The sequence below is a fragment of the Parapedobacter sp. GCM10030251 genome (assembly GCF_042666505.1).
Lineage (GTDB): Bacteria > Bacteroidota > Bacteroidia > Sphingobacteriales > Sphingobacteriaceae > Parapedobacter.
In genome coordinates, this window is the sequence record NZ_JBHTDN010000018.1 from 1 (window position 1) to 46443 (window position 46443).

Annotated in this window: 39 protein-coding genes; 25 read left to right on the forward strand and 14 right to left on the reverse strand. The window is 49.2% G+C overall.

Annotated features, from left to right (window positions below; genetic code table 11):
- Positions 1–575: OmpA family protein (locus tag ACFQRK_RS23050; RefSeq protein ID WP_379010699.1), on the forward strand; the 575-nt coding region annotated here is incomplete at its 5' end.
- Positions 576–616: 41 nt separating this feature from the next.
- A complete protein-coding gene (locus ACFQRK_RS23055; RefSeq protein WP_379010700.1) occupies positions 617–1306 on the forward strand; it encodes a hypothetical protein in 690 nt (229 codons plus the stop codon).
- A gap of 48 nt (positions 1307–1354) precedes the next feature.
- Here ACFQRK_RS23055 and ACFQRK_RS23060 read toward each other — a convergent pair whose 3' ends face one another.
- Positions 1355–2500 (reverse strand): metallophosphoesterase family protein, encoded by a 1146-nt coding sequence (locus ACFQRK_RS23060; protein WP_379010701.1) that lies wholly within the window; start codon positions 2498–2500, stop codon positions 1355–1357.
- A 260-nt stretch (positions 2501–2760) separates the two neighbouring features.
- On the opposite strand from ACFQRK_RS23060, the gene ACFQRK_RS23065 reads away from it, so the two are divergent.
- The 5 genes from ACFQRK_RS23065 (at position 2761) to ACFQRK_RS23085 (ending at position 12307) form a co-directional block, all read left to right on the forward strand.
- Positions 2761–5229, forward strand: a complete 2469-nt coding sequence (locus ACFQRK_RS23065) for a hypothetical protein (protein WP_379010702.1) — start codon at positions 2761–2763, stop codon at positions 5227–5229.
- Positions 5230–5392: 163 nt separating this feature from the next.
- Positions 5393–8503 carry a SusC/RagA family TonB-linked outer membrane protein gene (locus ACFQRK_RS23070; RefSeq protein WP_379010703.1) on the forward strand — a complete coding sequence of 1037 codons (3111 nt, stop codon included), beginning with the start codon at positions 5393–5395 and terminating at the stop codon, positions 8501–8503.
- A gap of 29 nt (positions 8504–8532) precedes the next feature.
- The gene (locus ACFQRK_RS23075; RefSeq protein WP_379010705.1) at positions 8533–10146 is read left to right on the forward strand and encodes a SusD/RagB family nutrient-binding outer membrane lipoprotein; all 1614 of its coding nucleotides are present in this window, start codon (positions 8533–8535) and stop codon (positions 10144–10146) included.
- An 11-nt stretch (positions 10147–10157) separates the two neighbouring features.
- A complete protein-coding gene (locus ACFQRK_RS23080) occupies positions 10158–11165 on the forward strand; it encodes a glycoside hydrolase family 99-like domain-containing protein (RefSeq protein ID WP_379010707.1) in 1008 nt (335 codons plus the stop codon).
- Positions 11166–11176: 11 nt separating this feature from the next.
- On the forward strand, positions 11177–12307 hold the full coding sequence (locus tag ACFQRK_RS23085) for a metallophosphoesterase family protein (RefSeq protein WP_379010709.1): 1131 nt from the start codon (positions 11177–11179) through the stop codon (positions 12305–12307).
- 84 nt (positions 12308–12391) lie between these two features.
- Here the strand turns inward: ACFQRK_RS23085 and ACFQRK_RS23090 are convergent, their stop codons facing one another.
- The 6 genes from ACFQRK_RS23090 to ACFQRK_RS23115 all read right to left on the reverse strand — a co-directional run bounded on the left by ACFQRK_RS23090 (position 12392) and on the right by ACFQRK_RS23115 (position 17503).
- Positions 12392–13246 (reverse strand): helix-turn-helix domain-containing protein, encoded by an 855-nt coding sequence (locus tag ACFQRK_RS23090; protein WP_379010710.1) that lies wholly within the window; start codon positions 13244–13246, stop codon positions 12392–12394.
- 68 nt (positions 13247–13314) lie between these two features.
- The gene (locus ACFQRK_RS23095; protein WP_379010712.1) at positions 13315–13953 is read right to left on the reverse strand and encodes a peroxiredoxin family protein; all 639 of its coding nucleotides are present in this window, start codon (positions 13951–13953) and stop codon (positions 13315–13317) included.
- A 1-nt stretch (position 13954) separates the two neighbouring features.
- Positions 13955–15253 (reverse strand): spondin domain-containing protein, encoded by a 1299-nt coding sequence (locus ACFQRK_RS23100; protein WP_379010714.1) that lies wholly within the window; start codon positions 15251–15253, stop codon positions 13955–13957.
- Positions 15254–15503: 250 nt separating this feature from the next.
- Positions 15504–16178, reverse strand: coding sequence for a DUF6266 family protein (locus tag ACFQRK_RS23105; protein ID WP_379010716.1), 675 nt, complete (start codon positions 16176–16178; stop codon positions 15504–15506).
- 524 nt (positions 16179–16702) lie between these two features.
- The gene (locus ACFQRK_RS23110) at positions 16703–17002 is read right to left on the reverse strand and encodes a helix-turn-helix domain-containing protein (protein WP_379010717.1); all 300 of its coding nucleotides are present in this window, start codon (positions 17000–17002) and stop codon (positions 16703–16705) included.
- Positions 17003–17194: 192 nt separating this feature from the next.
- Positions 17195–17503: a hypothetical protein gene (locus tag ACFQRK_RS23115; protein ID WP_379010718.1), complete on the reverse strand. Its 309-nt coding sequence runs from the start codon at positions 17501–17503 to the stop codon at positions 17195–17197.
- 8 nt (positions 17504–17511) lie between these two features.
- Between ACFQRK_RS23115 and ACFQRK_RS23120 the strand changes: the two genes are divergently transcribed.
- A complete protein-coding gene (locus ACFQRK_RS23120; RefSeq protein WP_379010720.1) occupies positions 17512–17646 on the forward strand; it encodes a hypothetical protein in 135 nt (44 codons plus the stop codon).
- Between the two features lie 2 nt (positions 17647–17648).
- Here ACFQRK_RS23120 and ACFQRK_RS23125 read toward each other — a convergent pair whose 3' ends face one another.
- Both ACFQRK_RS23125 and ACFQRK_RS23130 read right to left on the reverse strand, forming a co-directional pair.
- Positions 17649–17966, reverse strand: coding sequence for a helix-turn-helix domain-containing protein (locus tag ACFQRK_RS23125; RefSeq protein WP_379010721.1), 318 nt, complete (start codon positions 17964–17966; stop codon positions 17649–17651).
- Between the two features lie 212 nt (positions 17967–18178).
- Positions 18179–18931 carry a rhomboid family intramembrane serine protease gene (locus tag ACFQRK_RS23130; RefSeq protein ID WP_379010723.1) on the reverse strand — a complete coding sequence of 251 codons (753 nt, stop codon included), beginning with the start codon at positions 18929–18931 and terminating at the stop codon, positions 18179–18181.
- A gap of 113 nt (positions 18932–19044) precedes the next feature.
- Between ACFQRK_RS23130 and ACFQRK_RS23135 the strand changes: the two genes are divergently transcribed.
- From ACFQRK_RS23135 to ACFQRK_RS23145, 3 genes are all read left to right on the forward strand, one after another.
- A complete protein-coding gene (locus ACFQRK_RS23135; protein WP_379010724.1) occupies positions 19045–21234 on the forward strand; it encodes a peptidase domain-containing ABC transporter in 2190 nt (729 codons plus the stop codon).
- Positions 21235–22074: 840 nt separating this feature from the next.
- Positions 22075–22260, forward strand: a complete 186-nt coding sequence (locus ACFQRK_RS23140) for a helix-turn-helix domain-containing protein (protein WP_379010760.1) — start codon at positions 22075–22077, stop codon at positions 22258–22260.
- 52 nt (positions 22261–22312) lie between these two features.
- Positions 22313–22468: a hypothetical protein gene (locus tag ACFQRK_RS23145; RefSeq protein WP_379010726.1), complete on the forward strand. Its 156-nt coding sequence runs from the start codon at positions 22313–22315 to the stop codon at positions 22466–22468.
- A 222-nt stretch (positions 22469–22690) separates the two neighbouring features.
- On the opposite strand, the gene ACFQRK_RS23150 is transcribed toward ACFQRK_RS23145, so the two are convergent.
- A complete protein-coding gene (locus tag ACFQRK_RS23150; protein ID WP_379010728.1) occupies positions 22691–23794 on the reverse strand; it encodes a serine hydrolase domain-containing protein in 1104 nt (367 codons plus the stop codon).
- 221 nt (positions 23795–24015) lie between these two features.
- On the opposite strand from ACFQRK_RS23150, the gene ACFQRK_RS23155 reads away from it, so the two are divergent.
- The 3 genes from ACFQRK_RS23155 to ACFQRK_RS23165 all read left to right on the forward strand — a co-directional run bounded on the left by ACFQRK_RS23155 (position 24016) and on the right by ACFQRK_RS23165 (position 25771).
- Positions 24016–24723, forward strand: a complete 708-nt coding sequence (locus ACFQRK_RS23155) for a hypothetical protein (RefSeq protein WP_379010729.1) — start codon at positions 24016–24018, stop codon at positions 24721–24723.
- A gap of 58 nt (positions 24724–24781) precedes the next feature.
- The gene (locus ACFQRK_RS23160) at positions 24782–25228 is read left to right on the forward strand and encodes a MauE/DoxX family redox-associated membrane protein (RefSeq protein ID WP_379010730.1); all 447 of its coding nucleotides are present in this window, start codon (positions 24782–24784) and stop codon (positions 25226–25228) included.
- A gap of 210 nt (positions 25229–25438) precedes the next feature.
- The gene (locus ACFQRK_RS23165; protein ID WP_379010732.1) at positions 25439–25771 is read left to right on the forward strand and encodes a hypothetical protein; all 333 of its coding nucleotides are present in this window, start codon (positions 25439–25441) and stop codon (positions 25769–25771) included.
- Between the two features lie 64 nt (positions 25772–25835).
- Here ACFQRK_RS23165 and ACFQRK_RS23170 read toward each other — a convergent pair whose 3' ends face one another.
- From ACFQRK_RS23170 to ACFQRK_RS23180, 3 genes are read right to left on the reverse strand one after another with little or no spacing between them, the layout of a single operon-like run.
- Positions 25836–27191, reverse strand: a complete 1356-nt coding sequence (locus ACFQRK_RS23170) for a RagB/SusD family nutrient uptake outer membrane protein (protein ID WP_379010734.1) — start codon at positions 27189–27191, stop codon at positions 25836–25838.
- Positions 27192–27201: 10 nt separating this feature from the next.
- Positions 27202–30189, reverse strand: a complete 2988-nt coding sequence (locus tag ACFQRK_RS23175) for a SusC/RagA family TonB-linked outer membrane protein (RefSeq protein ID WP_379010736.1) — start codon at positions 30187–30189, stop codon at positions 27202–27204.
- Entirely contained in the window at positions 30182–31600 is a 1419-nt protein-coding gene (locus ACFQRK_RS23180; RefSeq protein ID WP_379010737.1) for a TlpA family protein disulfide reductase, read from the reverse strand. Before ACFQRK_RS23180 ends, ACFQRK_RS23175 begins: the two co-directional genes overlap by 8 nt.
- 1044 nt (positions 31601–32644) lie before the next feature.
- Between ACFQRK_RS23180 and ACFQRK_RS23185 the strand changes: the two genes are divergently transcribed.
- The 11 genes from ACFQRK_RS23185 (at position 32645) to ACFQRK_RS23235 (ending at position 45207) form a co-directional block, all read left to right on the forward strand.
- On the forward strand, positions 32645–32896 hold the full coding sequence (locus ACFQRK_RS23185) for a helix-turn-helix domain-containing protein (protein ID WP_379010738.1): 252 nt from the start codon (positions 32645–32647) through the stop codon (positions 32894–32896).
- 434 nt (positions 32897–33330) lie between these two features.
- Positions 33331–33726 carry a hypothetical protein gene (locus ACFQRK_RS23190; RefSeq protein ID WP_379010739.1) on the forward strand — a complete coding sequence of 132 codons (396 nt, stop codon included), beginning with the start codon at positions 33331–33333 and terminating at the stop codon, positions 33724–33726.
- A gap of 261 nt (positions 33727–33987) precedes the next feature.
- Positions 33988–34146: a hypothetical protein gene (locus ACFQRK_RS23195; protein WP_379010741.1), complete on the forward strand. Its 159-nt coding sequence runs from the start codon at positions 33988–33990 to the stop codon at positions 34144–34146.
- A gap of 311 nt (positions 34147–34457) precedes the next feature.
- On the forward strand, positions 34458–35312 hold the full coding sequence (locus ACFQRK_RS23200; protein ID WP_379010742.1) for a DUF3800 domain-containing protein: 855 nt from the start codon (positions 34458–34460) through the stop codon (positions 35310–35312).
- Between the two features lie 306 nt (positions 35313–35618).
- On the forward strand, positions 35619–38621 hold the full coding sequence (locus ACFQRK_RS23205; protein ID WP_379010744.1) for a type I restriction endonuclease subunit R: 3003 nt from the start codon (positions 35619–35621) through the stop codon (positions 38619–38621).
- Positions 38614–39642 (forward strand): YhcG family protein, encoded by a 1029-nt coding sequence (locus ACFQRK_RS23210; RefSeq protein ID WP_379010746.1) that lies wholly within the window; start codon positions 38614–38616, stop codon positions 39640–39642. The genes ACFQRK_RS23205 and ACFQRK_RS23210 overlap by 8 nt, the downstream gene beginning before the upstream one ends.
- Positions 39639–40868 carry a restriction endonuclease subunit S gene (locus tag ACFQRK_RS23215; protein ID WP_379010748.1) on the forward strand — a complete coding sequence of 410 codons (1230 nt, stop codon included), beginning with the start codon at positions 39639–39641 and terminating at the stop codon, positions 40866–40868. Before ACFQRK_RS23210 ends, ACFQRK_RS23215 begins: the two co-directional genes overlap by 4 nt.
- Before the next feature lie 3 nt (positions 40869–40871).
- Entirely contained in the window at positions 40872–42017 is a 1146-nt protein-coding gene (locus ACFQRK_RS23220; RefSeq protein WP_379010751.1) for an AAA family ATPase, read from the forward strand.
- A complete protein-coding gene (locus tag ACFQRK_RS23225) occupies positions 42014–43645 on the forward strand; it encodes a type I restriction-modification system subunit M (protein ID WP_379010753.1) in 1632 nt (543 codons plus the stop codon). The genes ACFQRK_RS23220 and ACFQRK_RS23225 overlap by 4 nt, the downstream gene beginning before the upstream one ends.
- A gap of 69 nt (positions 43646–43714) precedes the next feature.
- Positions 43715–44629, forward strand: coding sequence for a helix-turn-helix domain-containing protein (locus tag ACFQRK_RS23230; protein WP_379010755.1), 915 nt, complete (start codon positions 43715–43717; stop codon positions 44627–44629).
- Positions 44630–44703: 74 nt separating this feature from the next.
- A complete protein-coding gene (locus tag ACFQRK_RS23235; protein ID WP_379010757.1) occupies positions 44704–45207 on the forward strand; it encodes a hypothetical protein in 504 nt (167 codons plus the stop codon).
- Positions 45208–45562: 355 nt separating this feature from the next.
- Here the strand turns inward: ACFQRK_RS23235 and ACFQRK_RS23240 are convergent.
- A partial coding sequence (locus ACFQRK_RS23240; RefSeq protein WP_379010759.1) for an IS3 family transposase occupies positions 45563–46443 on the reverse strand: 881 nt, incomplete at its 5' end.

The following is a 46443-nucleotide window of genomic DNA, read 5'->3' on the forward strand; positions in this document are numbered from 1 at the left end:
CGCACGCCGGCAAACCCGTCCGTGTCAGCATCGCCGTCAACGGGCAGCGCATCCGCCTGTACATGGATCAGGCCAAGCTATTTGACCTGCCCCGCGCCTTCGAACCCGCTAACCTACGCAGCAATTTTCACCTCCGGGCCGCCGAGCTCCTGCCCGCACCCCAGGACGGTTTTTACATCGCCAACCTCCGCATTGCCGAAACCGGGCTTGACGCGCGCAGCCAACTGCTGAAAAATGGCAGGTTCAGCACCACGGGCATTTACTTCAACACCAATTCTGCTGAAATCAAGGCCGAATCGGCGGGCGTCTTGCAGGAAATCGCCGCCATTCTAAACGACAACCCCACACTGGGCATCACCATCATCGGACATACCGATAGCGATGGTGAAGACGCGCATAACCTGCAGTTATCCAAAGCGCGGGCAGCGCATGTCAAAACCGTTTTATGCGAGCACTACGGCGTAGCGCCCGACCGGCTGAAAACCGATGGCAAGGGTGAGCAGGCTCCCGTGGCAGACAACGGTACGCCTGCCGGCAAAGCGGAAAACCGGCGGGTCGAATTCATCAAACATTAAAAAACAAACCACTTACTAACCGATCATTAATTCACCATCAAATGAAATTGAAATCGATATGCGTATTGCTAGCCGGAGCGTTTGTTGTGCTGGCCGTTGGCATCAGTTCTTGCGAAAAGGGCGATACCGGGCCGGTCGGCCCGCAAGGCGAGCAAGGTATTCAGGGAGATAAAGGAGACCGCGGGGCTAAAGGAGACAAAGGGGATAAGGGCGATACTGGGCCGCGGGGCGCTACCGGAGCCACTGGACCAAGGGGCGCTACCGGAGCTACCGGACCGCGTGGTGCAACGGGCAATGCCAATGTATTGTCTTCCACCTATCGATTCAACCGGACGGCGATTAGCCAATATGCCGGATCGGCCACCATGCAGATACCTGCGGCTTATGTATTGGAACCTGAGGGGTTTGACGGCGCATTTATGGCGTACCTTACCCCGATAAACGCGCCCATTTTTGGCGGCTTTAGCAGTGGCAACACTATGACCTTGCCGTTCTCTTGGTATAATAATCCAACAGCGAGCATGGTTACCGCTATGGTATACAAGACCTCTTTCAACACGTATTATTTTGGAATCGTCTATCAGGGTTCTACGTCGAGCTCATACCCATTCCTTAGTGCAGGCGAGTTTTCGTTGCGGTTGGTTTGGATACCGAAAGCGATGGTCGCACAGCACCCTACAGTTGATTTAAATAATTTAGCTGAAGTGACGAAGGCCTTCAACATCGACTAGGGGTGTGGTGACGGGGTTGGTGGTGTAAGTCAAGCTTGGCAGAGCGGTTTATTTGCTGTGATTTTGAAGTTCCGTCAGATTGACCACCTCGAAGGGCTCCAGACTCATCCCATTGAAGAACTTCCACGTCACCACCTCGTTGGCGATGTGAATGATTCCGTACCCAGGCAGATCGGCACGGTAAAAACTGTTGATTTGTTTTTGCTCCTCGCCCAGTAACAACCGCCGGTGGCCGGCGGTACGCGGCTCCCAATGCGGATTTTCGTCTACCCAACCAGCACCTTTGTATTCACTTGTCGCGTTTTGCGGTTGCGGAGGCGCCATATCACGATTCACACTGTTGATCATCACCTGAACGATATTCCCATAATCGGTACGTCGCGATACAATGGCATATTCATGAAGATGAGCCGTCAAAACAATCACGTTGTGCTTCGCTAACAAATCTAAGAAGCGTTGCCGCACATGCGGACCCGTTACCGGCCTTCGCGCGCCGCTAAACAGGTGCCAGCACCTTACCGTAACCGGGATAACGGGCTGGTGTGTCAGCAAAAACTTGAATTTCGCCTTCGAACGGCTCAGTTCGTGCTCCAGAAACGCTAGCAACGCTTCCTCCGGACGACCTTGATCCTTACTGAAAAATTGGTCTGCGACAAACAGTTCGGTATCTTCGGAAAGCGAGTACGAATACATGCCGTTGTCGACCGCCTTTTTCACCTGCCCTTCCATAAATGGCCGGATGACCTCAGACCATGCCTCCGGCTGCCCGGGAGAGTTGCTTACATCGTGGTTTCCCTTTACCAGTACCCAGGGAACGGCGAGGTGCAATCCATGCATCATGTCTACGGCATCCCGATTCATTTTCCTCGCCAATTCCGCATTTCCGGAAACACCCTGCACGAGGTCACCCAATTGGGCCACCGCTTTAACGCCGTGTGCTGGCTTTTCCGCCTGTTCCTTTATAACACGGAGGAAATGAGGCACAAAAAACGCGGTATACTGCGGGTATTCGTTCATGATCTGTTTATAGTCTTGCGGTCTCGTGCGGACGTAATCCAGATCATGGTGCTCAAATTTATCGAAATGCAGGTCGCCCATGACGATAAATGCATCTGCCTGGCCGTGCAAGAAACGCACGTCGAGCATCACGAACGCCGCCAGCGAGAGCAGTTGAAAAAGTATACACTTAGTCATGTTCATCACTAATGTTTTTTGAAGATGTGCTGCTATTCATTTTATGAGCGGACGTTTGATTTTTCCTGATCCGTATATTGAAAACTGCTGCGAAAGTAGCCTTGGGTGGATAATTTTGGATTAATTGCGGATTAATACGATTAATATTAAAGATATAATAATCTTATACTAACAATTTATTAACCTCATACGGGGCAAACCGCCGCATTTCAGCCATTATGTAGTCGTATATTTGCAGTTGTTTTGACAGAGGTATGTTGGTGAGGTTGTTACTTATTTTCTTCATTGCGATTATTCCGGCCCTGGTGCGTGGGCAGGAACATGGTTTGATTTTCAACGGCCAGGAGCACCCAATGGATAGCCGTACGGGCGTAAATTTTACCGTTGGTAAGCCACTGGCCGTTAACAGCATTTTGAACATTGGATTCGATTTCCGGTTGCTACCCGGGCAGCGGGATTACTATGGCTACATATTCAGGCTGCTGAATGAAAGCGGATTCAACATCGATCTGCTGTATGACCAGAAAAAAATCGGAAATAAGAATATCAAGCTCATTCTCGACCAAGAAATTTCCGACATCGGGTTGATGCTCGATACCGCTCAGTTATTCAATCAGTGGACTCACGTTTCCTTCAGCATGAACCTGCGACGCGGGCAAATCCGGGTAAAGATCGGCGACAGACACTTCATCGATACGCTTAAGAAAAAAATCGCGCTACGCTCTTTTTCGTTTGTTATGGGCGCAAACGATCTACCCAAATACCGATCGAACGATGTGCCTTCGATGATCGTGAAAGACGTGAAGCTGAATATCGACGATCGGACGGCCTACTTTTGGCCGTTGAATAATTCAGATGGAGCCGTCATTTACGATGAATTATCCCACAAGAAGGCCACCGTCCGGAACCCCGTTTGGATAACGCCGAGCCCACACCTGTGGCATGAAGAATTCCGGACGGCATCGGCCGGTGCGGCCGTTACCGCTTTTGATCCAGACGGTGGGGTCATCTACGTTCTGTCGGCCGATAGACTGCAAACCTATCATATCCTTACCAAAAGGGTCCGCACGGTAACCTACGCATCTCCGCATGTGATTAAAGACGGGGCTGGACTGCTATTCAACCCGATTGACAGAAAGCTGTACTATTATTTCTTGGACAACCAGTACATCACAGCGATAGATCCCATCAGCGGAGCATGGGAAAAGGGCGATTTGGATTATCCAAAATTGACCGTAAACTGGCAAACGGCAAATGCCTTTTCCAAGCAAGACAGCGCCGCCTATTTCTTTGGCGGCTACGGCCAGCTCTCCTATAAAAATGATTTGGTGCGCTATCACTTCCCCACCAAGCGCTGGACGGTGTACAAAAACAACGGGATAACACCCCGCTACCTTTCAGCGATGGCTATCGAAAAAGACTCCATTTTCGTCTATGGCGGGTATGGTAGTGAAACCGGCAGCCAGTTGATCAGTCCGGCTTATCATTTTGAATTGTACGGTGCGAAACTTGGCGAATTGGATTTCCAAAAAATCCAGACCGTAAAAAACAAGCGCATGGATTTTGTGCCTGCAAGTTCGATGGTCTATGTTCCGGAAAGCAACGATTTCTATGCATTAATTTTTTCCAACTACATACAGCACACCAACCTTAACCTGATTCGTTGGGATAGGCAAAAGGAAACCCCCGATGAGCTTGCTTCCGATATCCCATTTACGTTTATAGATATCAAATCGCACGCCGACCTGTTCTTGAATGGCGACAAAACCAAACTAGTAGCCCTGGCGCAGTATAAAAATAAAAACGATTCCACGCAGATAGCCGCTTATACGCTCGCCTTTCCGCCGGGCTTACCCACTCAATCGGGCAATCCACGGCTGATGCATTGGATCCTTCTCGGTTTATTGGGCCTAGGCGTGACTGGCTATGCAATGGCCAAAACCAAGCAATTGAATAAAGCCGACCAACTGCATACCGCAACAGATTCGAAAGTCCTTTATTCTACCCAGGTTTCCCTGTTCGGACCTTTTGAGCTACAGTCGGCCGGCGATAGCCTCACCCGGCAATTTACACCACTGCTCAAGGAACTATTTTTACTGATACTGATTTATACCATTAAGGAAAATGGCATTTCCTCCAAACAGATCGATGAAATTCTCTGGCATTCCAAAACGCAAAAAGACGCCAAGAATAACCGATCGGTTAATATCGCGAAACTTCGTAACTTGTTGGATAACGTCGGTTCGCTTTCCGTGGTGATGGATGGCGGTAATTGGCGTATGCTTATCGAGGACGATGTATACATCGACTTGAATGAATATACCGGGTTGATTGCCAACAGGAGCTTGCCAGCCAGCGAGGCGAAGCTTGCGCAATTTGTCGCGAAGGAAATTAAAGGCGGGTTATTGGAACATACCGATTTTGACTGGCTGGACCGGTTTAAATCGGAAATAAACAACCAGCTCGTCGATCTACTTTCGGAAATCCTTTCCGATCCGGCACAAGGGTTGGACATCAAAGAAAGCGCGATTGACCGGCTGTTTAGCCTGGATCCGTTGAATGAAACGGCGTTGTTTGCGAAATGCAAACTGTTGAAAGAACAGGGAAAACACTCGCTTGCACTCAAACGCTATGAACAATTCGCCATGGAATACCGGCTGATTTACAACATCGACTTTCACCTTACGTTCGACCAGCTCATCAAGTCTTCGTCCGTCCCAAACGCTTGAGGTAAGGGCGCAAAGCCCGCGCTTGCCAACAACGGAATGGGTTAAGCTATTGTTAACTGTTCGTTATCAAATACCTCTACCAACCAAATTAACCCGGAATTAATCCGAAATTATCCCCTTCACACGTTATTCGCGTCAAAATTCAAAATCAAAATTCAGAACGATGCGAAAACAACTACTGTTATTTTTGCTGCTTATTCCAGCATTTGCGTTTCCACAGCAGCGGATTACAGGCTATGTTTCCGGTTTGCCGGACAATGCGGCAATCGGAGGTGCTTCCGTAACCGGGATCACAGCCGGGGGTAAACAGGTTTCAACCGCTACCAACGACCAGGGGCATTACAGCCTAAGCGCGGATGAACCGATTGTCGAAATAACGGTATCCTTCTTAGGCAGGATACCGAAGACCGAAAAAGTACAAGGCCGATCGGTCATCAACATCGGCCTACAGCACAGCGAGATCGAGCTTGATGGGGTCGTCGTAACGGCCTTGGACATCAAAAGGGAGGCCCGCTCACTCAGCTATGCCACACAACGCGTCGATCCGGGCACATTGACCGAAAACAGAAGCCCTAACCTCATCAGTGCGCTGTCTGGCAAGGTGGCCGGTGTCCAGATCGTACCCCCGGGCATGAATACCGGATCAGCGAGGGTGGTCATCCGTGGCAACAGCTCGCTGACCAGCAACAATCAGCCACTCTTCGTGGTAGACGGGATGCCGCTGGATAATACGCCCGGCGACGGCGCGCTCGATTACGGCAATAATGCCGCGGACATCAATCCGAATGACATCGAAGATATCCAGGTGCTGAAGGGTCCGAACGCGGCAGCCTTGTATGGCTCCAGGGCAGCAAACGGCGTCATCTTGATTACCACCAAGAAATCAAGCGGAGATGGGAAAGTACGGTTTACCTTCAATGCCTCGGGGCAAATGCAAGTGTTGAACGAGTTTCCCGAATACCAAGACAGCTATGGCGTCGGCACCTCGTTTTACATCGACAACCGGAACCGGATTCCCCATGCTACCGTAAACTACCGAAGCTGGGGCTCGCCAATGATGGGCCAACCGTACATCGCTATAGACGGGCAACTCAAACCCTATCTGCCCCAGCCAGACAACGTAAGGGATTTTTATGACAATGCCTATCTTTTCACCAATGCCCTGGCCATGGAGGGCGGTAGCAGCCAAAGTACCGCCTACCGGATTTCCTTTACGGATACCCGGAATAATTCTGTGGTAAGGGGGTTTAATGAAGCCGCCAAAAGCAACATAGACCTTAAGATGAGTAATGTGGTGGGCAAGCATTTCAAACTGAATTCCAAGGTCACGTTCCTGAGGCAAAACGTGGACAACCGGCAATACGGCAACAATAACGGCCGGAACCCCACGAACCTTTACACGCATATGGCACGTTCCACATCACTGGATGAACTTGTACCCTATAAAGACCCCATAACGGGCCGTGAAATCGGGACCCACCGCAACTTTTCAAACCCCTATTGGGTGATCAACGAAAACCCGAATGAAGACACCAAAGACCGGCTGATCGCTTCCATCAATCCGGAAATCATCTTCAACGATGCGCTTAAGCTCGTCGGCAGAGCAAGTATCGATAGCTATTGGTGGAAGGGGTATGAGTTTAACAATATCGGATCGGCGATCGCCAGCAACCCGGATGGATTTCTACGGACGTTCAATACAGACCAGCAAAACTACAACCTGGAAGGGATCCTATCATATGACGAAACCTTCGGCGATCACATCTCCTTGCTGGCCAATGCGGGTGCAAGTACCTTTGGTTCGAACTATGAAAAAAGGGAATCCAGGATCAATTCGTTGCTTCAGCCTGGATTGATCAACCTTTCGAACGCCAAGGAATTCCCAACCACCTCACAACGCCAGTCGCGGAGCAGGGTGAACTCGTTGTTCGGGAGCGTATCACTGGGTTATAGAAATTACCTTTTCCTGGACATCACTGGCCGGAACGACTGGTCCTCTACGCTTCCCCAAGGAAACAATTCCTACTTCTACCCCTCAGTGGGTACCTCGGTGGTATTAAGCGACCTGTTTAACATCCAGGGCAATACCGTGAATTTCGCCAAAGTAAGGGCGTCGTATGCCATTGTTGGGAACGACACTAGCCCCTATAATCTAGGGCAAAGCTATTCGTTCAATGGGTTCTTCGACGGCGCGCCGGTGGGGCAGGTATCCACCACCATGAAAAATCCCAATCTCCGGCCGGAACGGACCGCATCGTTTGAAGTCGGTGCCGAATTGGCGCTTTTCTCCAACCGGCTAAGCCTGGACGTTTCCTATTACGACGCGTCCACGACAGACCAGATCGTTACTGCTCAATTGCCGTCATCCAGCGGCTATCAACGGCGCATTTACAATGCAGGGGAAATCCGCAACTGGGGGCTCGAAGCAACCGCTTCAACGAAAATCATCCGGAAACAAAACGTCGCCTGGGACCTGAACCTGAATTTTGCCAAGAACAACTCCGAGGTTGTTTCACTGATCGATGGCGTCGACCGGTTCCAACTGAATAACTATTCCAGCTACCTGTACGTCTTTGCCGAAGTGGGCAAACCGTATGCCTACCTCAGAGGACTTGGCGTAGCCCGTGATGCGCAAGGCCGGATGTTGATCGAAGATGGCGGGAGTTTGCTGGTTAAGGACAACGACATGGCGTTCGGAACGGCGTCACCGAATTGGCTGGGTTCCGTATCCAACACGGTTAGGTATAAGAACTTTACGCTGGGCGTCCTAGTCGACATCAAGGACGGCGGGATGCTGTACTCCAGAAGCATCTCGGCGATGTTGACGAACGGTGTGGCCAAAGCGACCTTATATGGCCGGGACGATTACTATAAGCATTCCGTTATTTTCGGCGAAAACGGGTCTGAACTTTCAGGCGGCGCCATATGGGATGCCTACAAGGCCGACGGCACCAAGAACACCCGGTATGTGAGCCCGCAAAACTACGAGTATGCCCGCCCGAATTATGCCGAGTTCGTGATGTACGATGCTTCCTACGTCAAACTCAGGGAGGTTTCGCTCGGGTTTAACCTGCCTGCGGTATGGATAAACAAACTCCCCATCCGAAGCGCCCGGTTTTCGCTTACCGGCAGGGACCTGTGGGTGCTCCATAAAAACACGCCCCGGGGCATCGATCCCGAAGCGACATCAACGTCTGGAAATGGCCAGGGGATCGAGAACGGTTCGCTGCCCCCCAATTCCATTTACGGCTTTAACCTGAATATTGGATTTTAAGCAAGGACAATCAAAAAACAGATCACGTAATGAGCAAATACATCCATATAAACGTCCTGATCGCCGTTATGGCCGTAGTCGGCCTCGCGGGGTGTACCAAGAATTTTGACGCAATAAATACCGACCCTAACGGGCCGGTAAAGATCGAGCCGGATTTCTTGTTTACAGGCTCGGTGTTTAACACCCTGAATATCTACGGTGGATCCATGAACCGGGTAGTCTTTTTCAATTACACCCAGCATTTCTCCGGATTCCAGGGAGAATTCCAGCGATTCAACTACAGCAATGCCGACAATAACCTGTATTGGCGGCAAACCTACGTCAATGCCCTGCAGCCGGTGCACCGGATTGTCGAAGAATACCAAGATGACCCTTCGTACCACAACCGGGTGGTCATCGCCAACATCTGGAAAGCTTACCTATTTTCGAATACCTTGTTGATTTGGGGAGGAATTCCGATGGAGGGCGCACTGTTGGGCGAACCGAATGTGCCGTTTACCGCCGAGCAGGAAGCCTATACCCTACTCTTGGCAGAGCTGAAAACGCTTGCCGAACAAATTGACCTGGATGGCGATAGTTTTGCACCCGGTGCCGATAAAATTTACGGTGGAGACCTGCTCAAATGGAAGAAGTTCGCCACGACACTCCGTCTCCGACTGGCCATGCGGATCAGTAATCCAGCGCCAAACGGCAATCCGGAACTGGCCGAACAGGTCGTCGCGGAGATTTACGATCAACGGCAGTACCTCATCGGATCGGAAGAAGAAACGGCCAAAGCCAAATGGGGCACCACCAGCGATGATTGGAACCCGCTGTACGACCGGATCGTGTATAATTACGAAGCCAACATTGCAACCATCCCCGTACTGGGCGAATCGTTGGTTTATCACACAGCACCTTATCACGATCCCCGGTTGAAAGTCTGGGCAAAGCCGGCAACCCAAGGGCCTTATACCGGTCAGTATGTAGGGCAAAACATCTCCTACGGAGGAGGAAATGAATTTGCCGCCAACCCGCAGGATAATCCACATACCGGTTTAAAACAGGTGGATTACTCGGCCATAGGCGACGTATTTTCCAAAGCCGATGCGTATTACACGTTCCTTTCGCATGCAGAAGCCGCCCTGCTGAAAGCAGAAGCCGCGCTCAACGGATGGTGGCCGGAGGCAGCTGACCAGCTTTACTATGAAGGCATCGATGCCTCCATGAAACAATTTGGTGTAAGCGCCGAGGAAGCCCAGCAGTACAAATCGGTGCCCGGCATCGCTTGGGGAACCGCTGCCGACACCGTGGGCAGGGAAAGCGAATTCAAAGATTGGTTGCAAATCTGTTCCAGCGCCATATCGGCAGGGGATTATAAGAAACAAATCATCATGCAGCATTGGCTGGCGCTCCCGATGCAGGGCGTTGACGCTTGGGCGTTGTTAAGAAGGACGCAATTGCTTGAATTCCAGCCCCAGTTTGCCACCTATGATGGAAATTACAAATACATGCCCCAGCGGCTGCCTTACCCCTCCGATGAATACAACACCAACGGCTCTGAAGTACAGAAAGCCGTAACGGCACTGGGTGGCGACGACGGACTGGAAACGAAGCTGTGGTTTGCCTTGCCTACCCGTAAAAACCCTTATTTACCTTATTAAGCGCTTAAAAAATGAATACACCAAACATAAAACAAGTAGTCGCATCACTGGCCGTTGGGCTGGCATTGGCGGCATGCCAAAAAAACGAACCGACGCCGATACCCGATTTCGACTACGACATCCCACCAACCGAACTCGGCGGCGATGTACACGTAGGAGCCTATTACACCGTATATGACAGCATCAGTGCAGCCGATGCCGAACGGAGTTTTAGTGATGCCGAAGCAGCGGGATTAGACTATTTCGTTTTACCTTATACCTCGGCCGCCAGTGCCGGAGCGATCGATCGTACACTGGAGGCTCGCAACGGTTCGCGCGTGAAGTGGGTTATCAACTACAGTTTAGGTTCGTTAAACGCGACCAACGGATCCCCGTTGGCCGGGGCCAAACTGGAGACCCTCAAAGCTGATTTTGCAGCATTTGCTGCCACGTATTTTGGCACAGACGCCTACTACAAGATTGACGGAAAACCCCTGATCATGATTAATGCATTGAATCTGTCGGCCAGCCAGTCACAAAGTATCGATTTCAACCTGGTGGCCCAGGAGCTGAAAGCCACCCTGCAGGAAGCCGGATTTGAAAGCTTCATCGTTGGCGAAATCACCACCGGATGGATCCCGCCCCAGCGCTATGCTGCCGCTGTCAAAGCCATGGATGCGGTTACGCTGAACAATTGGGCAACCAACAACTACGACCGATCGGAGTTTTTCCCTTCCTTCCTTGACATGAATTGGAAGAACTGGACGGATTCGCTCTCGGGCTGGGGTGTCGATTTCGTTCCGAATATCCTTCCGGGATACGATGACAAACATGTCAATGCAAACAGCAATATCTACGACTTGGAGCGTACACCCGAGTTTTACGCCGACTTATGCAACGTTGCCAAACGCAACCTGACAGCCACGCCGATCATCCTGATCAATTCGTGGAACAATCAAGCCAACCGTACAGGCATCGAACAAAAATCGCCTTATGGCGATGCGTACCTGCGCATCACGCGGGAGCAACTCTCACAATAAACAGATAGACGATGAAAAATAGCATTTCAAGACGGAAATTTATAGCGAGCAGCAGCTTATTGGCGGCATACGCATACACCCATAACGTTACGTTTGCACAACCGGTTAATCGGAAGGACTTCAGTTTTATGCTGCTGGGCGACCTCCACTTCGACAAGCTGAGCCATCACGATATGGAATATGTAAAGGCGCGGTACCCGAATGATATCCGCCAAATCCAAAATTACTCCATGGTTACCGAACGCTACCTGCCGTCGCTGTTGAAAAAAGTGAAGCGCGAAGGGAAAGCCAGCGGTGTGGATTTCTATATCCAACTGGGCGATTTCCTGGAAGGGTTGTGTGGCTCCAAGTCGTTAGCCCGGCTCCAAGCCACGGAGTTCATCGAACTGATCAACAAGCAGCGGCTCGGCCGCCCCTTCTATGTCATTAAAGGCAACCACGATATCACCGGAGCAGGTGCCGCCGAGGTATTTGATGAGACGGTGTTGCCCTGGCAATCCAGTCTGCACGGTAAAAAGCTCGATTCCGCGTGTACCAGTTTCGTACACCACGACACCCGGTTTGTCTTCTTCGATTGTTACCGGGCCAAAGTAAGCCTGGCTTGGCTCCGGGAAGACCTGAAGCAGCTGCGGGAAAAGAATCTGATCTTTCTGGTACATATGCCGGTTATCCCATTCAATGCCCGATCCACCTGGACGGTGTTTTCAAAGGAAAGTGAAGCATCGTACCGGAAGGAGCTGCTTGATTTGCTCGCTGCTCATCAAGCAATTGTTTTTTGTGCCCACCTGCACAAAACCTGCGTGCTGAAGCGCGATGGGAACCAAGGCAGCATTACGCAGGTCTGCCTGGGCAGTGTTATCGATCCTACGCAAACCACGGTAAAAGACCACCTTCAAGGCATCGACCGGTATGGCGAACACCTGGTTGACCTCGAACCTGATTTCCATCCGGAAAGCTTGGCGTTGCGAAAAGCCATTCTCAACAGGGAAAAGCCCTCCATCAGCTTTTTTGAATACGCCGATTTCTGCGGTTACGCCAAGGTTGCCATCAAAGGGGACGGAAGCATTCGATATTCGATGTATCAAAACGATGATAGGGAGGTTTGGAAGACTTTCGATCTGCGAAATTTGATCAGCACTTAGCCGCTACCACCTCCTGCTTGCGGTGGCAGCGTTACCGCAAAGCTCTCTGCGGCACCGATGGAATCCAACGCGGAGAGACACGTGTTAGCCATCAGGCGATCGTTTTTTGTTAAAATCCGAAATATTCTTTCCGGCATTGGATTTAAAAAACCTGCTGAAATGAGCCGGGTTTTCAAAACCCAGCTCATAGGCAATTTCCTTGGCAGACTTGTCGGTATAATACAGGTACCGCTTGGCTTCAAGCAGAATCCGATCGCGGATTACGGTGGAAGGCGCGGGTTGTTTCAACAACGCAAAGACGTTACTGAGCGTCTTGGGCGCCTTGTTCAATGCTTCCGCATAAAAACTAACCTCATGCTCCTGCCTGAAATGCGTTTCCACCAGCAGCGCGTACTTGCGGATCAGGTCCATTTTTTCATCCGGAAACTGCCGGTAGCTTTCGCATTGCTGTTTCGCTATCCGTGTCGTTTTGATAATCATCCTTTTCAACAATGTTCGGAGCATTTCGCCCTGAAAATTGTCCCGGAGCACCAGCTCACTTGAAAAAACACTTTCCAAGTAGGTCATATCACTTACGTCGTCCGCATTCAAGCGGATAAACATCGGATGGTGGATGCCGTAAAACAGAAAGCCAACACAGCCCACTTCGACGTCGTGGTTAACAATGCAGTAAAATTCGCGGTTAAACTGCCACGCAACCAGCGCTTCCGGACGCTCAAATACAAAATGCTGGTTGGATACCAGGGGCAGGAGACTCTGTGCGGGCATCGTATAGGGAATTTCATCGATGACCACTTGCTGTTCCTTACCTTTATTGAAAACAAAGGTATTAATGGGATACGGTGCAGGATTGCTTAGGCCCCGTCCCGAAAACGAGCTGTTGCCGCTGTGCATTACAAAGCGTCCGTCTGTCGTTTCTTCCAGGTATTCCTTTGTCATCCTTTAGCTAATACGGTAAGCGGAAACTCCGTCAACAGCCGTGCCGAAATTGGAACGGCCTTGCTACGTTAGCGTTCGTCCCTAACACTTTTGGCTGCTGCCAACAGCAACGCTGCACTCAACCGTTGCTTGAAATCCGGATTGATGTATTCAAATTGGATGATGCCCGCTTGATCAACGATGAACACCGACGGCACCGGAAGCAATAATTCGGTATTCTTGCCGCCGGTGGTCTTCGGCAGCATGCCCCAATAAGCTTTCGGCGCTTTATAGGCAATGCCAAACCGCTTGGCCAGTTCCAGGTCTGCGTCAGACAGCAAGGTATACCTTAGTTTTTCTTTCGTGGCCGACTCCCGGAGTTTCTTCGGGCTATCGGTACTGATCGCCAGCAGCTGATAGCCCAGCTTTTCCAGTTCCGGCAGGGCCTCCTGCAACCCCGCCAATTGCAGCGAGCAATACGGGCACCAACCCCCGCGGTAGAAAACCAGCACGGTAGGATTGGCCGCCACGGCGCCGACCAGATCCACCTCCTTGCCCGAAGCATCCGGCAATGTCGCTTGGGGTATCTTTTCGCCGTACAGCAGCGGGCTGATATCTTCCGGTCGCTGCACCACCTGCTGCCCCACTTGCTGCGCATGCACACCGATCACGGCTAGCAAGGCTATCGCCAATACCGCTATTTTCTGTATACCAACTCGTCTGATCATCTTAATGCAGGGTTACATTCAACATATCACTGATTCCGGGCAGCGTGGTAAACGCATTCGGATTCGGCACCGGTTCAATGGCCTTGCTTTCCTCCAATGGCGTACCCGCCAAATTAACCTGGGTAATCCCTGCACCCGGAAACTGATTGGCCGCCGTTCCATTGTCAAACAGCCCGATGGATGCCGATACGTCACCTTTCTGCATCGCATCTACCCCATTATCCTTGGATGCGAAGAACCAGTCGTTCGAAAACCCGTACATGGTTGCGATGGCCAAGCGGTCGCCTTTGGCTACCTGCAGCTGTTGGGAAACGCGGCTTCCCGGCTGGTCGCCGATTTTGGGGAGCAGTACCGTCGTATTTTCCGCAGGCAATACGTACACCTCGCGCACGCCATCCACCGTTTTCAGGTAAGCTGCCAGCATCGATGCATCGCCCGTTTGCGCCAGTGCCTTCAATCCCTTGCCACGATCTTTCTCACCGGTTTTGTACAGCGGATTCTCCGAACCACGATAAACCACCACCAAAATCGGCGAAAGCGGTGTGAAGATCCCGGTCTGCTCGGCCAGGTGGCTTCCCAGCACGCTGTTGTCGCCCATTTCGGCAAGCTCGGTCAGGCCGTTTGCAGTGGGCTTATCCGTTTCATACAGCGGGTTTGGGCTCAGCAGGTCGCCCCCGGCAATGTACGAGATTGCCCATACACCAGGGCTGAAGGGGGTTGCATTCGCCGTATTACCAGATATGTTGGTGATGGTCAGCGTAAACATCGAATTGCCGTCATACTTCAGCGTGGCTTTCAGCATTGTCGACGCCTGCGCGTAGCTATTTCCCTGCTCGTCTGTTCCGCTCACCTCCATTACGGGCTTTGGCGCACTTTCGGCCATGCCCGGGTGGGTTACCGACTCGCCGGGTGCCTGGTTGATGCGTGTGCCATTGTCCCACAGCTTAATCGCTGATGAAACATCCCCCTCCATCGGCATCCCGTCTTCGCTGTACAAGGCAATGCCCGGGTTTGCAGGTGCAAAGAACAGGTCGTTTGACCATCCGTACATCGCGGCAAAGCTTACCGCTTGGCCTTTCGCTGCTGAAAACGCTAAAGAAACCGCTTCACCCGGCAAAATAACGGGCACTTCCCCACTGTTTTGGAACGTGCCGGATTGCACCAGCGGCCGCGAATCCAATACGTTTTCCACCGTAATCGTTGTCTTAGTTCCGGTCATGTCCTCGCCACCTTTCCTGCACGATGTGAGCAGTGCTAGTAATGCAATCATCGACACTCCGACTAGTTGTTTGTTACGCATAATAATCTCCTTTATCTTATGTAGCAAATGTAGCCGGGTATGGCCACATACCTGTTACCCTTAATTCCCGATGACTTACCGATCTTTCCCGAATCCATCTATGCACATGGCTTTCCGCGCATTGCTGGTCGGGTTGAGACAGATCAAGGTGTCCTTCGTATTTTTTTGGTTTTGCATTTTTCAACAGTTATGGATTGAAGAAAAAGCCGCGGGGCTTTCCCCGCCCCGCGGCATTGAACCCAACGTCCGGTTATGGCTCCGGTTCGGGTTCCCCTGCAGCCACCGTTACCGTGCCTAGGTAGAGGCTGTTGCACGCGATGCCGCCCGTCTTGCTCACCATGCCCAGATACACGTGCACCTCATCGCCCGCGAAATAATCCGGCAGCTCCAGCAACAGCTCTCCATCGAGGCGCTTGGCGCTACCGATGTCGTACTGGTATTCCGCCTTGGTGGCGTTGTACGCTACCACGATGGCCTGGTCGCTGTGATCCGATTTGGTGCGTGGTTTCGTGTTGTCAATCCACGACACACGCAGCACCTGCCCCGACAATGCCTCCGCTGCCGGGTTGTGCGGCCGCACCAGGTCGCCCGCGCTGATGCGCACCAGCGCCGGGTCTATCGACACGTCGGGGTGCTCGCCAACGATGGCCTCCTTGTAAATCTGCCGCACAGCCAGGTTGTAGCCCGTGAGCTTCTGCTTGGCCAGCTTGCCGTAGCCCACGTTAAATACGTAGCTAATCGGCTTGGCAAACACCACCGCTGCAGCAAACCGCACGCGGTGCATCAGCTGCTCTTCGGTGACCGGCCTGCCCTTGTTTACCCGTGGCAGGCTGCGCATGTAATCGATGCCGCGCCAGTGGGCGCCCACCACGTTTCCTACTTTTCCCGAGAATCCGCCGTGGATTCCCCTGTTAAAACTTCCCATAATACTTCTTAATTAAAAATTTCTATCCTGTGCCTGCTGCCGGAATCGGCGGGGCAGCTGGCGTTCGTTACTCCGTTTTCGTACCGGTACAATGCCGTTTCCGGAAGCAAACATCGGATGCGAAAAGGGTGGGAAAAACCTGGTGACCGGCATTGGCCGCGGCTGGCCGGAAATGACCGGAAATGACCGGAAATGACCAAAAGTAGTTGCGTGCCCAACAAATTCGTATCATCGAATAAGCACCCTGCTATACCTTCCCTACCCTTCGTTTACCCATTCGCTACCTTTCCCCTACCCCTTTGGTAAAGATTTGGTAAGGAAATGGTAAGGGAATGGTAAAGGAATGGTAAGCCGGAGGTAAGGAAATGGTAAGGAAATGGTAAGGAAGTGGTAGCCCAGCGGTAAGCGAAGGGTAAGTCAGTAGTAAGCGAAGACTAAGCCTATGGTAGGAAACCGGTAGGCCTGAGGTAAAAAAAAGCCTGCCACCCCTACGGTGCGGCAGGCTTCTATCATCCGGGCGTCGATCAGCTGATGCCGCTAGCCCTGCCCGACTCGATGATGTCACTCATCAGGTAGTAGCGCATGCCGCCGATCTTGAGCGGCCGCAGGATACCCTGCTCGTTGTAGCGCCGCAGCGTGCGGATGCTGATGCGCAGCATCATGGTTACTTCCTCGGGTAGCAATAGCCCATGCCGATGGGCCGGATTGCCCAAGCCCGCCAGCAGCCGTTTGAGCAGCTCGGCAAGCAGGTTGAGCAACGGAAGCACGGCTTCCGTCACGGTGCTTTCCTTTTTCGGGTACGAGAGATAAGGGTTTGATTGCATAAAGACCTCCATTTTTGAATTTAAAAAAAAACCTATTTAACATCAATAGATCGTTCGCGCTACCTGTACGCGATGATCATGAGGCAAACGTAACACGCCCAAAACCAAAAAACCAGTCCCCCGGAACGATTGACGGAGTTCTGACGGGGTTCCATCGGGAAAGTGACGGGATTGTGAAGGGAATAACCGAAATCATTCATCTATTCCCCAATACTCTTTGCGCAGCCGTTCCACATCGCTATCCAAGAAATATTTTTTGCGCTTGGCCCGTGTAGCCACGGTGATTTCACCGCGCCGCTGGCAGCGAAGCAGTGTGCTTTCGCTGATACACACGCGGTCGCACGTATATTCCGTATCGCGGTAAACCGGACCAGGGCTGGGGGCAGCAGGTGTTTCAATGACGGCGCCCTGCGTCATTTTCAGGTAATACTCGGCAATAACGCTCAGCTTTCCGTCGATGGAAGCCAGGTGTGCTTCGCAGCGCTCAAGTTGCTTTAACATTAGGAGATGTGTTAAAGCCACCACCAGCCGACCGGACCATGGAAACGGATTTGGGGCCATGGACCGCTCCGGCCCCCAAGACACCCGTTACCCCGGAATGGGATGGCATGGTTAATGAATCAGTTAGTAAATACGAAGATTAAGACTAGCCACTGGCGGGAATGTTACGCTTGCGCCGATACCACCAGTAATGGATGCGGATCCACAATACCCCCAACATGGACTGGCCCAGGATGCGGTTGGGAACCGTATCCGAATAAAGCCTGCCGACCGGCACATCCAATGCTTTGCCGAGTTTAAATAGGGTTTCCTGTTTGGGCAACACTTTACCGCTTTCGATTTGGTGTATGGCAGATTGCGTACAGCGGATTTTTTCCGCTAGTTGCGCTTGCGTCAATCCCTTCGCTAAACGTGCTTTGAGAACCCGGGTCGCCAGTTCTAATTTGTCTGCCTTAAAATTCATGCCAATTAACTAAAAAATAAAGCAACACACTAAAAATATAAGTGCCACTTATACAATATGCTGTTTATTAGGTATTTACAATCATAAAACAGAGTTTAGGCCCGTCTTCCAATGCAGGAAGTACGCTAAACAAACACGTTATGCTTATCTACACCATTCATCAAACACCATTAGCGATCCCCCAGGGGATGAACCGCTTGCACACCGATCAGTCAGACGCCATCCAAGGCGGCAAAAGGCGCGAAGGGGCATTCCTCAACCGGGCCGTCTACGGGATGCTCGCTGGCATGCTTGTACCAGGGGGTTTCATCATTGCCTTTTTCTAGTTTCCACTGCGGGCAAATGATTTCAGCAATCTCAATTGCCGCCTGCGGCCTCACGGCAAAGGCAAACAGGATCCCCGCGAGCGCGCCATATAAGTGTATGGCGCCCGCTGGGATTTTAAGTAGCGCAAACAACAACATAAATACAATCATGCCCAATGCCAACCACATCGGCAGCCAAAGCGGAAGAATGGATGGGCCTACGTTAAGCGGCTCCACCGGAAAATACATGAGAAAAAACAACACCAAGGCCATGATCAAAGCAGAAGCCCCAGCCGACCGATGCCGTGCGTTGCTGCGGTGCTGGATTGCCGTAAACAGCCCCGCAAACGCTGCTGAAAACAGGATGAACGCCAATACCAACAGCCGCCCCATTAAAGCGCCAAAGTCATCCACCAGCATATATTCAACCTCCGGCAACGCCAAAAAAAGCAAACCTGCATTAATCAGCAAATGCTTTTCATTGACATGCACAAACAACGAGGTAACTACGGTAGCCAACCGCTTACCACGGTATAGCGCGTATGGATGCATGCGACATGCTTCAAAGAATGACCGGTTTCGTAGCGCAAAAACGCTCACCATACAGACAGCAGTAATAATCAGATACGCTACCGGCGCCACATGTAAGGGAGCAATCATAGCTTGTCGATTAGGTCAGCCTAGGGACTGATTGGTTAATTAATCGTAACTAAAATCAACTCAAAAATAATCGATTCCGTCCAGGAATACCAAACACCAACTGTAACAAACACATGACAACTATTCGCCAGCACGATCGCAGCGACTGTGGCGCCGCTTGCCTGGCCGGCATCGCCACCCACTATGGCAAGCCCCTATCCGTGGCCCATGTGCGGGTGCTGGCCGGTACGGACGCGGGAGGCGTTACCCTCACAGACCTGCACCTTACCGCTGCCAAACTGGGCTTCCAGGCCGAGGCCGTGAGCGGTGATATCAACGGTTTATCGCAAGCCCCGCTGCCCGCCATCGTGCACCTCAACCATGCCGATACCGGCCACCATTTTGTAGTCGTTACCCGCGTAGGAAAGCGCACGGTGACCCTGCTCGATCCCGCCGACGGCCGCAGGCACCGCTGGCCGGTAGCACGGTTCAGCGCCTATTGGAGCGGTGCAGCATTGCTGCTCTTGCCCGGCCCGGCATTCTTCACCGACGCAGGCAGCCCCTCCCCCACTACGTGGCGGCGCATCGGGCAACTGCTCCTGCCCTATCGGCGCCAGCTGCTCCGCGGGCTTTTCTTAGCACTACTGGCCACGCTACTCGCCATGGCGGGCGCGCTGTTTGTGAAGGTGTTTACCGATCGCATCGCACCCGAGGGGCAACCGCACACCCTGCACCAACTGGGGCTGATCTTCGCGTTGGTGCTGTCGCTGCAAGTTGTCGCCAGCGCCCTGCGCAAAACCATCACGCTGCGCACTGCACGGGGTATTGATGGCCGCCTGATGCGTACCTACTGCAAGCACCTGCTGCAACTGCCCCAAACCGTATTCAACAGCATGCAACCGGGCGAGTTGCTCTCCCGGATGGGCGATATCTTGCTCATCCGCCACTTCGCCAACGACCTGCTCATCCAGTCGGGCGTACCCGCGCTCGCGCTGGTTGCCGTGCTGCTCATCGCATTAGCCAGCCATCCTGCTTTGGCGCTGTGGCTGCTGCTCAGCATCCTGGCCTATGCCGGGGTTTATGCACTCAGCAACGCCCTTCACCGCACCACCCAGCGCAAGCTATTGGTCAGCGATGCCGCGCTGGACGCGCAGTTTACCGAAAGCATCGGTGCCATCGCCACCATCAAGCAGCTGGGCGCCGAGCGCCTGCATGGCCGGCAGCTGGATGCCCGCATCCATGACTACCTCTCAGCCGCATACGCCTCACGGCGCGTGAGCATCTGGAGCGAGGAAGCAACCTCCCTGCTGGCCCAAGGCTTTTCATTGGCCCTGCTGTGGGGCGGCGGTGCGGTGGTGCTGGGTGGCGGGCTGTCGCTCGGCGAGCTGCTGGCCTTCTACACGCTCAGCGGATACTTCAGCGCGGCCGCCGCCCAGCTCATGCCGCTGGCCAGGCACGCCCAGGAAGCCCGCATTGCCGCGGAGCGGCTCTACGGTCTGTTGGACATCCCTGCGGCCGAACCACCAGGCGCCACCCGGTTTGAGCCCGATCGTATTTTCCCTATACAGTTCGGCGATGTCCGCTTTTCCTACAGCCATGGGAACGAAATCCTGTCCGGCGCATCATTAGCCCTTTCGCCCGGCACCCTTACCATCATACGCGGTGCCTCCGGCGCTGGGAAAAGCACCCTGTTCTCGCTGCTCCTGCGCCAATATACCGCCGATACCGGCCATATTCAACTGGGTATTCATCCACTGGAGCTGGTGAGCCGCGAAACACTGCACCGGCACATCGCTGTCGTACCCCAGCATATCCAGCTGTTTGACGATACGCTTGTGGCCAACATCTGCCTCGGCAAAACGCCAGACCTCGGGCGGCTCGAAACGCTGTGTAATGCGCTGGGCCTGATGCCCCTCATCCACGCGTTGCCGCAACAATTGGATACACCGCTGGGCCCGGGCGGGTGCCAACTCAGCGGCGGCCAGCGCCAGCTCGTGGCGTTGGCCCGTGCCCTGTACCGGCAGCCGCAGTTGCTCCTGCTGGATGAGGCCACCGCTGCGCTGGATACCGCGGCCGAAGCCCGTGTGCATCGCTTGCTCTTACGCCGCAAAACAGCGGGAATGAGCATCCTATGGATCAGCCACAGCCCAGGCTGCCTGCCGTTGGCAGACGAGGTGTATCTGCTGGAAGACGGCTTATTGACCCTGCAAACAGACCGCTCACCATACCCATCCGTATCCAATGGCCAAGCCGCCGCGCCCTTACCGGACCATCGGGCAACGGCCTGGCCAACGCACGCAAGCGAGGAGGCGCGAGATGCATGATTCCTATGCCCTCCGTATCCGGCTTGCCTACCCCGAGGCCACCCTAGTAGAGCGGCCGCCCTTCCGGCCTGCCTACCCGCTCGCTTATGGCGATCAAAAGCGGACGAAGAAGCACTATTGGCATCACGGCGCGTTTAACCTCATCCACGAGACACACGATGGCAAGCACACGTTTATCTCCGTGCTTGAAGCCTCGGTACTCGCCGATGAAGTCAGCTTCCCGGTAAAGAGCCTGCATGCTGACCTTCACCGTCTGTATGTACTCCACGGCAACGTGGCCTTCCGGCCATCGGGCGGGGCCAGCCCGCCGTTGGTGCTGCAAGCCGACCAATACGCGTTGCTGTACGCACCCGCACAGCAGGGCGGCCGGATGGTGCTTGGCAAAGGCCGCCACCTGTTGGTGGGCATCGCCGTGGAGCGCCGGTGGCAGAAACGGCAGCCCGTGCCCGGGTTCCAGCGGCCGCGGACGTGTAAGGCGTCTCCGCCCTACGTTTTGGATCCGCTGACGCGGATGACGGTCACCGGCCTGCTCAGCCTCCCACCGAAGGAAGGCCTATCGCTGGATCACGCGATCGACGGATTTGCGGTGCAACTGCACGATCTGCACCGGGCGCGAAATGCCGTGCCCGCAGCAGCTCCCGCACCGCTCGTTACCACAGCGGAACACCACCAAACGCTCGTTGATGCCATCAAGCTGGGTGTGCAGCAAGAAATCGAGGCAGAGCGTTATCCGCTCGTAGACAGGCTCGCCGCTAACCTCAACCGCTCGCGCCAATTACTGCACAGCCGCTTTCGCGAGTCGACGGCACAATCCATCAAGTCTATATCGTGGAGCAGGTTATGCAAGAGGCGTTGCGGCTCTTGCGCGAAGCGAAGTTGCCGCCAGCCGCCGTTGCTTACCGATTGGGGTATAGCGAGCAGACTTCCTTCAACCATCAGTTCAAAAAATACTACGGTATGTCGCCTAGTGAAGCGAGGGAGGCGGCGGAGGAAGCGATACCTTATCGTAGGAAAAAGTTCACATAGTGCTTGAATATACCTATATTTGCTCTTATATCGAACTAACCAATTATTAATTATGAAGCTTGAGCAGATTAATAAAACAAAAACACCTATCGTGAAAATCGACAAAAAGCTTGATCGGTTTCAAGGCAAGGTATTATTTCCTGAAAAACTCAAACAGGCAAATGAAACCTTGGAAAGGGTGGGACTGCCCAAACCGGGAAAAGCCTAGTAGATTATCAGGCTATACTTATGTCAGCAATTTCTAAAAAGCATAAACCGAAAACTAAACAAAATAAAGCCAGACCAAGGGTCGCAGGTAAGGCCAAAGGATTGGTTGCGATGAAGTCAAATTTTGACGCCCACCTACCGGGATTCGAAGATTATACCAAATGAATCTTCTGCTGCCCAGGACGAAAAATTCCCGCCATACGACGTAAACCTGCTTTGGTAATCAATACTCCTTCACGAGGTTCGCGAACACCCTAAACCAACTGACATTCACTTTATGCCCCAGCCGTACGATGAGGAGGTTCTTTGCCGGATTCACGTAAACATACTGCCCCAGGATGCCCTGCGCGAGAAAATCGCCATCCAGCGTGGGCAGCCACCATTGGTACTGGTAGTGCTTATTGCTGCCGCCGGCGCTATCCACCCGGGTAGACTGCGCCACCCAGTCGGCCGGCACAAGCTGTTTACCCTGCCAATTGCCATTGTTGAGGTATAGCCGCCCCAGCTTGGCAAAGTCGCGCGCCCGCGCATTCAGGCAGCAAAATGTTTTTTCGATGCCGTCTTTTTGGCGGTCGACACTCCACGATGCATCGTACTCCATGCCAATTGGTTGCCAGATGTTCTCATGGAGGTATTCGGTGATGGATTTATCGCCGAGTGCATGGTCCAGCACCAGGCCCAGCACCTGGCTGTTGCCGCTGGCATACGCGAAGCGTGTACCCGGCTCGGCCTCCAGCTCCAGCTTGGCGGTATTTTTGCGCAGGCGGCGGCCGTAATAGAATGTGGCCACCTCGCCGAAGGGATTGCGGTAACTTTCGTTGAATTTAAGGCCCGAGGTCATCTGTAGCAGGTGTTCTATGGTTACCCTATCGAAGCCCTTTTTAGCCATTTCGGGCACATACCTACTCACCGGATCGTGCACCGAGCCGATCAGCCCGTCATCAATGGCACAGCCGATAAGCATGGAAAGCACCGATTTGGACATGGAAAACGACGGCACGATGGAAGCGTCGTTGTAGTTGTCGAAATACCGCTCGTAGAGGATGCTGTCGTTGCGGATAATGAGGAAAGCGACAGACTCCGTTTGCTGGAGGAAATCATCGAAGGCTACCTCGTCGTCGCGATAGGTGATGGTCTCTGGCTCTATTTCCTGCTCCGGTTTATAAAACACGAACGGATCGGCGGAGGCTGGTAGTTCCCGTGCGGGAAAAATTTTGTGATCGTTGATATCTGCAAAGTTGAACCATACAAAGCGGCCAAATTTACAGCCGGAGAGTGAAGCGGTGGCTACCACCGCCAACGTAATTAGAAGGTTACGGGTTTTCATTTGAAATAATTAGTTCGTTTTCATCGCGATGAAGTAAGCGTACCCCCTTTTCGAGCAGCAATACATACATACCTCAAGCGCATTACTTTAGGAATTCAATGACGGTTTCGCTGCTAATATAAAGCATTTTTCCATTCGATGTAGCGGGGTTTACAAAATAGCAATGTTGGAATTTACAAACTAGCAAACCGATCGGCCGTGGGTGGGCTACTTTTGCTTTTATGGACAAAGCAAAAGATATCACCACCATCAAGTCAAAAGACATCGCGGCCAAAGCAGAGGCAATCCAGCTTATTCCGGCCACCACGCCAGCCATGCTGGCGCATTTCCGGCAGTACCTCCAACTGAACCATGCCAGCACGGAGTTTCTGATCGGCGCCGGGTTCACCGTCCTTGGCCCCGGGCTTACCGCGGAATCCGACGCTGACTCGTTCATCATCCGGCTTTCCAACCCCATCCACACCAATGGACACGTAGCGTACCTCACACTGGCCAATGGCACCGTCGAATGGCGGTACGCGCGCTCAACGGTACGCTATGTGCGCTGCCCTGTCGTACGCGATCCAGTGCTGATGCAATGGCTGGACGGCCTATTCGCCGCCTTTTACCTCGAAGCGGAACTGCCCGGCTCGTTGGATGGTGCGCTTGAAATGCTTGGCCCTTGGGACCGCGTGCGTTGGGTGCAGACCAACCTGTTTGAGGGCGGCCGCCCTGAGGAAACACTTTCTGAGGAAATCGACCTGTGGGTGTATGACCTCAACTGGACCGGACGGTTGGAGGCTCTCCTCCACTGGATCTCACAAGCGCTGCATAAAGACGAAATGCATTTCCGCTACGCCGTTTGTTGCGAAGGCGGCGAAGGCACCGCGTTCTACCTGCTCCGCTACCGCGAACGAGAGACAAAGGCTTTTCCGGCACCGGAAAAATAGCTGCACGGGGATCGTTTCGGTTAGCCACATCGGCGGCTTTTCACCTTTCCTTAGCGTTATGAAAGCAACACATTACATCCTCATCATTACCGCTCTGCTCACCATGCTTTTCTTTTATACCGGCATCGAAAAAGTTTGGTACCATACGGTATTCCGTATCCAGCTATACAAGCAACCGCTCCCCGGCTGGGCAAAGGCGGTATTGGAGTGGGGGCTGCCTATCGGCGAACTGGCCGTAACCGGACTATTGGTTTATCCGCGAACAAGACGCTGGGGCCTTTGGGCTTCGGTAGTGATGCTTTTGGCGTTCGCCGGCTATACCGCCTATGCGGCCTCGGAACCTGATGGAAATGTGGTGTGCGCCTGCGGCAAGCTCTTCAGCAGCCTTTCGTGGACGGCACATTTCTGGGTAAACATGGGGTTCGCGGCATTGGCAGCAGTGGGTGCGGTGCTATACCACCGAAGTATAAAAACAAAACAAAAAGAAGCCGCAGCCGATGGCTGACGGTATATAACGATATCCGTATACGGACGCTGGGTGTAGCTAACCCGGCAATCACCAAAGCGGGAAGCGATGTTCCCCGGAGCGGTTTACAACCAAAAGAGGAAAGCGATAAAACGATGCCTTCACCGGCTGCCGGAGGGCAGGAATAACAAACCGTTTGAAGGGAGCAAGCAACCCGCCAAGTGATGTTCTTTAAAACAGGAGTAAATTATGGTTAAATTAAGTAAGCAGCTACCCTTGGTAGCGTTGTTGCTGGCGTTCACAGTGTTCGTTGGCAAAGCCGCGGTGCAGGCTCTTAGTACATCAAGCACCACGATGTGGTCGTACGATCCCAGCAAGGGACCGGCAACGGAACCTGGAAGTTATGACCCGGCACCGGGTGCAACTTCGGGTGATTGTGATCGGGACGAAGAGGTTTGTCTGGTAGAAGCTCCCGAGTTGAACAACCAGCCGGATCTTGAGGCGGTTGAGGACCTCATCGAAGCCATTCAAGCTGGAGATGACCACCCCAATCTGACTTACGGGGCGTTCTCGTCAAATTAAGCAGGGGCCAGTTTTGTGAGTAACAAATGAACGGGTACAGTTAGCGCTGTACCCGTATTTCATGTTAACGTTCGTTCTGCAGAATTCCCGAATGTAAAATGACTTGAATCGGTATCAGGAAAGTATAACGCGGATCGTTTGGTTCCAGCACATAGGTCTGGCCGTCAACAACTCGAACCAACGTCTTAGCAAATCGCTCGTCTTTGTTCAACCGTCGGAGATCGCCCCATCTTATGCCTCCCCGAAACGCCAACTCTCTTTCCCGCTCTGCCAAGACCCATGCCAGCGCACGTTCATCATCCAGATCGGCGGGGATTTCGACCATTCCCGCTTCCATCCGGTTATTCAGCAATTGTTTCAGGGTTTCAACTCCTTCCTGCCAATCGCCCAAACGAATCAACGATTCAGCCTTGATCAGGTAAACCTCACCGGTTGCCAATCCTGAAAAAATTGCACCTCTCCCAAAATAGGAGCCTTTAAACAGGCATGTACCATCGTTCTGCTCTTCAAAAAAAAGCGCCTTGCGAAGATCGTTGGGGCCATACGTCGAATACAACGTTGAGTCTACACGTGCGCGAGACCGCGTGAGAATACCGGACTGACCCTGCAACGCCGCATGAAAAATGACCTCTTGGTTCAATTCTGTAAACGGCTCCCGCTGTGAGGCGTCAAGATCGTTGTAATCCATCAGGTCTGGCTGAATGGTCAGACAACGGTCTGCATAGGTTAATGCGTCGTCATACCGTTCCATAATCACGTACAAGCGCGAAAGGGCGGCGTATGCGGCAGCTTTCGATGGGCGTGTCGCGATAAACGATTTGTCCGGCAGGAACGAAACAGCTTCCAGCAGGTCTGCCTCTATTTGCCGATACGTATCGCCCACCGTGGCCCTACTTGTCGCCGCGTTGATATCCGGGGTCAATCGAAGCGGCAAACCATAGGGGCTGTCTTCGATATCCGAATCATAAGGAGGAACAAATAACTGTACCAAGTTGAGGTAGGTAAATCCACGGATAAACAGTGCACTGCCTTTCACCCGATCACGATCTCTTTCTCCCAGACCGTCCAACAACGCATCATCTATCCCCTCTAGGATAATGTTGGTGTAAAAGATTCTCTCATAGCAGACCGACCAATCCCGCGAGGCATCCGCTTGGGGGTCCCAAACGTAAGTTCCACGCCCCCATTCACTACGGCCTATCCAGTCTTCTGTTCGGAGGTAAAAGTAATCGGCAGCGTTATCCCCGCAATCGGGATAATAATCATTCATCCGGTCCTGATAATCCATCAACGCCTGGAAATCTCCCACGGTTGAAGGTATGGCGATTGAAGAACTGGGCTTTTCGGCAAGGTATTTTTCACAGGCGACCGTACAGCAGAAGATCAAACCCAGTCCCAGCATTTTCTTTAATGATATCATTGTTATTAAATTAAAAGTCCATCGATAACCCAAACGCAACACTCCGGGGCGCGGGCATTTCCAAGTAGTCCGGATCCAGCCCCGCATCATTGGCCTTCCAGATCAGGCCAAGGTTGCGCGCATAGAGCGTAGCCCTGATTTCCCTAAAAGGTCCCCACCGCAATGCATCGCCATGGAATGCATAGCTCAGGTTTACATCCTGCAGACGAATGTGGTCTCCGCGCTCGGCAGTTGCTTCGGAATCGCGGTAAAACCCGTCGCGCACGGCGCTGCCCGGTATCAGCATGGACGGTACCGTGGTATGCGCCTCGTCTCCCGGCTGTTGCCACCGTTTGTAATAATCGCCATGTACATTGATGGTGGTGCCGGAAAGGATGGGGTAATACATCACCGTGTTCTTGCGGAAAAAATAGCCGAAACGGAACGTTACGTTTGCTGAAACCGATAGGTTCTTCCATTGGAACGTATTGCGCAACGCGCCGAAAAAGGGAGGCATGGCGGTGCCATGCAGTATGACGTCGTTTTCGGTAGCGCGCTGTATCATACTGGTGTAGTCTTTGGAGACTTCCCCGTTTAAGTACCCCAAGGGGTCGCCCGTTTCGGGATCGAGGCCCGCGAACCGATAACTTAACAACGCGTAGGCAGGCCGGCCAACGAAGGGTGTAAGCGTATTTCCGCCCCGGGTTACGGCGTTGCTATAGGTTGTTGGCGTATAATAATATTCCAGCACCTTGTTGCGCGTGTGGGAAAACGATGCATCCCACAACCACCTGAGGTCGCCTTTTCCATGGCGGCCATACAACGAAATATCGAACCCGTGGTTTTGCAGTACCGCACTATTGCGCGAAAAGGAGTTAAAGCCCGATGTACGATCTGCTTCGACCAGCGCAATCAGATCTGACGCCGTTTTGATGTAATATTCCAGACTACCGCCCAGGGTACGTCCCCGGGTCGCAAAATCCAGCCCGATGTTCCAAGTAGCCACGTCTTCCCAGCGCAACTCCGGATTAGGTGGATTGCTGACAATGGCATAGGGAAATCTGCCCAACGTGGTAACACCGCGGTAGTCGATGGTGGTAACGGCAGGCCGGTCATTGTCGGTATTGCCCGCATGGCCATACGTAGTACGCAATTTGAGGTGCGGCATAGCCGGCCAATGATAAAAAGGCTCATCTGCAATATTCCATGCCAAACCGGCCGACCAGAATGGCGACCATTTGTTATTGGTAGCCACCCCGAAGAGGTTGGATGCATCCCGCCGTGCGCTTGCCGATACGGTGTACCGATCGGCCAGGGTATAGGAAGCATTGACATACAGCGAAACAAACCTGGTTACCGCCCGCTGGCTGGATACCATGTAAGGTATGCTACTTAAACTCGAATTGGTATAGCGCGGATAGCGGTTCACATAGTCCACGCCCTGGCTGATCCGCAGGTCTGCATCATACCCGTAGCGCCTATCGCTGTTTGACTCGGTTCCGGTATGCCTGATTTCGCCACCAGCAATGGCTGCCACGCGATGAATAGACCAATCCCGGTTGTAGTTGGCCTGCCCACGGATGCCATAGCCTTGCAAACGCGATCGGCTACCATCTAATATGCTGCCCAGCGGAACGGGTCTGATCACATTCTCGCCTGCCAATTGCGTAAACGTATTTACCAAATTACGCACAAAGTACGAATGTTCGTGCTGCAACTGTTGCCCGTGGGTCCATTGGTTTTCATACTGCCCGCGTACTTCCGTACTCAAATGGGAACTCCATTGATAGCGTGCAGAAAAGTTGAACAGCAGGTTCTGCAATCGTGTAGTATTGTCTGCGAGTGCGAGTTCCTCGTAGGGCCGGTACCGCCAATCGAGCAGCCTTCCCATCCCCGCAGTGTCTGCATAGCCTGCACGCCGATCTCTGGCAATCACCGCGGGCTGACCATTTTCATCTACCAACGCCGCATAGGGGTAAATACCGTTGCCCGTACCCATACTTATTGAACCGGGGTCGTTTGACTGTCGATTGCTTGCCGAATAGGCGATGCCGATATCCATCGTGAGCTTATCCAGCGGCCTCAGTGAGGTTTGGTTTCTAACGGTGGTTCGCGTATAACCATTGCCTCGCTCCGACTGAAGATTCCTGTCGAAACCCGCAGAAAATAGCGTATTCAGCCGGTTGCTCCCCCCACGCAGGGACAGCGCATATTGCTGCATGACGGCTTCACGGTAGAGATAACGGCTCATATCGTTTCGAAGGTCTACGTTTCTAAGCGCGTTAATTTTCGTTGTCGCCTCTTCCTCGGTCAGCAAGCCACGTCGCTGCGCATCCAATATATCGACTACCGGTGATACTGCAGGCCAGATATGCGTATTGGATAAGTCGGAACTATACACGCCCCGGTCGAACAGCATCTTCTCGATATCGATGTAATCGGTTGACGCAACCTGCGGTTGATAGAAAAGATCAGGCTTTTCCTGTATGGTGATATTGGAAGTAGCCGACAATTGAAACGGCTGGTCAAATCGGCCTTTTTTCGTGGTGATTACCAATACCCCATTCCCGGCACGTGCCCCCCAGATGGAAGCCGATGCCGCATCTTTGAGCAGGGTTACACTCGCTACATCGTTGGGATTGATGGCGTCCAGATCGCCCTCATAAGGAAAGTTATCGAGGATGATCAGCGGACGGCTGTCCGTAAGCCCTATTGAACTCAGCCCCCTCACCCGCAGGACGTCCGAAGGGCCGCGTTTGTCGAATAAAATGCCCGGCATGACGCCGTCCAAACGCGATAGCACATCGGTGGATACCTGCCTATTGAACAGCCTTTCGTCTACCCGTTCAAAGGAGCCGGTTGCCCGTTCGGCCGGCAAGGTTTGGTAGCCTGTTGATACCTCTACCTCTTCCAACAAAACGGTATCCCGCTGCAAACTATCCTGTTTTACCTGAGCGGTGGCAGACACACTGCCCATGTACAAGGCCAGTGCTGTCAATGCATAGCCAAACTTATTCATGGCTACCCTCCTCTCTCACGTAGCCGTGTTTTGTAAGCGTAAGGGAGAGCTGCCCGATTTCTTCCTTGCTATCGCCGTCGGTCAATAAAAACATCTCGAGCTTCCGGTCTTCTTCCACCAGATCAAAACCCTGCGCTTGCAGTACCCTTCGGACATCTGCGATGGTGCCTTTACGAGCCGAATCATCCATCCATATTTGTCCGTCGAAGCCCGTCTCGTCAAGTACAGGGGGGACAGCGATATCGTATCGTTGATTAAGAAACCAAGCCACCGACGCCATATTCAACCACTGTACCTCGTTGTTTGGCGCCGGATGGCTTTTGGCATTCCCGTTACCTTGTATGATCAGGCTAGGCATGCTTTTAGTGATTAACTGCCCCTTTACTCCGGTCAACGCATTGAGGTCTGCCAGCATTCGGGCTTTCACTGCATCTTTAGGGGCACCGATCGGATAGGTCGCCTCGTAACAATAGTTATATGCAAAAGGCTCATATTTTGGATTCCGTAAGCTGTGGTCGTCAAACCTCACGGCAGAATCGACCAGCATGATCCTTCGGTTTGCTTGGCGGGGCAGTGGGCTGCTTAATGCCACGCCAAATAGCCGGAGCAACGGCTGATTCATGTAATATTGCCATTCTGTGCCTTTTAGGGAATCGATTCTTCGCCCTGTGGGTTCTCCTGCACCGTGCATGTAGTGCGAGAACATGGTGTGATACCCGACCGGCTTCTGCCAATCGGCACCAAGTGATGCCGACCAATCCATCAGCGGCTTTACCGGCGCTGCGCGTAGGCGCGGCACACCGGCTGCATTACCCATTGTAAGGTCAGCGATCAGGTTTTCGGTTAAGTACTCGGGAGTAACAGGCCCTTTGTACGAACCGTCTTTACCTATTACCGCAAAATAAGGGATGGTTCCGTTAGGATTGGGGAAAGCTTCTTTGAGCGTTGCATCTAACAGGATGGTCTGAAAAGTACCTCGCAGTTGCCCGATACCAGCTGCTTTGGAACGCGCGAATAACGCGGCAACCGTTTCCGTTGGCTCGTAAGTAACCGGTAGCACCATAATATTTCCCGGAAACTGGTCTTGCAGGCGATGCATACGCGGCATATTCGTGATGCAGCTTTTGCACCACGTGGCCCAGAAATCGAGGATGATCACCTTACCTCGGTAATCATTGAGCGTAATGGTTTTGGTACTGTTATTTGCGGCGTTCCATAATGTAAGCGGCACGCTCCACAGTTCGTCGGGAATTGGTTCGCCCGTCGGCAATGGATTGGCTATCGCAGCTTTAAGGGGTGTTTCGGCTGTTTGCGTTTTGCCACGTGTGGCCACGCCTGCGATAATAAGGATAAAGGCAATTTTGAGTGTAAGGCTGGGTAATAACCAGCCCATGCTTTCTATATACATCATTGATTCGGGTTTTGGTGTAAGGAGCAGGTTGAAATGCCCAGCGGCACAGGCCCCGATGGCTCGGGGCGCTGTGCATGAGCGTACAAACACATGATCGTTGCTACAGCCAACAGGCTGAAATGTCGTATATAAGTGTGTTTAAGCTTATGTTTGGAAAAGGCATACCCCTCCCCTATGCGTAAAATTTGTTTCACTTCGCATTGGTTTTTAACGGTTTAAGAAATTATTCGTTTCAAAGACCGCCCCACGCTGAAGAAATTTCACGTCATTTACTTGCAGGTTTGGAAAAAAGCGTTTACTTTTAGCTGTTGCATAGTAACCGAAAGTAAACACCTTCACCAACCTGAGCTAAAAAACGGGTTTTCCATTCAGCATTGGGGTCGGTGGCAGCCGTGGGAAGTTGGGCTTTTCTATTTGCCTCGCTTTGGGGTCGGGTATTTTTTACGGTACCTCTCCCCTACGCGCTTCCGTTGACTGCGGTATTTTCGATCACCCTATTCGGGGCTACGCTTAACGTTCTTATAAAGATTTTTCAGGGATTGGGGTTGTATCCTTTTGGTAGCTCTCATAGCGACACCTTCCGCAAGCGGCTTGCGGTGTGGAGACTTGGATGGTTTGACGGATGTCGATTTCATAATTCTTTTTTTGGTTATGAAACGATGTGCCTCGCGAAGTACAGAAGATGGCCTGATTGGTTAAAAACCAGTAGGGCGAACTTTGCTGCTTTTCGGTTGAAGGAAACCGACTAAGGAACCTTTTCCCAGCTATCTACACGAGATTGCCAGTTTTACCCCCGGAAAGTCTGACGCAAAGCTCGCCCTACTGGTGTTATATCGTGTAAAGATAGTGCATCCAGTTGAAAATGGGCGAACTCGCGGTCTTCTCGTGGGTAAAAAATTAGTCGGTTTTTTCAAACGAGAGACATCGTTAGTGATGTATAATCAAATACAACACTTTGTTGTCGCTTTTAATACAATACAAACATAACAAAAATATGTTAATCTGGCAATATTGCCAGATTTTTATATGTAAAACACTGATTTTATGATAAATAAATTTTCAGAAATATACAAGAGAATTGGCTTAAATCTTAAAAGAGAACGTAAGAAAGCCCGATTGACACAAGTCCAACTTGCAGAGAAGATAACTAAAGTTGATGATGCCAAAATCAGTAATATTGAAAATGCAAAAGAGGACTTCATGTTTTCTACCTTGCTCGAAATAGCTAATGGCCTTAACATCGACGTAGAAAAGTTGACAAAGAAGGAAAGAACCGTTAGAAGAAAAGGGAAGTAGTTGCAATCCTACATTAGTAATAATGATGCGTAACATAAAATCTATAAAAGAGTGACCTTCGACACGGTGTGACGAAGTAGCAAGTCTCTCTGTACATAATACAATCGTGGAAATAAGCGAGCTAACCATACGAATAATAATTATTCTGATACCAGGAGTAATAGCAAGTTTGGTATTAAACGTTCTAAAAGTTAGACATAAAAAACAAAGCGATTATCTTTTTACCTTAATTTCGATTGTTTTCGGTCTGTCCTCTTATTTGCTACTGCAAGTGTTGTTTTTTTATTGGAATTTTCGTCAAGAATCTGATCTTTCGTTCGTCAGAAAGCTATAGATCATTAAAAACACTTGAGGACCTTGCAAATAGTACAACAACCGTAGCGTATGTTGAAATTACATTAGCATGTGTTTGCGCTTTATTCTTAGCTTATTTTGTGACGTACCTTGACAACAAAAAAATAGTTAACAGAATCGCAAGAACGCTTAACGTATCAAATAAATATGGAGATGAAAATACATACAGTTACTTTTTAAACTCTCAGGATATTGACTGGGTCTATGTCAGGGATATTGAAAAGAATTTAACCTATTTAGGTAAAGTGGAAGTTTTCTCTGAGACAGAAGAGATTAAAGAGTTAGTTCTGTCAGACGTCACTGTATATACCTATCCGGATTCAGAAGAATTGTATCGAATCGAAAAAATTTACCTATCATATCCAAGAGAAAAAGTTACAATTGAAAAGCCAAATTTTAATGATTATGCAAAAGAACAACAACCCATCAAGACCACTCAAAGAAGGAAGTCAAAAGAACAGTCAGATAAAGCCTGACACACAAAGACCGAGGTCCTCTGTTCCTCCCCCTCCCCCAGCCAAACCTAGTTCTGGCAATGGCAAAAAATAAAAAAATAAAGTTAGCAATTCGAATATTCCAATAGAAAAACTAACAACTATGGTTTGCATGTAGAAATGATAATTATGAGAAAATATATAAAAGGAATTCTACGATAAACTATTATCCAAATAAAAAGTAAATAGTTAACCAATTATGGAAAGAATCCATTGCGTAACGCCAGTAAACTAATTCGTTTAATGTTTTATCATTGCATATTAATCAAAGACGAAGAGGCCGTGCGGGTGAATTTTGACAACGTGGTGTACTACCACGCAAAAGGCGAACAAATGACGTTTACGTTTCTTGCGCCGAAATATCATAAGGAAATGCTTACCTTAAAGCACCACTGCAAGTGATAGATCGGCCGTTAGGTATTTGAGAGAAATTAAGATAGTCCGCACGAATACGGGAAACCGTAAGGAGTATCAAAACGGATTGTATTATTTTGGGCGTCAAGGAATAAGGATATATCCAAAATGCACAATGTGCGTTTTGGATTACAGGCAAACCACCTGAAAGGAAATTACAAAAATACGTAAGTTAGCATTTTAAACTAAAATAGCTTAAATACAATGATTTACTCAAATAAATGGAAATTAACCAATAGCCTTGTGTATGAAAGCTATTGCGTATAGAATTATGTGCAATTAAACCGGACCCGACTAATATGCATTTCTTTTACATAGACGAAGCAGGTTGCAATTTGAGAGACCTGACTCACCCAGAATCGCCAATATTTGTACTTGGTGGACTGGTTGTTAAGGACAAAGGATGGAATAAGACTCATACTGAATATGAAAAAATAATCTCTTCGTATTTCAAAGGAACAATTCCAGCAAATTTTGAGTTGCATTCGCATCAATTACTAAGCCCGAATGGCGAAGGTGATTTTTTAAACCATCCAAGAACCGACAGGTTAAATCTTGCACAAGCTGTTTTAAAATTAGTAGCTGATAGAGGACACCATTTTTGCTTACTCCCAGTGGAAAAGAGTGTACTTAGTGCGTTCGACACTAAAGATGTACGCAATAAAGCTCATGTCGAGCTTAAAACACCATACTTGCTGTGTTACGACAATTTGATTGACACTATCGAAGCTTTTATACGAAATGAGCGGGGACAATCGGCAAGAGGTATGGTGATAATAGATGAAAAAGACGCAATAAAAACAGAGATTGAGACTCTGACTAAATTTCGCAGATTTCACCCAACAGCAAGCAAACGAATTAAATGGATTTCTGAGTTCAGTTACCCGATTGACTCTAAGAAAAATCCTATGATTCAAATTTCAGACTTAGCATGCTTCGTAACTAAAAAATTTTATGGCATTGAGAAAGGATATCATAACACTTATCCGCCAGCGGCTAAGACTTTCTACAGAGACACATACTTATTAGTGCATGAGAGGTTGATAAAGAATGGTTTTTCAAAAGAGGAAGGTAGATATTCAGAGTACTACAATAATTTTATGGAAGCCATAATACCTAAACCGAGTTATGGCTGGAAAAGAAAAAATTACTAACGGCACATAACACGGGTTTTGCGTCAGGCGCGCTGATATGCAAACCCGGGGCTTTGTGCTTCTAATGAACTTTAGTAATAAATTGAAACTTTGTGCTCCGAAAACCGCCCGAACGGAAAGCCGCAGACCGTTGGGTGTAAGTGTAAAAAAACGGCTGTGCAACAACAAACGAACCTACAAAAACAAGAAAAAGTAAACCATTTTGACAGGTGACCAAAAACATAGGTATCTTTTTATGCACACCAATACAGTTGAATATCCAACCAACTTTATCTAAGTTTGGGCGTATTTATAAACAATACCGAAATGGCGAAGGAAAACCAAACTGAAAGCGATTTTGTCAAACAGCTCGAAGGGCTGAAATATGTATACCGGCCGGACATTATCGACCGGAAAACCCTTGAACAGAACTTCAGAGCAAAATTTGAGGCACTCAACCGGGTTCGGCTTTCGGATAATGAATTTTTACGCCTGCGGGAAACAGTCATCAATCCCGATGTATTTGCAGCGGCGAAGTTGCTCCGTGAACAGCAGCATTTCCAACGGGAAGACGGCACACCGCTTTACTACACCTTAGTAAATATTAAAGATTGGTGCAAAAACGACTACGAAGTAATTCGCCAGCTCCGCATCAACACCGAAAACAGCTTCCAACGGTATGACGTCATCCTGCTGATTAACGGCTTGCCGGTGGTGCAGATAGAACTGAAAAAAGGTGATATCTCGCACCGTAAAGCCATGCAGCAAATTGTGGATTACAAAAATGATACAGGCAATGGATACACCAACACCTTGCTGTGCTTTATGCAGCTGTTTATTGTGAGTAACGGTGGAAGAACACTCTATTTTGCCAACAATAAAAATCAGCACTTTGCCTTTAATGCAGATGAACAGTTCTTGCCGGTATATGAATTTGCGGACCGCGATAACAAGAAAATCAACCGGCTGTATGACTTCACCGAGAAGTTTCTATCAAAATGCACGCTGGGTGAATTGATCAGCAAGTACATGGTGTTGGTGGAGAGCGAACAGAAATTGCTCGTGATGCGGCCGTATCAGATCTATGCCGTAAAAGACATTGTGGATTGCATCCAGCAAAACAGAGGCAACGGATACATTTGGCATACTACGGGAAGCGGTAAAACCTTAACTTCCTTTAAAGCCTCTACCCTACTGAAAAGCAACCAAGATATCGAAAAGTGCCTGTTTGTGGTAGACCGCAAAGACCTTGACCGGCAAACCCGTGAAGAATTCAATAAGTTTCAGGAAGGTAGCGTAGAAGAAAACACCAATACGGAAACGTTGGTGAGGCGCTTGCTATCTACCGACTACGCCGACAAGGTGATTGTGACCACCATCCAAAAATTGGGGCTGGCGCTGGACGGGACAAATAAAAGGAATTATAAAGAACGGTTGGAACCTTTGCGCGATAAACGGATGGTGTTCATCTTTGACGAATGCCACCGCTCGCAGTTTGGCGAAAACCATAAGGCCATCAAGGAATTTTTCCCGAATGCCCAACTATTTGGTTTTACGGGCACGCCCATTTTTGACGAGAATGCCACCTACAAGATTCGAGAGGATGAATACGGAACGTATAAAACCACCGAAAGTATTTTCGAAAAGCCGCTGCATACGTACACCATTACCCATGCGATAGACGACAAGAATGTTCTCAAATTCCATATCGACTACTTTAAGGGAAAGGGCACACAAAATGCAAAGCCTGGCGAGCCCATTGCCCGGCAGGCGGTAGTGGAAGCGATATTGGAGAAGCATGATGCGGCAACCAATTCAAGACGGTTTAATGCGCTACTGGCAACGGCTTCCATCAACAACGCCATTGAATATTATCAACTGTTTAAGGAGATACAACAGCAAAAAGCCAAAGAAAATCCAGACTATGTACCGTTGAATATAGCTTGCGTGTTTTCACCACCGGCCCAGTTAATTGCCAAGGAGGGCGACCAACATAGCCAAAAAAATGCGGCAGACATCAAACAACTGCAAGAGGATTTAGCCCAGGAAAAGGAAGATAACCAACAGCAGCCAGATGAGAAGAAAGCGGCTCTCCAAGCCATTATCGCTGACTATAACGCGCAATATGGCACGAACCATACCGTCAACGAGTTTGACCTGTATTACCAGGATGTGCAACGGCGGATAAAACTCCAGCAGTATCCCAACAAGGACTATCCGCATAAAAACAAAATTGACATCACCATCGTGGTGGATATGTTGCTTACGGGCTTTGACTCGAAATACCTGAATACGCTGTATGTAGATAAAAACCTGAAATACCACGGATTGATACAAGCGTTTTCGCGGACGAACCGGGTGCTGAACGATACTAAGCCTTACGGCAACATTTTGGATTTCCGCTCGCAACAGGAGGCCGTAAACCAAGCGATCACCCTCTTCTCTGGCGAAGCGGGCGGACGCGGCAAGGAAATCTGGCTGGTTGACCCAGCCCCTGTGATGATTGACAAATACAAGGAAGCCGTAGAAAAGCTGGGGATATTCATGGAGGAACAGAACCTGCTCCGCGAACCGGAAGAGGTGTATGGTTTGCGAGGAGACGCGGCGCGCATCGCTTTTGTGAAAAACTTTAAGGAAGTGCAACGGATCAAGACCCAGTTGGACCAATACACCGACTTAGACGATGAACAAAAGGCAGCCATCGAAGCGATTCTGCCCACCGTAAAGTTGCAGGAGTTCCGCAGCTCATACATAGAAACGGCAAAGCAATTGCGGGAAATACAGCAAAAAGAGGGTGAGGATGCGCCGCCGGAAATCCAGCAGCTGGATTTTGAATTTGTGCTGTTTGCTTCGGCGGTGATCGACTACGATTACATTATGAACCTCATTGCAGATAGCACGCAACGAAAACCTACGAAGCAAAAAATGTCCAAACCGCAGGTGATCAGCTTGCTGAACGCTAATGCCAACCTGATGGAGGAGCAGGAAGACCTAACGGAATTTATCAACGGATTGGATTGGAGCAAAGGGTATGGTGCCGAGGAATTGAAAAACCTTTTCGATACCTTTAAGGACGACAAGTACAATAAGGAATTGGCAGACATCGCCCACAAGCACGGCTTGCAAACGGCTGCCTTGAAAACCTTTGTGGAAGGGATAACGAGCCGGATGATTTTTGATGGCGAAAAACTGACGGATCTGTTGGCGCCGCTGGAATTGAGTTGGAAAGAACGCCGGATAAAAGAACTGGCATTGATGGAAGACTTGGTGCCGCAATTGAAAAAACTGGCACAGGGACGTGAGATATCAGGATTAGCAGCTTATGAATGAGATCGAAAGACATACCCCTGAATTATATAACGATGTTTGCCAACTAATAGACGATACCCGAAGTCGTCTGGCAACTACTGTGAATGCCGAAACGTGCCTGCTGCATTGGAATGTTGGCAAGCGCATCAAAGAGGACGTGCTGTATAATAAGCGGGCGGAGTATGGTAAGGAAATCGTGAAGAATCTTGCGGACAGACTTACCCAACGCTATGGCAAAGGATGGAGTGACCGCAAGCTTTTACATTGTATACGCGCTGCGTATACTTTTACCGAAGATGAAATTGTATACGCGCTGCGTATACAATTGTCATGGACGCATCTACGTTCTTTAATGTTCATCGACGATGGGTTGAAACGTACGTTTTATATGGAGATGGCGCGCCTTGAACACTGGGATACGCGAACGTTGGACGAAAAAATTGACAGCATGCTCTACGAACGGACGGCGCTGAGCCGCAAGCCCGAAGAGCTTATCAAGCAAGAACTAGCAGAAATTCAGGAAACCAACTCCCTCACACCTGATGTTGTGTTCCGGAGTAGTTATTTTTTAGATACGCTGGGACTTGCCGATACGTATTCCGAAAAAGACTTGGAAGATGCCATCTTGGTAAATCTCCAATCATTCATAAAAGAAATGGGAAGCGATTTTGCTTTCCTGGATCGGCAAAAACGCATTACCGTTGATGCGGTGGATTATCGGATTGACTTGTTGTTTTTCCACCGTGGATTAAAACGCCTGGTGGCGATTGACCTGAAGCTTGGCAAATTCAAACCGGAGTACGAGGGGCAGATGCTGCTGTACCTGCGTTACCTCAATAAAAACGAACGCAAAGAAGGCGAAGAAAGCCCAGTCGGACTTATCCTGTGCAGTGAGGGAAACACGGAGCACATTGAATACCTGATGCTGGAAGATGGAAACATTAATGTGGCGCAATACTACACGCAGCTACCCGACAAGAAAATATTGAGCGAGAAACTACACAAAGCGATAGCTATTGCCAGGGAGAATCAAACGAAATGAACAAGCCAAAAAATATTCCGGAGTTGCGTTTCCCCCAGTTTGTGAATGATGGGGAGTGGGAGGAGGAGACCGTTGGACAGATATATGATTTTAAGGGTACTAACTCCCTATCAAGAGAGAATCTGAACTATGAGATCGGTAAAGTGAAAAATATTCACTACGGAGATATCCATACTAAGTTTAATACACTGTTCGACGTCGAAAAAGAGAATGTACCCTACATAAACGGAGACATACCTCTTGATAAAATTAAAAAAGAGAATTACTGCATCGAAGGAGATATTATCCTTGCGGATGCTTCAGAGGATCTGAATGATGTTGGCAAAAGTATTGAAATCGTCAGTCTGAACAATGAAAAATTGGTTTCGGGCCTGCATACTTTATTAGTAAGACAGCGCGAAAGTAAATTAGTTATTGGTTTTGGTGGTTATTTATTTAAATCTGATTATGTCAGAAAACAAATTAAGCGAGAAGCCCAAGGCGCAAAAGTATTAGGGGTATCGGCAACTCGAATTTCAAGTGTGAAAATACCGTATCCAAAAAAACCCCAAGAACAACAAAAAATCGCTTCCTGCCTTTCGTCGTTAGACGAATTGATTGCTGCTCACAGTCAAAAGTTAGACATCTTAAAAGACCATAAAAAAGGTTTGATGCAAAATCTTTTCCCGCAAGAGGGCGAGAAAGTACCAACGTATCGTTTTCCGGAGTTTGAGAAGGATGGGGAGTGGGAGGAGAAAAGTTTTGAAAAATTGTTTGAAATTGGAAACGGCAGAGATTACAAGCATTTGCATGAAGGTGAAGTACCAGTTTATGGATCTGGCGGATACATGCTTTCAGTGAGTGATTATCTATATGATGGTGAAAGTGTTTGTATTGGAAGAAAGGGAACAATAGACAAACCTATGTTTCTTATCGGAAAGTTTTGGACCGTCGATACTCTATTTTATACCCATTCATTTAAAGACTGTCTACCAAAATATATTTACTATGTCTTTCAAAATACTGACTGGTTAAAGCACAATGAAGCAGGTGGTGTTCCCAGCTTATCAAAAACTAATATTTACAATATTAAAACTTTAATTCCCAAACCCCGAGAACAACAAAAAATAGCCTCCTGCCTTTCATCTTTAGATGCGGTAATCACGGCGCAAACAGAAAAAATTGAACAACTAAAGATGCATAAAAAGGGATTGATGCAAGGTTTGTTTCCGAAAACGATTAATTAGAAGATGAGCACAATAACCAATTTCGCGAACCTAGCAGAGGTAGCCGTGCATTTCCGAAAGGATTTGACGGGAGACCATCGTCCAATGAAAGATTTGGTGCTATTCTTTGCTCATAATAGAACGGGGAAAACCAGACTTTCTATGGAGTTTAAACAAGCAGGAAAAGAGTTTGATGACGACGGAAATGTAACCAATCGTGATACTTTATATTTTAATGCATTCACAGAAGATTTATTTTCCTGGAATAATGACTTGGAAAATGACACCAACAGAACACTTAAACTGAATTCGGATTCTGTATTTTTTAACGGGTTACACGAGTTAGATTTAGATGTCAAAATTGAATCATTCTTTAATAACTATGTCGATTTAAAATTTGATATTAACTATGAAGCGTCAACAGTAGCGTTTGCAAGGAGCATAACTATTGACGGCAATGAGGAAACAGTAGAAAACATTAAAATTTCGAGAGGTGAAGAAACTTTATTTATCTGGTGTTTTTTTCTTGCCATTTGTCAATTAGCTATCGACAAAGACCCGGCATACAGTTGGGTGAAGTACGTTTATATAGACGACCCAATATCGTCTCTTGATGAAAATAATGCCATTGCCGTGGCCTGTGACTTATGCAACTTACTAACAACAGAAGGAAACCAAATCAAAACGGTAATTTCAACCCATCATAGTCTATTTTTTAACGTGCTTTACAATGAGTTTGGCAGAAAAGTAAAGAATAAACGTTACTTTCTACATAATAAGGGAGTTGATGGTTATGCTTTACAAGATACTAGTGACACACCTTTCTTTCATCATATCGCAACACTAAGCGAACTGAAGAAGGTCGTCGAATCAAATAAAATTTATACCTATCATTTTAATGCCTTGAGAAGCATTTTAGAAAAAACTGCCACTTTCTTCGGATATGATAAAATTGATAAATGTATTGGTAGTTTGAGAGAAGAAGATGAAGTGCTTTTTGAACGAGCATTACAGCTATTCAGTCATGGGAAATATTCGGTATTTGACCCAGTAGAAATGGGAAATGACAACAAAGAACTGTTTAAACGAATTTTGGAAAGTTTCTTAAATAAATATGAATTTTACCTTCCACAAATATTCAACGAGGAAATTCAAGCAGCAGCAGAATGACACAAAAAGAACAAGATAAATTAGGTAAAACCCTGTGGAATATCGCGGATCAGCTGCGTGGGGCCATGAATGCGGATGATTTTCGCGATTACATGCTTTCGTTTCTTTTCCTTCGGTACTTGTCACACAACTACGAAGAATCGGCCAAGAAAGAATTGGGATCAGACTACCCTGACGTGCCCGAACAAGACACGCGCACGCCGCTATCTGCTTGGTATGCGGCGAACGAAGAAGACGTACCCGAGTTTGAAAAACAGATGCGTAGAAAGGTGCACTATGTGATAAAACCACAACACCTCTGGAGCAGCATCAGCGAAATGGCACGCACCCAAAACGGCGAATTGTTGGTCACGCTTGAAGCTGGTTTTCGCTACATCGAGAACGAATCTTTTGACAATTCTTTTCAAGGCCTGTTCTCCGAAATCAACTTGAATTCTGAAAAGCTTGGCAAGACCAATACCGATAGAAATAAAAAACTCTGCACCATCATTCAAAAAATTGCGGAAGGTATTGCGGATTTTTCTACTGACTCAGATGCGCTGGGCGATGCATACGAGTATTTGATTGGTCAGTTTGCCGCCGGCTCGGGTAAAAAAGCGGGTGAATTTTATACCCCGCAGCAAATCTCCACCATCCTTTCCGAAATCGTTACATTAGACAGCCAAGACCCCACAACAGGTAAAAAAGATAAACTGGAGAACGTGCTGGATTTTGCTTGCGGATCCGGCTCCCTGTTATTGAACGTGAGGAAACGCATCAAAGACAACAGTGGGAGTGTCGGGAAGATTTACGGTCAGGAAAAGAACATCACCACGTACAACCTAGCCCGGATGAATATGTTGTTGCACGGTATGAAAGATACCGAGTTTGATATCTTTCACGGTGATACCTTAGACAATGAATGGCCACTACTCAATGAAATGAACCCAGCCAAAAAAATGGAGTTCGATGCCATTGTTGCCAATCCGCCCTTTAGCCTGCGTTGGGATCCGACTGAAACCATGGCCGACGATTTTCGTTTTAAGAGCTACGGTTTGGCTCCTAAGTCGGCAGCCGACTTTGCCTTTTTGCTGCATGGGTTTCATTTCCTGAGCAACGACGGAACGATGGCCATCATCTTGCCGCACGGTGTTTTATTCCGAGGCGGCGCCGAAGAACGTATACGCACGAAGCTTTTGAAAGATAACCATATCGATACCGTTATCGGGCTACCGGCAAATCTGTTTTACTCTACAGGCATACCAGTGTGCATCTTGGTGTTGAAAAAGTGTAAAAAAGAAGAGGATGTATTATTCATTAATGCAAGTGAGCATTATAAGAAAGGGAAACGCCAGAATACATTGAGAGATGGAAAAGACGGAGAGCCTGAAAACGACATTCAACAGATTGTCGAAACGTACCAATTCCGGCAGGAGCGAGAACGCTATTCCCGTAAGGTTTCATTGGAAGAAATCGAAAGGAATGGCTACAACTTGAATATTTCGAGGTATGTGAACCCAGCTGCTGAAGAAGTAAAGATTGACCTGAAAGCGGTAAATGCTCAATTGGAATCAATTAATGAGCGTATTCAAGCCAAAACAGAAGAACATAATAAGTTTCTGAAAGAGTTGGGGCTACCTACGATTTAATGGCACCCATATGTCGGTTCTAATAGGGCGTTTTTCTCGGAGGTGAATTGATGATTAATATAACTGGTTATGGTAGATTTTTTTCATAAACCTGAATATACCTGGGAGGATATTCTTTATCTTATAAATGATGGTGTTGAAGAATCAATTAAGCTGGATTTCAAATCGGCCGGGAGTCTTGAAAAAGAAGAACGCAAAAAAAGGGAAATTGGAAAGGATGTATCGGCGTTTGCCAACTCTGCTGGAGGATTGATTATTTATGGATTAACGGAAAAAGATCATAAAGCTGCCAGTGAAAGCTTTATCGACGGCACCATTTATACAAAAGAATGGCTAGAGCATGTGATCTCGGAAAAAGTTTCTCCTAAAATCGATGATCTAAAAATCTTCCCCTTACGGAAGGACGGTGACGTCCAAAGGTCGGTATATATCGTGCAAATCCCCCAAAGCAAACGGGTGCATATGAACGCTGACAAAAAATATTACCGAAGATATAATTTTGAAAGCGTCGCAATGGAAGAATATGAAGTCCGAAACCTTTATTTACGCGCATCAATTGTAGAATTGGATATTGCTGAAATCGATATTCGAACGCGGGAAAGAGTAAGACAGGGCGGAAAATTGCAGAAATGTGAAATAACATTACGATTTGCTGTTTTGAATAACAGTGACGGCGTATCACATCACTACAAAATGGAAATTTCATTACCTAAAAACTATTTAAATAACTTGGACGATACTCATTTGATGGTCCTAAATAAGAATTACCTAAATGAAGAAAATGGTTACGTTAAATATAGCGTATCGAATCGCTCGCCTATTTTTCAAGGAGAAAAAGACTATATGTTTAGCCTGGTTATCCCAATTAATCGGAGCGACCAAAGTCTACTAGATGAGCCGATTTTCGTTCGACTATATTATACTTCCGGTAAAAAGGAAAAAGAATTTCTTCTTAAAGATTTCTATGAAAAATTTGCATGGTAATCTTATAAACTAAAAAAGTCCAAGGCGTAAGCAGCAACTTTTGACGGCTCCAATACAATATAAACTACAAGAATGTGACAGGACTTCAGGATATGATTTTTATAGGCGAAATTGTGCTACAAATAAAAATTGCAAGAAGAGCTGCTGAACGCTTACAGGCCACTCATAGCAATTTCGATAGGGTCGAGGTGTGGTGCTCCATTCAATCTATTCTTGTCGCTGCTGCAAATGTTTCCAAGATCCTTTGGCCTAACAATAAGTATAAATTACGAGGAGAGAGATTGCGTCAATTGCTCAAAGTAAAAAAGGACAACCTACTCGTTGATCGAAAATTCCGTAATAATTTCGAACACTATGATGAGCGAATTGAAGAATGGTTTAAAAAACATTCGGGTGGGGTGTATATTGACTTGTCAATGAATCCGTCATTACGTGGAGGAAGTTTGACCTACCATCACCGGGGATATAATTCATTCAACAACACGGTGATATTTCGTGGTGAATTGCTGGATTTGAGTGAAATATTGAATACTCTCGAAGAGATCTTTGAGAATTGTAAGCCTTATGCGCTGACTTAGGAGTTCACGTCATCGGTATTCATCGAAGCGCTCAAAGGACACGAGGTAAAAATATCCATGGACGGCAAGGGCAGGGTTTTGGACATTATCTATATCGAACGGCTCTGGCCGAATTCTCTACTTTAGCATGACTCGGAATTTGGGAGGAGGTCAATAAGGCCGAATTCTCTACTTTAGCATGACTCGGAATTTGGGAGGAGGTCATTACCAGATTTGAAAAAAATTTTATGCCGACAAGTCAGTGGGTTATTCTTTAGAAATTCAAAGCGTAACGAATTTACCGCTACAGTAGCAATTACGTAATCATTCGTTTCACTTTGCGCTATTACTTTATATGTTGGTCTGTAATGCTCCCTCAGCTAGCTACATCCAAAACTAAAAAATTCCAATCAGATTTGTTGTTGTTGTCCTGTTGTAATGTGGGAAACTGGCGTCGGCCATTGAGTGTTGGGAGTTTTCCATATTTCAACAGGAATTCTATCGGCGTCAGGTTTCCTAATGCCGAATGCGGTCTTTCGTTGTTGTACATCCAGGCCCAGGCATTCGCATATTTCCGGATCGCCGACAAGTTATCGAACATATAACTATCCAGCACATCTTGCCGGAAAGTCCTATTGAAACGTTCGATCAGACTGTTCTGCGTGGGTTTCCCGGGCTGAATAAACTCCCATTCTATGCTGTGTTCGCAACACCAGTCCATCATCGCTGCAGACATGAATTCCGGACCATTATCCGATCGGATCTTTTCGGGCTTGCCCCGCCACTGGACCAGCTTCTCCAATTCCCGGATCACTCTGTGCGACGGAAGGCTAATATCCACCGTAATGGAAAGTGCTTCACGATTGAAATCATCAATCACATTCAATGTCCGGATCGTCTTGCCACCCGATAGCGTATCGTGCATAAAATCCAGGCTCCAGGTGATGTTCGGTCCGATTGGACATAGCAAAGGAGCCTTCACGCGCGCCGGCAAACGCTTTTTCCGTTTATTCCGCAAGTTCAGTCTCATAGCAGTGTAAATACGGTAAACCCGCTTATGATTCCACATATAATTCAACTTTCGCAACCGGTGGTACATCATTCTGAAACCCCATGTGCGGTGAAGATCGGCTAAGACCGACAATTGTTCAATCACCTCGCTGTCATCACTGCGCTTGGCACGGTAATAATAAACTGAGGTGCTGATACAAAACAACATACAGGCCTGACGAAGGCTTAACTTAAACTCCTCACGGG

Excerpts from the sequence above, each read along its gene's own strand:
- ACFQRK_RS23070 (WP_379010703.1), top strand. The coding sequence starts at position 5,393 with ATGCGAAAACAACTACTGTTATTTTTGCTGCTTATTCCAGCATTTGCG.
- ACFQRK_RS23155 (WP_379010729.1), top strand. The coding sequence starts at position 24,016 with ATGGACAAAGCAAAAGATATCACCACCATCAAGTCAAAAGACATCGCG.
- ACFQRK_RS23080 (WP_379010707.1), top strand. The coding sequence starts at position 10,158 with ATGAATACACCAAACATAAAACAAGTAGTCGCATCACTGGCCGTTGGG.
- ACFQRK_RS23165 (WP_379010732.1), top strand. The coding sequence starts at position 25,439 with ATGGTTAAATTAAGTAAGCAGCTACCCTTGGTAGCGTTGTTGCTGGCG.
- ACFQRK_RS23115 (WP_379010718.1), bottom strand. The coding sequence starts at position 17,503 with ATGTTAAAGCAACTTGAGCGCTGCGAAGCACACCTGGCTTCCATCGAC.
- ACFQRK_RS23075 (WP_379010705.1), top strand. The coding sequence starts at position 8,533 with ATGAGCAAATACATCCATATAAACGTCCTGATCGCCGTTATGGCCGTA.
- ACFQRK_RS23100 (WP_379010714.1), bottom strand. The coding sequence starts at position 15,253 with ATGCGTAACAAACAACTAGTCGGAGTGTCGATGATTGCATTACTAGCA.
- ACFQRK_RS23095 (WP_379010712.1), bottom strand. The coding sequence starts at position 13,953 with ATGATCAGACGAGTTGGTATACAGAAAATAGCGGTATTGGCGATAGCC.
- ACFQRK_RS23090 (WP_379010710.1), bottom strand. The coding sequence starts at position 13,246 with ATGACAAAGGAATACCTGGAAGAAACGACAGACGGACGCTTTGTAATG.
- ACFQRK_RS23110 (WP_379010717.1), bottom strand. The coding sequence starts at position 17,002 with ATGCAATCAAACCCTTATCTCTCGTACCCGAAAAAGGAAAGCACCGTG.
- ACFQRK_RS23225 (WP_379010753.1), top strand. The coding sequence starts at position 42,014 with ATGACACAAAAAGAACAAGATAAATTAGGTAAAACCCTGTGGAATATC.
- ACFQRK_RS23220 (WP_379010751.1), top strand. The coding sequence starts at position 40,872 with ATGAGCACAATAACCAATTTCGCGAACCTAGCAGAGGTAGCCGTGCAT.
- ACFQRK_RS23215 (WP_379010748.1), top strand. The coding sequence starts at position 39,639 with ATGAACAAGCCAAAAAATATTCCGGAGTTGCGTTTCCCCCAGTTTGTG.
- ACFQRK_RS23130 (WP_379010723.1), bottom strand. The coding sequence starts at position 18,931 with ATGATTGCTCCCTTACATGTGGCGCCGGTAGCGTATCTGATTATTACT.
- ACFQRK_RS23180 (WP_379010737.1), bottom strand. The coding sequence starts at position 31,600 with ATGATGTATATAGAAAGCATGGGCTGGTTATTACCCAGCCTTACACTC.
- ACFQRK_RS23205 (WP_379010744.1), top strand. The coding sequence starts at position 35,619 with ATGGCGAAGGAAAACCAAACTGAAAGCGATTTTGTCAAACAGCTCGAA.
- ACFQRK_RS23195 (WP_379010741.1), top strand. The coding sequence starts at position 33,988 with ATGTTTTATCATTGCATATTAATCAAAGACGAAGAGGCCGTGCGGGTG.
- ACFQRK_RS23230 (WP_379010755.1), top strand. The coding sequence starts at position 43,715 with ATGGTAGATTTTTTTCATAAACCTGAATATACCTGGGAGGATATTCTT.
- ACFQRK_RS23150 (WP_379010728.1), bottom strand. The coding sequence starts at position 23,794 with ATGAAAACCCGTAACCTTCTAATTACGTTGGCGGTGGTAGCCACCGCT.
- ACFQRK_RS23210 (WP_379010746.1), top strand. The coding sequence starts at position 38,614 with ATGAATGAGATCGAAAGACATACCCCTGAATTATATAACGATGTTTGC.
- ACFQRK_RS23135 (WP_379010724.1), top strand. The coding sequence starts at position 19,045 with ATGACAACTATTCGCCAGCACGATCGCAGCGACTGTGGCGCCGCTTGC.
- ACFQRK_RS23125 (WP_379010721.1), bottom strand. The coding sequence starts at position 17,966 with ATGAATTTTAAGGCAGACAAATTAGAACTGGCGACCCGGGTTCTCAAA.
- ACFQRK_RS23060 (WP_379010701.1), bottom strand. The coding sequence starts at position 2,500 with ATGACTAAGTGTATACTTTTTCAACTGCTCTCGCTGGCGGCGTTCGTG.
- ACFQRK_RS23175 (WP_379010736.1), bottom strand. The coding sequence starts at position 30,189 with ATGAATAAGTTTGGCTATGCATTGACAGCACTGGCCTTGTACATGGGC.
- ACFQRK_RS23105 (WP_379010716.1), bottom strand. The coding sequence starts at position 16,178 with ATGGGAAGTTTTAACAGGGGAATCCACGGCGGATTCTCGGGAAAAGTA.
- ACFQRK_RS23200 (WP_379010742.1), top strand. The coding sequence starts at position 34,458 with ATGCATTTCTTTTACATAGACGAAGCAGGTTGCAATTTGAGAGACCTG.
- ACFQRK_RS23055 (WP_379010700.1), top strand. The coding sequence starts at position 617 with ATGAAATTGAAATCGATATGCGTATTGCTAGCCGGAGCGTTTGTTGTG.
- ACFQRK_RS23085 (WP_379010709.1), top strand. The coding sequence starts at position 11,177 with ATGAAAAATAGCATTTCAAGACGGAAATTTATAGCGAGCAGCAGCTTA.
- ACFQRK_RS23185 (WP_379010738.1), top strand. The coding sequence starts at position 32,645 with ATGATAAATAAATTTTCAGAAATATACAAGAGAATTGGCTTAAATCTT.
- ACFQRK_RS23160 (WP_379010730.1), top strand. The coding sequence starts at position 24,782 with ATGAAAGCAACACATTACATCCTCATCATTACCGCTCTGCTCACCATG.
- ACFQRK_RS23145 (WP_379010726.1), top strand. The coding sequence starts at position 22,313 with ATGAAGCTTGAGCAGATTAATAAAACAAAAACACCTATCGTGAAAATC.
- ACFQRK_RS23170 (WP_379010734.1), bottom strand. The coding sequence starts at position 27,191 with ATGATATCATTAAAGAAAATGCTGGGACTGGGTTTGATCTTCTGCTGT.
- ACFQRK_RS23140 (WP_379010760.1), top strand. The coding sequence starts at position 22,075 with ATGCAAGAGGCGTTGCGGCTCTTGCGCGAAGCGAAGTTGCCGCCAGCC.